This is a genomic window from Paenibacillus sinopodophylli, from assembly GCF_005930355.1.
Lineage (GTDB): Bacteria > Bacillota > Bacilli > Paenibacillales > Paenibacillaceae > Pristimantibacillus > Pristimantibacillus sinopodophylli.
In genome coordinates, this window is sequence record NZ_VDBO01000016.1 from 1 (window position 1) to 57,671 (window position 57,671).

General features: G+C 47.2%; 49 protein-coding genes, 1 pseudogene and 2 riboswitches (1 of these 52 running past the window's edge). Of the genes and pseudogenes, 8 read left to right on the top strand and 42 right to left on the bottom strand.

Annotated elements, in window-relative coordinates; translation table 11 throughout:
- Positions 1 to 208 precede the first annotated feature (208 nt).
- The 39 genes and pseudogenes from FGT79_RS27220 to larE form a co-directional block, all read right to left on the bottom strand.
- Positions 209 to 1,012, bottom strand: a complete 804-nt coding sequence (locus FGT79_RS27220) for a transglutaminase family protein (protein WP_138755996.1) — start codon at positions 1,010 to 1,012, stop codon at positions 209 to 211.
- Between the two features lie 13 nt (positions 1,013 to 1,025).
- A riboswitch (cyclic di-GMP riboswitch) is annotated at positions 1,026 to 1,103 on the bottom strand.
- A 45-nt stretch (positions 1,104 to 1,148) separates the two neighbouring features.
- A riboswitch (cyclic di-GMP riboswitch) is annotated at positions 1,149 to 1,227 on the bottom strand.
- A 166-nt stretch (positions 1,228 to 1,393) separates the two neighbouring features.
- Positions 1,394 to 2,902, bottom strand: a complete 1,509-nt coding sequence (gene lysS, locus FGT79_RS27225) for a lysine--tRNA ligase (protein WP_425465049.1) — start codon at positions 2,900 to 2,902, stop codon at positions 1,394 to 1,396.
- Positions 2,903 to 3,079: 177 nt separating this feature from the next.
- The gene (gene greA / locus FGT79_RS27230) at positions 3,080 to 3,556 is read right to left on the bottom strand and encodes a transcription elongation factor GreA (protein WP_138755998.1); all 477 of its coding nucleotides are present in this window, start codon (positions 3,554 to 3,556) and stop codon (positions 3,080 to 3,082) included.
- A gap of 274 nt (positions 3,557 to 3,830) precedes the next feature.
- Positions 3,831 to 3,950, bottom strand: a pseudogene (locus FGT79_RS27235) (tRNA-dihydrouridine synthase); the annotation flags it as partial.
- 42 nt (positions 3,951 to 3,992) lie between these two features.
- A complete protein-coding gene (locus tag FGT79_RS27240; RefSeq protein WP_138755999.1) occupies positions 3,993 to 4,205 on the bottom strand; it encodes a helix-turn-helix domain-containing protein in 213 nt (70 codons plus the stop codon).
- Positions 4,157 to 4,705, bottom strand: coding sequence for a 2-amino-4-hydroxy-6-hydroxymethyldihydropteridine diphosphokinase (folK, locus tag FGT79_RS27245; RefSeq protein WP_138756000.1), 549 nt, complete (start codon positions 4,703 to 4,705; stop codon positions 4,157 to 4,159). Before folK ends, FGT79_RS27240 begins: the two co-directional genes overlap by 49 nt.
- Complete coding sequence (folB, locus tag FGT79_RS27250) at positions 4,683 to 5,069, bottom strand: dihydroneopterin aldolase (protein WP_138756001.1); 387 nt, start codon at positions 5,067 to 5,069, stop codon at positions 4,683 to 4,685. The genes folK and folB overlap by 23 nt, the downstream gene beginning before the upstream one ends.
- Positions 5,070 to 5,125: 56 nt before the next feature.
- Positions 5,126 to 5,974: a dihydropteroate synthase gene (gene folP, locus FGT79_RS27255; RefSeq protein WP_138756002.1), complete on the bottom strand. Its 849-nt coding sequence runs from the start codon at positions 5,972 to 5,974 to the stop codon at positions 5,126 to 5,128.
- A gap of 29 nt (positions 5,975 to 6,003) precedes the next feature.
- Complete coding sequence (gene pabC / locus FGT79_RS27260; RefSeq protein ID WP_138756003.1) at positions 6,004 to 6,921, bottom strand: aminodeoxychorismate lyase; 918 nt, start codon at positions 6,919 to 6,921, stop codon at positions 6,004 to 6,006.
- The gene (gene pabA / locus FGT79_RS27265; RefSeq protein ID WP_138756004.1) at positions 6,918 to 7,499 is read right to left on the bottom strand and encodes an aminodeoxychorismate/anthranilate synthase component II; all 582 of its coding nucleotides are present in this window, start codon (positions 7,497 to 7,499) and stop codon (positions 6,918 to 6,920) included. The genes pabC and pabA overlap by 4 nt, the downstream gene beginning before the upstream one ends.
- On the bottom strand, positions 7,496 to 9,100 hold the full coding sequence (locus FGT79_RS27270; RefSeq protein WP_138756075.1) for an anthranilate synthase component I family protein: 1,605 nt from the start codon (positions 9,098 to 9,100) through the stop codon (positions 7,496 to 7,498). The genes pabA and FGT79_RS27270 overlap by 4 nt, the downstream gene beginning before the upstream one ends.
- 114 nt (positions 9,101 to 9,214) lie before the next feature.
- Positions 9,215 to 10,153, bottom strand: coding sequence for a cysteine synthase A (gene cysK / locus FGT79_RS27275; RefSeq protein WP_138756005.1), 939 nt, complete (start codon positions 10,151 to 10,153; stop codon positions 9,215 to 9,217).
- Between the two features lie 128 nt (positions 10,154 to 10,281).
- On the bottom strand, positions 10,282 to 11,268 hold the full coding sequence (locus FGT79_RS27280; protein ID WP_138756006.1) for a peptidylprolyl isomerase: 987 nt from the start codon (positions 11,266 to 11,268) through the stop codon (positions 10,282 to 10,284).
- An 18-nt stretch (positions 11,269 to 11,286) separates the two neighbouring features.
- Positions 11,287 to 12,195 (bottom strand): Hsp33 family molecular chaperone HslO, encoded by a 909-nt coding sequence (hslO, locus tag FGT79_RS27285; RefSeq protein ID WP_138756007.1) that lies wholly within the window; start codon positions 12,193 to 12,195, stop codon positions 11,287 to 11,289.
- A 2-nt stretch (positions 12,196 to 12,197) separates the two neighbouring features.
- Positions 12,198 to 12,968 (bottom strand): type III pantothenate kinase, encoded by a 771-nt coding sequence (locus tag FGT79_RS27290; protein ID WP_138756008.1) that lies wholly within the window; start codon positions 12,966 to 12,968, stop codon positions 12,198 to 12,200.
- Positions 12,965 to 13,849: a carboxylating nicotinate-nucleotide diphosphorylase gene (gene nadC, locus FGT79_RS27295; protein WP_138756009.1), complete on the bottom strand. Its 885-nt coding sequence runs from the start codon at positions 13,847 to 13,849 to the stop codon at positions 12,965 to 12,967. Before nadC ends, FGT79_RS27290 begins: the two co-directional genes overlap by 4 nt.
- Positions 13,842 to 15,455: an L-aspartate oxidase gene (gene nadB, locus FGT79_RS27300; RefSeq protein WP_138756076.1), complete on the bottom strand. Its 1,614-nt coding sequence runs from the start codon at positions 15,453 to 15,455 to the stop codon at positions 13,842 to 13,844. Before nadB ends, nadC begins: the two co-directional genes overlap by 8 nt.
- Before the next feature lie 130 nt (positions 15,456 to 15,585).
- A complete protein-coding gene (gene nadA, locus FGT79_RS27305; protein ID WP_138756010.1) occupies positions 15,586 to 16,524 on the bottom strand; it encodes a quinolinate synthase NadA in 939 nt (312 codons plus the stop codon).
- A 354-nt stretch (positions 16,525 to 16,878) separates the two neighbouring features.
- Positions 16,879 to 17,841 (bottom strand): ABC transporter permease, encoded by a 963-nt coding sequence (locus tag FGT79_RS27310; protein ID WP_138756011.1) that lies wholly within the window; start codon positions 17,839 to 17,841, stop codon positions 16,879 to 16,881.
- The gene (locus FGT79_RS27315) at positions 17,842 to 18,924 is read right to left on the bottom strand and encodes an ABC transporter permease (protein WP_138756012.1); all 1,083 of its coding nucleotides are present in this window, start codon (positions 18,922 to 18,924) and stop codon (positions 17,842 to 17,844) included. It abuts the gene before it with no gap.
- Positions 18,925 to 18,929: 5 nt separating this feature from the next.
- A complete protein-coding gene (locus FGT79_RS27320; protein WP_138756013.1) occupies positions 18,930 to 20,465 on the bottom strand; it encodes an ABC transporter ATP-binding protein in 1,536 nt (511 codons plus the stop codon).
- 263 nt (positions 20,466 to 20,728) lie between these two features.
- A complete protein-coding gene (locus FGT79_RS27325; protein WP_138756014.1) occupies positions 20,729 to 21,775 on the bottom strand; it encodes a BMP family lipoprotein in 1,047 nt (348 codons plus the stop codon).
- A gap of 351 nt (positions 21,776 to 22,126) precedes the next feature.
- Entirely contained in the window at positions 22,127 to 24,127 is a 2,001-nt protein-coding gene (gene ftsH / locus FGT79_RS27330; protein ID WP_138756015.1) for an ATP-dependent zinc metalloprotease FtsH, read from the bottom strand.
- A gap of 98 nt (positions 24,128 to 24,225) precedes the next feature.
- On the bottom strand, positions 24,226 to 24,765 hold the full coding sequence (gene hpt, locus FGT79_RS27335) for a hypoxanthine phosphoribosyltransferase (RefSeq protein ID WP_138756016.1): 540 nt from the start codon (positions 24,763 to 24,765) through the stop codon (positions 24,226 to 24,228).
- A 51-nt stretch (positions 24,766 to 24,816) separates the two neighbouring features.
- Complete coding sequence (gene tilS / locus FGT79_RS27340) at positions 24,817 to 26,229, bottom strand: tRNA lysidine(34) synthetase TilS (protein ID WP_138756017.1); 1,413 nt, start codon at positions 26,227 to 26,229, stop codon at positions 24,817 to 24,819.
- 33 nt (positions 26,230 to 26,262) lie between these two features.
- Positions 26,263 to 27,186 (bottom strand): protein kinase domain-containing protein, encoded by a 924-nt coding sequence (locus FGT79_RS27345; RefSeq protein WP_138756018.1) that lies wholly within the window; start codon positions 27,184 to 27,186, stop codon positions 26,263 to 26,265.
- Positions 27,170 to 27,895 carry a vWA domain-containing protein gene (locus tag FGT79_RS27350; protein WP_138756019.1) on the bottom strand — a complete coding sequence of 242 codons (726 nt, stop codon included), beginning with the start codon at positions 27,893 to 27,895 and terminating at the stop codon, positions 27,170 to 27,172. The genes FGT79_RS27345 and FGT79_RS27350 overlap by 17 nt, the downstream gene beginning before the upstream one ends.
- A 582-nt stretch (positions 27,896 to 28,477) precedes the next feature.
- Positions 28,478 to 30,970 (bottom strand): stage II sporulation protein E, encoded by a 2,493-nt coding sequence (gene spoIIE / locus FGT79_RS27355; protein WP_138756020.1) that lies wholly within the window; start codon positions 30,968 to 30,970, stop codon positions 28,478 to 28,480.
- A gap of 594 nt (positions 30,971 to 31,564) precedes the next feature.
- On the bottom strand, positions 31,565 to 32,089 hold the full coding sequence (locus tag FGT79_RS27360; protein ID WP_138756021.1) for a S1 domain-containing RNA-binding protein: 525 nt from the start codon (positions 32,087 to 32,089) through the stop codon (positions 31,565 to 31,567).
- A 148-nt stretch (positions 32,090 to 32,237) separates the two neighbouring features.
- Positions 32,238 to 32,543 carry an FtsB family cell division protein gene (locus tag FGT79_RS27365; protein ID WP_138756022.1) on the bottom strand — a complete coding sequence of 102 codons (306 nt, stop codon included), beginning with the start codon at positions 32,541 to 32,543 and terminating at the stop codon, positions 32,238 to 32,240.
- Positions 32,544 to 32,551: 8 nt separating this feature from the next.
- Positions 32,552 to 33,160 (bottom strand): spore cortex biosynthesis protein YabQ, encoded by a 609-nt coding sequence (yabQ, locus tag FGT79_RS27370; RefSeq protein ID WP_246096658.1) that lies wholly within the window; start codon positions 33,158 to 33,160, stop codon positions 32,552 to 32,554.
- The gene (gene yabP / locus FGT79_RS27375) at positions 33,157 to 33,447 is read right to left on the bottom strand and encodes a sporulation protein YabP (RefSeq protein WP_138756023.1); all 291 of its coding nucleotides are present in this window, start codon (positions 33,445 to 33,447) and stop codon (positions 33,157 to 33,159) included. Before yabP ends, yabQ begins: the two co-directional genes overlap by 4 nt.
- 166 nt (positions 33,448 to 33,613) lie before the next feature.
- The gene (locus FGT79_RS27380; RefSeq protein ID WP_138756024.1) at positions 33,614 to 34,357 is read right to left on the bottom strand and encodes a hypothetical protein; all 744 of its coding nucleotides are present in this window, start codon (positions 34,355 to 34,357) and stop codon (positions 33,614 to 33,616) included.
- Positions 34,358 to 34,483: 126 nt separating this feature from the next.
- Positions 34,484 to 34,774 (bottom strand): RNA-binding S4 domain-containing protein, encoded by a 291-nt coding sequence (locus FGT79_RS27385; protein WP_138756025.1) that lies wholly within the window; start codon positions 34,772 to 34,774, stop codon positions 34,484 to 34,486.
- 3 nt (positions 34,775 to 34,777) lie between these two features.
- Positions 34,778 to 35,050 carry an HU family DNA-binding protein gene (locus FGT79_RS27390; RefSeq protein ID WP_053373361.1) on the bottom strand — a complete coding sequence of 91 codons (273 nt, stop codon included), beginning with the start codon at positions 35,048 to 35,050 and terminating at the stop codon, positions 34,778 to 34,780.
- A gap of 173 nt (positions 35,051 to 35,223) precedes the next feature.
- Complete coding sequence (yabN, locus tag FGT79_RS27395; RefSeq protein ID WP_138756026.1) at positions 35,224 to 36,714, bottom strand: bifunctional methyltransferase/pyrophosphohydrolase YabN; 1,491 nt, start codon at positions 36,712 to 36,714, stop codon at positions 35,224 to 35,226.
- 580 nt (positions 36,715 to 37,294) lie between these two features.
- Entirely contained in the window at positions 37,295 to 38,200 is a 906-nt protein-coding gene (gene larC, locus FGT79_RS27400) for a nickel pincer cofactor biosynthesis protein LarC (protein WP_138756027.1), read from the bottom strand.
- 4 nt (positions 38,201 to 38,204) lie between these two features.
- The gene (gene larB / locus FGT79_RS27405) at positions 38,205 to 38,903 is read right to left on the bottom strand and encodes a nickel pincer cofactor biosynthesis protein LarB (RefSeq protein WP_138756028.1); all 699 of its coding nucleotides are present in this window, start codon (positions 38,901 to 38,903) and stop codon (positions 38,205 to 38,207) included.
- Positions 38,900 to 39,733 carry an ATP-dependent sacrificial sulfur transferase LarE gene (gene larE / locus FGT79_RS27410; protein ID WP_138756029.1) on the bottom strand — a complete coding sequence of 278 codons (834 nt, stop codon included), beginning with the start codon at positions 39,731 to 39,733 and terminating at the stop codon, positions 38,900 to 38,902. Before larE ends, larB begins: the two co-directional genes overlap by 4 nt.
- Positions 39,734 to 39,973: 240 nt before the next feature.
- Here larE and FGT79_RS27415 point away from each other — a divergent pair, with 240 nt between their 5' ends.
- Genes FGT79_RS27415 through larC2 form a run of 6 tightly spaced genes read left to right on the top strand, consistent with a single transcriptional unit; the run spans position 39,974 to position 46,025 of the window.
- The gene (locus tag FGT79_RS27415; RefSeq protein ID WP_138756030.1) at positions 39,974 to 40,756 is read left to right on the top strand and encodes an HAD family hydrolase; all 783 of its coding nucleotides are present in this window, start codon (positions 39,974 to 39,976) and stop codon (positions 40,754 to 40,756) included.
- Between the two features lie 47 nt (positions 40,757 to 40,803).
- Positions 40,804 to 41,733, top strand: coding sequence for a DUF4432 family protein (locus tag FGT79_RS27420; RefSeq protein ID WP_212758640.1), 930 nt, complete (start codon positions 40,804 to 40,806; stop codon positions 41,731 to 41,733).
- 17 nt (positions 41,734 to 41,750) lie between these two features.
- The gene (locus tag FGT79_RS31665; RefSeq protein ID WP_212758642.1) at positions 41,751 to 43,757 is read left to right on the top strand and encodes a GSU2086 family protein; all 2,007 of its coding nucleotides are present in this window, start codon (positions 41,751 to 41,753) and stop codon (positions 43,755 to 43,757) included.
- On the top strand, positions 43,741 to 44,850 hold the full coding sequence (locus FGT79_RS27430; RefSeq protein ID WP_171056477.1) for a bifunctional heptose 7-phosphate kinase/heptose 1-phosphate adenyltransferase: 1,110 nt from the start codon (positions 43,741 to 43,743) through the stop codon (positions 44,848 to 44,850). Before FGT79_RS31665 ends, FGT79_RS27430 begins: the two co-directional genes overlap by 17 nt.
- The gene (locus FGT79_RS27435; RefSeq protein WP_246096659.1) at positions 44,840 to 45,541 is read left to right on the top strand and encodes a D-sedoheptulose-7-phosphate isomerase; all 702 of its coding nucleotides are present in this window, start codon (positions 44,840 to 44,842) and stop codon (positions 45,539 to 45,541) included. Before FGT79_RS27430 ends, FGT79_RS27435 begins: the two co-directional genes overlap by 11 nt.
- Complete coding sequence (gene larC2, locus FGT79_RS27440; RefSeq protein WP_138756033.1) at positions 45,534 to 46,025, top strand: nickel pincer cofactor biosynthesis protein LarC2; 492 nt, start codon at positions 45,534 to 45,536, stop codon at positions 46,023 to 46,025. Before FGT79_RS27435 ends, larC2 begins: the two co-directional genes overlap by 8 nt.
- A gap of 99 nt (positions 46,026 to 46,124) precedes the next feature.
- Here the strand turns inward: larC2 and FGT79_RS27445 are convergent, their stop codons facing one another.
- A complete protein-coding gene (locus FGT79_RS27445) occupies positions 46,125 to 47,318 on the bottom strand; it encodes an ROK family transcriptional regulator (RefSeq protein ID WP_171056478.1) in 1,194 nt (397 codons plus the stop codon).
- A 295-nt stretch (positions 47,319 to 47,613) separates the two neighbouring features.
- Entirely contained in the window at positions 47,614 to 54,084 is a 6,471-nt protein-coding gene (locus FGT79_RS27450; RefSeq protein ID WP_138756035.1) for an S-layer homology domain-containing protein, read from the bottom strand.
- A 212-nt stretch (positions 54,085 to 54,296) separates the two neighbouring features.
- Here FGT79_RS27450 and FGT79_RS27455 point away from each other — a divergent pair, with 212 nt between their 5' ends.
- Both FGT79_RS27455 and FGT79_RS27460 read left to right on the top strand, forming a co-directional pair.
- Positions 54,297 to 56,087, top strand: a complete 1,791-nt coding sequence (locus FGT79_RS27455; RefSeq protein WP_138756036.1) for a sensor histidine kinase — start codon at positions 54,297 to 54,299, stop codon at positions 56,085 to 56,087.
- A gap of 24 nt (positions 56,088 to 56,111) precedes the next feature.
- Positions 56,112 to 57,662, top strand: coding sequence for a response regulator transcription factor (locus tag FGT79_RS27460; protein ID WP_138756037.1), 1,551 nt, complete (start codon positions 56,112 to 56,114; stop codon positions 57,660 to 57,662).
- On the opposite strand, the gene FGT79_RS27465 is transcribed toward FGT79_RS27460, so the two are convergent.
- On the bottom strand, positions 57,659 to 57,671 hold the 3' portion of the coding sequence (locus FGT79_RS27465) for a glycoside hydrolase family 38 N-terminal domain-containing protein (RefSeq protein ID WP_138756038.1). The gene runs 2,489 nt beyond the window's last position; the window shows 13 of its 2,502 coding nt (coding positions 2,490–2,502); its start codon lies off the right edge, out of view; the stop codon is at positions 57,659 to 57,661. The two genes, FGT79_RS27460 and FGT79_RS27465, sit on opposite strands and share 4 nt — an antisense overlap.

The following is a 57,671-nucleotide window of genomic DNA, read 5'->3' on the forward strand; positions in this document are numbered from 1 at the left end:
TTTCGTGTCGACCGTGTCTCTCGTTGGCGACCTAGATAATATATCATAGGCGCCTATCCCATTGCAAGTGTTTTTTTATTTAATTTACTATTTCTTTTTCTAGCCATTTCCTTCAACTACTCCAGCCCATTATACACGAAGGTACATTAATGAAAGAACATACAAAAAACGAGCTAAGCGTCTTCACGCCAAGCTCGTCCATTTATTCTTAATATTGTTTGGCAACCGTATATTTCGAAGCATCCTTAATCAGGTCATATTTCTTATTGCCCTTTTTGAGTCCTGCATCTACTGTTGTGTCAACAACTACCCATTTGCCATCCAGATATACTTCATTCCATGCGTGGTAAACATCTACATACGTCGATTCACCCATCATCAGCTTAGTCGGAATGTCCAAGCTGCGAAGCATTCCAGCAAACAATGCTGCATAACCGTAGCAAATGTCTTTTTTCGATTGGAAAGTGCGATCAATGCTCGGCAGGTAATCCACCGAAAGATTAGCAGCCAATTGATTATCGTAATTAATGTTTGTAATGATGTAGTCATAGACAGCTTTTACTTTCTCGCTATCCGTTTTTTTGTTTTTTGTTAGTTCTTTGGCTTTGAGAATCGCTTTGCTTGTATCTGTCCAGTTAATATTTTGAATGGAATTTAGATATAAGACTTTGTTATCTTTCAAGTTAAGTGTTACGGTGTCTTTCGCAACTAGCTTGTACTTGTTAGCCGACGCATTTTCGAGAACCGAAATTGTATATTGTCCGTTACCAAGTTGCAACGGAAATTGTTCCGCAGTTTTTCCACTGGTTAGGTTATACGTATAGTTCGTTTGACCTTTAGCAATCATAAGCTTTGTTTTCACCTTAGCATTGACTGGATAATTAATAGCAACGATTCCATTGTTAAGTTTAGTCGTATCCAACCATGTATCAGCTTCGCTTGCCTGAGCAACAGTCACATTAATAGAAGCAAATAGAACAAAAGCCGCGATTAGAAGAATGAATTTACGCATGAAAAAAACTCCTTTCGGTAGCTGGCTGCCATCTCTTGAAGGCCCTTTAGCTTTGCGTCCCTAGCTTTCGATAGGTTTGCCGTTATCGTGTGAAGCTTTTAAATGAATGTCTGTGAAAATAAAAAAAGCTTGTCCATTCGGTAGCTGGCTGCCATCTCTCGGAAGGCCCTTTAGCTTTGCGTCCCCACCTTTCGATAGGTTTGCCATTATCGTGCTCTGCTTTATAGTTCTAATATACCATATGAAACTAGCAAATCAATAGGTCATCTCTTATATATCTCATATTTCGATAGATTATAAGACTTTTTGACGCTCAAACTAGTTATCAGCCAAATAAAAGGAACCGCCTGCGCAAAAAGCCAGACGGTTCCTTCATTTTCTTTATTCAACAGAGCGTTGGTCTCTCATATGTGGGAACAGCAGTACATCGCGAATTGAAGGCGAGTCCGTCAATAGCATAATCAATCGATCAATTCCGATTCCTAGCCCGCCCGTAGGTGGCATGCCATATTCTAATGCACGGATAAAATCTTCATCCATCTCATGAGCCTCGTCATTGCCATGCTCACGCTCAACTAGCTGTGATTCAAACCGTTCACGTTGATCGATAGGGTCATTAAGCTCGGTGAAAGCATTAGCATGCTCGCGAGCCACAATAAACAACTCGAAACGATCTGTGAAACGCGGGTCAGCTTCGCTCTTCTTAGCAAGTGGCGAAATAGCCACGGGATGTCCAGTTACAAAGGTAGGCTGAATCAGAGTATGCTCACAGAACTGCTCGAAAAAGGCATTCAGGATATGACCAAAGGTCATATGCGCGTCAACCCCAACTTTATGTTCTTTAGCCAAGCGATGTGCTTCTTCGTCGCTCATTTCTACTCCGAAATCAACGCCCGTCGTTTCTTTTACCAGATCAACCATCGTTACACGGCGCCACTGCGGTGTTAAATCAATCGCTTGGCCTTGATACGTAATCTGTGTAGTACCAAGAACTTCTTGTGCGATATGTGCAATAACGTTCTCCGTCAATGCCATAATATCTTTGTAGTCGGCATAAGCCTCATACAGCTCGATCATCGTAAACTCCGGGTTATGCCGCGTCGACATGCCTTCATTACGATATACACGACCTATTTCGTACACCTTCTCTAAGCCGCCAACGATCAGACGCTTCAAATGAAGTTCAATCGCGATACGCATATAAAGCTGCATATCCAGCGCATTATGATGCGTTTCAAACGGACGTGCTGCCGCTCCGCCTGCAATGGAATGCAAAGTTGGCGTTTCAACCTCTAGATAGCCGCGGGAATCCAGGTAGCGACGCATCGATTGAATGATTTTGGAACGTGTAATAAAAGTCTGTTGAACGTCAGGATTCACGATCAGATCAACATATCGTTGGCGGTAACGAAGCTCTACATCTTTCAAGCCATGATATTTATCAGGCAGTGGCAGAAGCGATTTAGTCAGAACCTCGATGTCATGTGCCTTGACCGAAATCTCGCCTGTGTTTGTTTTGAACACAACACCCTGCACACCAATAATGTCACCAATATCGAGAAGATCGAATGCAGCAAACTTATGCTCTTCAACGGTATCTTTACGCACATAGATTTGGATCTTGCCGCTCAAATCCTGAATAGTAGCAAATCCAGCTTTGCCCATTCCACGTTTTTGCATGATCCGACCAGCAATACGAACCGAAACAGCCAGTCCTTCGAGCTCTTCCTTGCTGTGTTCTTCATGAGCTTGTACGATATCCTTAGCGTTATGTGTCCGTTCGAACTTCCGTCCGAAAGGATCAACACCTAATCCTCTAAGCTCATCCAATTTGTCTCTACGAATTTGCAAGAGTTCACTTAGCTCTTGCTCATTGTTTTCATGTTCCACTTCTTTCATCTCCTTGATCATTCGGCAAGCATAAGCGGCTGCGGCCAGATAATTGCGGTAAAATCCCACTTTCCGATAAAATATAAGCGCCGCATCGTCATGAAATATACGTTCTTATATTTTAAACGTTCAAAAAGCTTCCCACAAGGAAGCTTTCTAATCCGCACATAGCAAACCTTATTTTTTGATGTCGAGAATTTTGTATTGAATGATGCCGACAGGTACGCTGACTTCGACAACTGTTCCCTTTTTCTTGCCTAGAATCGCTTTCCCAACCGGGCTTTCATTGGAAATCTTATTCTGTAGCGGATCTGCCTCTGCTGTACCTACAATGGAATATTCCATGGTGTCGCCGTATTCCATATCTTCAACCGTCACAATCGAACCGATGCTCACGGTATCAATGTCGATATCATCATTATTTATTATACGCGCATTGCGCAGCATTTTCTCAAGGGTAAGTACGCGTCCTTCGATAAACGCCTGTTCATTCTTCGCATCCTCGTATTCGGAGTTCTCGCTTATATCACCGTAACCAATGGCTACTTTAATACGTTCGGCAACCTCGCGACGCTTGACCGATTTTAAATTCTCTAATTCATCTTCGAGCTTGCGCAGCCCTTCTTGAGTCAGAATGATTTGCTTATCGTTCATCTTTCCGATTCTCCTGTCATGTGACTAATTTTTCATACCTTGTATGAATTCACTGATACCTAATATATTACGCTTCCTGATCCTCATACCTACAGTTGTTTGAAGCGCTCTTGATGTATTCGTTAGATTATATTGCACGATTATATTGCAAGGCACTCTGAATGTCAATCAAAGCCAGCTGACCCATTAAAACCGTTACGATGGGATAAACTTCAGCAGAAGCCGCATGATAGCGGCTTTTGTCGAACAGTGTCGGTTGGCCTAATTAACGTCAATTGCCGATAACGGGAATAGATACCGCTTCTTTGACATCCTTTATAATGTCCCAATTCGCCTTGCCCGAATACAACTGCTCTCAAGTGCGTCCGTGAACGCTTACGGCCTTGCACCCAGCGCACTAATTGGTTAGCATTCTTATCCTATTCCTGCAGCAACGCTATTCACGATCAATAGACATAAGTTCCTCGTAGCTGATACCTAGCGTCTTGGCAATATGACTTAATAGCTTAGGGTCTGTCTTTCTTGTTCCGCGCTCTAACGATCCGAGAACGGCCACCGATACGCCAAGTTCCTTGGCCAGCTCCTGCTGTGTATATCCCTTCAGCTTTCGAAAGGCTCTGACGCGCTGCGCCAATTGATTGTTTTCCATAACGTGATGCCTTCCTTTCCATCCAAAAGCGCCACCCTGGACGCTGCGCTTACCTCCTGCTGCAGCTGATGCGAATAATCCAAAACATCATGCAGCGGCACCAGGACAAACGCCCGCTCCATCATGCGCGGATGCGGCAAGGTTAATTCCTCTTGATCCATTCTGACATTATCATATAGGAGCAGATCAAGGTCAATGGTTCTAGGTCCCCAACGTATTTGTCGAACTCTTCCTAATTGCTGTTCGAATTGAAGCAGCTGCCTTAGCAGCATTAGCGGAGAGAGTGTCGTTTGCACAGCCAAAACCATATTGAGAAAAGGAGGCTGCTCCGTGTAGCCAACCGGATCCGTCTCATACATGCCGGATACCGAGCTCACTCTGACATCTGGATGAGTGTCCAGCAGGCTAATTGCAGACAACAGCAATTGCTCACGATTGCCCATATTGGAGCCTAGGGCAATATAAGCTTCTGCTTCCTTATGCGGGAATTGTTCGTCCATCAGCGTCCCGCTTTCTGCGCAGCTCCACCGTTACTCCGTCAAAATGGATATCAAACGGCGGGTTTGGCTTGGTTACTCGAACCGTCACTTCATTTACCATAGTATAAGCTTCCAGTACCCGTGTTGCAATGTGACCTGTCAAAGCTTCTATTAGCTTGAAAGGAGGGCCTTCCACTATCTTTTTGGCCAGCGCGTGTATCTCAGCATAATTGACCGTATAGGCCAAGTCATCGGTTATAGCAGCCTGCTCTAAATCCATCGTAAGCTCAACATCCACTTCATACTTCTGTCCGAGCTTGTTCTCCTCAGGAAATACACCATGATAACCATAAAACTTCATTCCCTTGATACTCATGTTGTCCATTAAACTACTCTCCCAACATTTTAGCGTTTCTAATCGGCATAAGCGTTACCTTTTATTTAGCCGCGGTATACGATGGCGTCTGCCATGAGTGCAGCGCGTTTGATGGCGCCAACGTCATGAACACGCATCACTTGGCAGCCCTGTGCAATGCCAAGGACGACAGTCGCAGCAGTCCCTTCAACTAGCTCCAGAACGGGGCGATTCAATGTCTGTCTAATGAATCCCTTGCGAGAAGTACCAAGCAGCACCGGATAACCCAGTAAGGCAACCTCCGATAAATGACCAAGCATCTCCAAGTTATCTTCATAGGTTTTGGCAAAACCAATACCCGGATCAAGCCATATTTGATTCTCTTGAACGCCAGCAGACCGTGCCAAGCTGACACTTCCACGCAAATCAGCAAGCACATCCGGAACCAAAGCATTATAGTCCCTAGCATGGCGATTGTGGCTAATTATAACTGGACAGCCGTACTCTGCCGCGACTGATGCCATATTAGGATCACCCTTCAGGCCCCAAATGTCATTGATAATATGAGCGCCAGCCTCAAGCGCTTGGCGAGCGGTCTCTGCTTTATACGTATCAATAGACAGCGGCATATGAGGCAGCGCTTGGCGTACGGCGCGAATGACAGGAACAATGCGCCGCACTTCCTCTTCAAGACTGACCGGCTCAAATCCAGGACGGGTAGACTCTCCCCCAATATCCAGAATATCCGCACCGTCCTTCGCCATCTCTTCTGCGTGAGCAACTGCAGCATCAATATCCATATAGCGGCCGCCATCCGTAAAGGAATCGGGGGTAGCATTCAGAATGCCCATAATCAGCGTGCGCTTGCCCAGTTGAAGCGTCGCTCCCCCTCCGAAATCATAGGTTCTATGATGAAAAGCAGGGCGTTGATTCATTTTGGAATCCTCCAGTTTCATTGTATTCGCTAAGCATTATCCCTTATAGCCGTGCGAGTTGATACGTTCATCTCATTCGCAGTCGTAGACTGTCTGTACATCGATAAAAGCTGCCTCGTTATTGCTCCCGCTTCCCCGCTTCCGACAACATGAGTTTGACCCATCGTATCAGTCAACCTCGTGACAGGTACAAGCTCCTGAATCGAATTGGTCAGCCAAATCTCATCCGCCTGCTGCAGCTGTTCCCGGCTATATAAGCCTTCTTCTGCTGACAAGCCCGCACTACTGGCTAGTTCCAGCACTCGCCCCCGTGTAATGCCTGGCAATATGCCTGTAGAGATGGCTGGTGTGTATATGACATTGTTTTTGACAAAAAACAAATTGCTGACGATGCCTTCTGCCAACCAACCCTCATGGCTGAGCATTAATCCTTCTGCCCCCACGGAGGCCTTGCTCGATAGAAGCTCACGCTTAGCAATAATATTGTTCATATAATGGAGGGACTTGTAGCGAACATCGCCTTCCGGCGTGTTCCGCCGCGTATGCATAAGCCGCAGCTCCCTTCCGTGCATATGAACCGCATCATTCGCTGGAGGCAAAGCCTTTACTAGAATGAGCACGTTCGGCCGCTCGTAATCACCCGTCGGCAATCCAAGCTCTGACTCTCCTGCACTCACGGTCATACGTATATAGGCATCCTCTAACTCATTTGCCTTCAGCAATTCCTCCAACAAGGCGATAAGCTGCTCAGGGTCAGTCTGATAACGGATGCCAAGTTGTTCACAACCTGCATGCAGACGATCCAAATGCCGATCCAAGAGGTAAGGTACTCCACCATAGGTACGAAAGGTTTCAAATAGGCCCATGCCGTACAAAAAACCGTGATCATAAACAGAGATCACGGCTTCGCTTGCTTCCAGAACGGAGCCGTTCAGTCCGACTTTCATCGTACAGCGCCCGTCCGGTTTTGTAAGAAATTGCGAAGCATCGTAAGGCCATGCTCCGTGATAATCGATTCAGGGTGGAATTGTACACCTTCAATCGGATATTCCTTATGGCGAAGACCCATAATCTCACCTTCCTCTGTTTCCGCTGTAATCTCAAGACAATCTGGCAGCGTTTCACGGCGCACGATGAGAGAATGGTAGCGCGTAGCTGTAAATGGCGATGGTAATCCGGCAAAGGTAGCTTTCCCTTGGTGATGAATCGCCGAGGTTTTGCCATGCATAAGCTTCTCCGCGCGTACGACTTCCCCGCCAAAGGCTTGTCCAATGGATTGATGACCTAAGCAGACGCCAAATATAGGAATGACTCCTTTGAAATGCTCAATAAGCGCCAGACTAATCCCTGCTTCATTGGGCGAACAAGGTCCCGGCGAAATCAGGATGTGGTCAGGCGCCATAGCTTCGATTCCCGCCAGATCAATCTCGTCATTGCGTTTCACCGTTATTTCCTCGCCAAGCTCACCCAAATATTGAACGAGATTGTACGTAAAAGAGTCATAATTATCTATTACTAATATCATGTTAAGGCTCCCCCTCTATCCGGCTCTGCTGCTTGTCCATGGGCCGCAAAGCGTTCACTATATTGAATGGCTTTCCATAACGCCTTTGCTTTGCTCAAGGACTCCTTATACTCTCGCTCTGGATCAGAATCAATCACAATACCCGCGCCCGCTTGAATGTGAACAATTCCGTCCTGAAGCGCCATCGTTCTAATAATGATATTAAATTCCATATCGCCATTGTAGTCAATCCATCCAAGCGAACCCGTATAAGGACCTCTGCGCGCAGGCTCCAGCTCTTCAATGATCTCCATCGTACGAATCTTAGGAGCTCCCGTAATGGTCCCTCCCGGGAAAGTAGCGGAAATCACATCATAAGCGTCCTTACCTTCAGCTAGGCGCCCTTCCACCTGTGATACCAGATGCATCACATGCGAGTACTGCTCGATTACCATCAGCTCTTCTACCTTAACCGTACCATAAGCCGAAATTCGTCCCAGATCATTCCGCTCCAAGTCGACAAGCATAATATGCTCGGCTCGCTCCTTCTCATTCGACAGAAGCTCATTAGCCAGTCTTTGATCCTCAGCCTCGTCATTCCCGCGCCTGCGCGTACCAGCAATCGGTCTTGTCACAAGCTTGGTTTCCTTCAGCTCAACAAGCAGTTCCGGCGAGGCGGAGACCAGTTGAAAATCCGGACAACGCAGAAAGCCCATATACGGCGAGGGGTTAACTAATCTCAGCCATTCATAAAGCTCCTCGGGTGGAGCAGCAACTTCCTTGCTCTGCCTGACAGACAAATTCACTTGAAATACGTCACCCTGCTCAATGTAGCGCTGAATTTGAAGAACAGCCTCCATATAGGCTTCTTTGGGAAAAGGTGACGTAATATCTGCGAGTGTCGGCAGCTCCATCTGCAGTTGATCGTCCGCGAGCAGCAGCTGCCGCTTCTTACGCATCGATTCCGCTTTCACCTTAGCCTTTTCTTCGTCGAACCAGGTCAGCCAATAATCAGTCATGCCTTCCGCTCTCGACAACGCTCTTTCATAAGCTGCACTCAGCTCTTGCTCATCGGCATCAAGCTCAATCCCAGTATGAATCGAGCAATAAACCTTCTCCTTGGCGTGATCGATAATCCACAGCTCATTTATTTGCATGAACAAATAATCCGGTATGCTAAGGTCATCCAATGCCAGCACCGGCAAACGTTCTATCGTACGAATGATGTCATAGCCCCAGAATCCGACGCAGCCGCCAATCCATTTCGGCCCATCTACAACTCTTGGTCCCGTCTTGCCGCTCATCCACTCACGCACCACTTCAAGCGGGCTCCCGCTCCATTTGCGCTTGCTTTGCTCCTCCAGCGACTGAAAGGCTACTGATTCGGCAGATACGCCCTTTCCGCGAATAACAGCGTCTGGGTGCAATCCCAAATACGTATAACGACCGTCCTTGCCGCTCTCTAGTACGAATGCGTATGGCGAAGCATCTTGCCACACCTCTTCCCAAGATAAGACCCCTGCCCGAAGCTCCAGCTGAAAAGGCAGTTCCACAACCAGCGGCAACGTTGTATATTTCTGTTCGGCGTGCCACCGAGTCCACTGCTCCATAGCGGTGACCATCACCTTCTACCCCCGTAAACATCACTTATTTTGCTCAGTATACCGAATAGCCAAGTAAAAAGAAAGCCTTCCATTCCGAGGAATGAAAGGCTGCTTTGGTACACGTATATAAAATTAGTTTTCGAAGTTGAACAATGGAGTGGACAGGTAACGTTCGCCGTTGCTCGGAACAATCGCTACTACACGTTTGCCAGCACCAAGCTCCTTCGCTACTTGCAATGCTGCATAGATCGCTGCTCCAGAAGAAATACCGCAAAGAATACCTTCTTCTTTGGCTGCACGGCGAGCATAGTCAAATGCATCATCATTCTCAATCGTTATAACAGCATCATAAATTTCACGGTTCAAAATGTCAGGTACGAAGTTTGCACCGATACCTTGAATTTTGTGTGCGCCTGGCTTGCCGCCCGATAGGATTGGCGAAGCCGCAGGCTCAACTGCGTAAATTTTGATACCTTCAAAGTTTTTCTTCAGAACCTCGCCAGTACCGGAAATGGTACCGCCAGTACCGATACCTGCTACGAATGCATCCAATTTGCCATCAAGGGAATTGATTGCTTCAACGATTTCAGGTCCAGTCGTCTCACGGTGAACCTTCACGTTAGCTTGGTTTTTGAATTGTTGCGGCAAGAAGTAGTTAGGGTTCTCCGCTGCAAGTTCTTCAGCCTTGCGAACAGCCCCGTTCATTCCTTCTGAACCTGGCGTCAATACAAGCTCTGCACCATAAGCGCGAAGAAGGTTGCGACGCTCAATACTCATTGTTTCTGGCATAACAAGGATAGCCTTATAGCCTTTTGCTGCTGCTACAAGTGCTAGTCCGATTCCTGTGTTACCGCTAGTAGGCTCAATGATGGTATCGCCTGGCTTAATAATTCCTTCTTGCTCAGCTACCTCGATCATGCTGATTGCAATACGGTCTTTAACACTTGCGCCTGGATTCTGGTACTCAAGCTTCACATAAACCTCTGCGCTGCCCTCAGGTACAAGACGATTTAAACGAACTAACGGAGTATCACCAATAAGATCAAGAACACTGTTCACAATTTTGGCCATGGAAATAACTGCCTCCTTATTCCGACTAATTCAGTTGGTATTTTCACTAATTCCATCTTATCAATGTCTTGTAGACATTGTCAATAGTGACTTTCTCACTCTATTGAAAACGTTGCCTTTAAGACTGACTATTCCAATTTTGTCGCATCATATTTGCCGAGCAGCGCATCTTCCAATTCAGCAAGCGAATCGCCCTGCGCAAGTGCCAGTTGTTTGCGCACAGCGTCGTGCAGCTTTCGGCCCGACATGGCGGTAGTCGTTTGGCGTTCAATAAGTCGAATGACGGCATAGCCCCCATCCACCTTAATCGGACCTGCCATCTCGGCAATCTGAAGCCTGCTGGCTGTTTCTAGAATCTCTGCATTATAAAAGGGGTCATCCACATCAATTAAGCCGAGGTCGCCGCCGGCATCCGCCGTAAAAGCATCTACCGAATACGTGCGCGCGAGCAGAGCAAACTCCTCGCCGTCTGCAAGCAGTTCAAGCACAGAGTTCGCTTCCTTCAACGACTCTGTCATGATCCATTGTAGATGAAGCTGCGTTCTTGCTTCAAACTCTTCTGGATGATCAGCGATATAACGATCTACCTCTTCATCTGTTATATGGACACTGCGAATGATCATTTTCTCCATAAGCAGACGGTAGCGTAAATCCTCAAGCACCTGCTCCTTGCTCATCCCAAGCTGCTCCAGCATCACCTCATAATAGCGCGATTCACTCTCATAGCCCTCAACCATCCTGGCCAGCTCGCGGGTCTGCTCATCTGCAGTTATGCTCAGCTCAGATCCCTCTGCTTCCAAATCAATAACTCTGCGAACCATCAAAGACCGCAATGTCGCTTCGCCATATTGCTTATAGAGCTCGCCCTGCAGCTCAGCCGCTGTAATCGTATCCTTACCTACCCTAGCAACGATTCGACGCCCGTCATCCTGCTCCGAAGCGTCCACTCCAGCGGAATCAGCAGGATCTTCTTCACTTCCGACATTGGCAGGCGGTTGACTACCCAGCTGCCGCTCATTTCCCGGCCATACTTTAACGATAACAACTACCGTCAGCACGACCATACAAACGGCTTGAAGGATAACAACGGCTCTAAGCACCTCGTATTTCCTCATACCCCTAAGGCCTCCAATTTATTGGATCGGCTTCGGTTTCGCTTGAGCTAGCAGCAGCTCCAGCTGAGCCCGTTCAAAGACATACGCTTCGTTGCAAAATTGGCAAACGACTTCCGCTTTTCCGTCTTCATCAATAATTTGCTGCAGCTCATGCTCACCTAAGCTGAGAAGCGTCTGCTCCACACGTTCGGATGAGCAAAAACATTGAAACTTGAGATCCATCGTAGCATGAATCTGCAAGTCGTTGTCGCCGACAATCCGCCTAAGCAAGTCCTCAGGCGTCTCTCCTTCAAAGAGAAGAGTCGTTACAGGAGGCATGGATGCTAACGCTTGCTCCAGCTGCGTAATCTCCTCATCCGTTAGTCCTGGCATAAGCTGCACGATGAACCCGCCTGATTCTAGTACGGCGTTATTATCCGTGTCCACCAGCACGCCGAGCCCAACAGCAGAATTCGTCTGCTCCGATACAGCAAAATAATAAGTGAAATCCTCCCCAAGCTCTCCTGATACGATTGGTACACTGCCCCGGTAAGGCTCCTTCATCCCCAAATCCTTGGTGATATGCAGATATCCACTGGTCCCAACCGCACCTGCCACATCCAGTTTGCCATGCGCATTGCTTGGCAAGTGTACCTCAGGATGATCGACGTAGCCGCGAACCTCTCCGTCCGCATTCGCATCAACGACGATTTGGCCAATCGGCCCATCGCCCTTTACTTGAATGGTCAGCTTCTCTTGTCCCTTCAGCATAGCTCCCATAATGGCTCCCGCCGTTAATGTCCGGCCAAACGCAGCCGTAGCTGTAGGGAAGGTACCGTGCCTTCGGCGAAGCTCCTCAACAAGCTGAGTCGTGCGAGCCGCGAACACTCGAATTTTTCCGTTCCATGCCGTACCTCGTACCAGCACGTCCTTCAGCTGGTTTTCCATTATTATCCCTCCTGATTGCGTTCGTATATGATTCGAAGACCTTCAAGCGTCAGCAAAGGATCAACTTCTTCTATCGTTTCCGATTCAGAAGCGATTAACTCCGCCAGCCCCCCGGTCGCAATAACACGCGGCGTGACACCGAATTCGCTTCGGATACGTTTGACGATGCCATCGACTTGACCCGCATAGCCAAATATAATACCTGCCTGCATGGATGTTACAGGATTGCGTCCTATAACGCTCTTTGGCTTAACCAGCTCAATACGCGGCAGCTTAGCCGCGCGCTGGTAAAGCGCCTCAGTTGAGATGCCGATACCCGGTACAATTGCCCCACCTAGGTAGTTACCGCCTTCATCAATGTAATCGAAGGTCGTTGCAGTACCGAAATCAACAACAATAAGCGGCGAGCCATACTTGTCAATGCCCGCTACTGAATTGACAATCCGGTCGGCTCCCACTTCACGCGGATTCTCATAACGAATATTCAATCCGGTTTTCACACCCGGCCCAACAACTAACGGCGTTTTTCGCAAATATTTCAAACAAAGCTGCTCTAACGTTCGCATCAGAGGAGGTACGACAGAAGATATAATAACGCCCTCCATCTGCTCCAGCTTCACACCTGCATAATGAAACAGGTTATGAATATTTATCCCATATTCATCTACTGTCGCTGAACGATTCGTACTCAGCCGCCAATGATGAAGGAGCTCTTTTCCTTTGTAGATGCCGAGCACGATATTCGTATTTCCGACGTCAATGACGAGGATCAAAACGATTCCCCACCCTTCTTCGCATTCAGATCTAGGCTGATGTCTAGCGCATGGAAGGAATAAGTCAATCCTCCAACCGAAATGACATCGACGCCACAATCTGCAATACCCTTAATCGTCTCCAGCGAAACGCCGCCCGATGCTTCAATGATGACATGCGGCGAGACTGACTTAATTTGTACGATCGCTTCCTTCATCAAGGCCGGAGTCATATTGTCCAGCATAATAATGTCTGCCCCGCAAGCCAGCGCTTCAGCTACTTGCTCAAGTGATTCCGTTTCAACCTCGATCTTCATCGTATGCGGAATTTTGCTGCGCGCAGCCTCTACAGCCTCGCGAATGCCGCCAGAGCCCTTAATATGGTTATCCTTAATCATGACAGCATCATACAGACCGAAACGATGATTGGCTCCACCGCCTACCCGAACGGCATATTTCTCCAGCATGCGGTGACCAGGCGTTGTTTTGCGCGTATCTACCAATCTAACCGGCAATCCTTCAAGCGCATGAACAAACGTACGAGTCTTGGTCGCAATACCTGACAGCCTCTGCATCAGATTAAGCGCAAGGCGCTCTCCAATCAACAAGCTGTGCGTACTGCCCTCAACGGTCGCCAGAACTGTACCTTTGTCCACTTGATCGCCGTCCTGTACATGGGGATGGAATACAAGCGATGCATCCACAACCTCGAATACAAGCTTGGCAATGGGAAGTCCTGCAATAATACCGCTCTCTTTCACATGAATTACGGCCGTAGAGCGAGATTCTCTAGGAATCGTCGTCTCTGTTGTGATGTCACCGCTTCCTATATCTTCTGCAAGCCAGCCGCGGATCTGCTCGCGTACTGCTGTATCATAACCGCCTGCCGTCCATTCAAACATCCTCTATCCACTCCTCCGTCAGTCCATATAGACGGTGCAACACCGTATGCTTTCTCCACATCTCATCATCACGAGCCGGGAAATCCTCTCGATAGTGAGCACCGCGGCTTTCTTCCCGCGATAGGGCCGCTTCCGTAGTCAGCAAGGCACAAGTAAGCAGATTAGCAAATTCATACTCCTCACGCTCAGTCAGCACAGACTGATAGATCGGAAGCTGCCGCTTCAATTCCTCAAGTCCCTTCGTAAGCCCTTTGCCATCGCGGCGCAATCCTGCATAACGAACCATAATTTTTTGCAGCTTCAGCCGTCTCTCAACAACCGCTTGAATAGATGTACTGCTGCGTTCTGTTTCATGATCAATGACCGGTACAACCGAATGATTCGGAAGATCATTTATTCGCTTAACAATCCGTCTGCCGAACACGATCGCCTCAGACAGTGAATTACTTGCAAGCCGGTTAGCGCCGTGCACGCCGGTCGAAGAAACCTCACCACACGCGAACAAGCGTTTAATATTCGTTTCCCCATTCAAATCTGTTTTTACTCCGCCCATCATATAATGCATAGCCGGCGCAACCGGAATCCAGTCTGAAGTCAAATCAAGACCATATCGTAAGCAGTATTCATATATCGTTGGGAAACGATGCTTGACCATCTCCGCTGATTCATGCGTAATATCAATGTAAACAAAGGTTGATTTGGTCTCTTCCATTTCGCTTACGATCGCACGCGCGACAACATCCCTAGGAGCGAGCTCTAGCTGCTCATGATAGCGCTCCATGAATCGTTCTCCCTTTATATTGCGAAGATATGCGCCCTCACCGCGAACAGCCTCCGAGATTAAAAATCTCGGGGCACCTGGATAACAAAGCGAAGTAGGATGAAATTGTGTGAATTCTACGTCTTGTATGTACGCTCCCGCCCGGTATGCCATCGCAATACCGTCACCTGTAGCGACTTCTGGATTTGTTGTATAGCGATATAGTTGTCCAGCCCCGCCTGAGCTGAGTATGACCGCTTTGCCTTTCACGAATAAACGCTGCCCGCCCGGCTTCTGCACAATAGCTCCGCAGCATACGCCATCTTGCGTAACCAAATCAATGACGAAGTGATCGTCCCACACCTCAATTTGAGGATTTGCAATGGCCGTTTCGGAAAGCGCTCGTACAATCTCGAAGCCGGTAGCATCACCATTAGCATGAAGAATACGTCGCTGACTATGAGCGCCTTCTTTCGTTAAGGCGAACTCGCCATTCTCCAGATCGAACTGGGTTCCCATCTTAATTAAGCTGCGAACACCTTTGGCACCCTCATGCACCAATATATCAACGGCTTCATTCGAACATAGGCCAGCGCCCGCCACAAGAGTGTCATGGCTATGATAAGCCGGTGAATCCTCATCTGAGATTACAGCAGCGATGCCGCCCTGCGCATAACGTGTGTTGCTGTCGAGCAGTGATTTCTTGGTGATCATGAGGACGGAATTGTTTTCACTTGCCCGTATAGCGGTAAAAAGACCGGCAATGCCGGCCCCGATGACGATTACATCTTTTTCTACTATAGGCAGCTCACTTAGCTGCACATCGACTAAATATCTAGGAATCATCATGGCTCCTCCGAGCGTAAACGACGAATATCGCCTATGGCTGCCTGCTTACGTCTCTTCATGGGATAAATGCATATCATAAAGATCTCATGTCATGAGTCTAATCATTCAAGCATAATAACCGCGCTTCTTACTTCACTAACAGCATGCGCTCCAAGGATAAGCGGGCTTGATCCGCAACATGAGGCGGTACATAAATTTGAGGCTGCATCGTTTCCAACGCTTTAACAAGCTTCTTCAAATTATTGACCTTCATATTCGGACAAACCAAATATTTCGATGCAAAGAGAAACGTTTTGCCTGGGCTGTCCAAGCGAAGCTGGTAGCCTGTACCGTCTTCTGTGCCGACGATAAACTCTTGGCAGTCCGATTCTTTGCAATATTTGATAATAGCTGTTGTACTACCTACAAAGTCGCCTAGCTCTACGACCTCAGGACGGCACTCCGGGTGAACAACGAATTGCGCGTTCGGGTACTTCGCTTTCATTTCCTCGACATCCTTAACCGTAAGCATGTCATGTGTGTTGCAGTAGCCTTCCCAGATAATCATCTTCTTATCGGTATTCTGCTGCACATAGTGGCCGAGGTTTTTGTCTGGTACCCAGATAACCTCATCGCCCTCTACGGAGTTGACTATGTTAACCGCATTCGCTGACGTACAGCAAATGTCCGTCTCTGCTTTAATTTCCGCAGATGAGTTGATATAAGTAACTACCTTCGCATTCGGATGCTGCGCTTTCAGTTTGCGCAAGCCGTCTACATTGACCATATCTGCCATCGGACACCCTGCACGCTCATCGGGAATAATAACCGTCTTGTTCGGAGCAAGAATCTTCGCGCTCTCACCCATAAAATGCACGCCGCAAAATACGATAACATCCGCATCGGTCTGAGCTGCTTTCTGAGCAAGCAAGAAGGAATCACCGCGGAAATCGGCTACCTCTTGTATTTCATCACGCTGATAATAATGAGCTAAAATGATGGCATTCCGTTCTTTCTTCAACTGTAACAACCGTTCACGCAGTTCGCGGTTCTGCTCCGCTTTGCGTTCCAGTGCCAGTGCTTCCACAGTGGATCCTCTCCTCTTATGAGGGATGGGTATATGCCCATTCCGTTATACGGCAAGCACGACTTTGTGAATTGATGCACAAACTTAGAAAGTCGCTTACCTATAGTTTAAACCAAAAGGGAAAAATTCATTTGATTAAGTTTTAATTTACACGGGGTAGATGCTACTGTCAATGCGTTAAAGCCCTTTTTCCCCCGGCTGCTTCAAATTAATTTTTCTTATAGCCTCATCTAGGCAGCAATCGAGGCAAACAACCATTTTTTAAAAAAATTTTAGGAAAACTCGGCCGTCTGCCTATACAAATTAAAAAGCCTCTCTCCCAGCAGGAGCAGGGAAAGAGACTTCTCCGTTTGTTTAGCGTTTCGCAGGGTCGTAAGGCTGTCCAAGCGCCGATGGAGCGTTGGAGCGGCCGACAGCACCCGCAAGAACGATTAAGGTCAGCACATATGGCAGCATGTAGAAAAACTCAGCTGGAATTTGCTGTGCGAATTCAAAGCGCTGCATAAAGCTTCTGAGCGCTTGTGCGAGACCGAAGAACATAGCCGCTCCTACAAGGCCGAGCGGATTCCATTTGCCGAAGATAAGCGCCGCAAGCGCGATAAAGCCTTGTCCCGAGATCGTATTATGGGCAAAGCTGCTTGTTGTCGTCAATGTAATGGTTGCTCCGCCAAGACCAGCGAGCGCACCACTTAGCAATACCCCAATATAGCGATACTTCGTTACACTGATTCCGACCGTATCGGCTGAGCTCGGATGCTCGCCGACTGCACGAAGACGTAATCCGAAAGGCGTGCGGAACAAAATAAAATAGCTGATAACGGCAAGTGCCAGCGCGATATAAGTTGTAGGATAAGCTGTAAATATCCCTCTCCCCAGCAGCGGTATATCCGATAGAAATGGAATTTTCCATTTATGAAATACGTTTGCAAGCAGTGGAGTTTGTCCAGATCCTGCATACAAGCTCTTAGTTAGATATAGCGACAATCCCAGCGATAAAATATTGATGACCACGCCGACGACCGTTTGATCGGCCCGAAACGTAATCGTCGACACCGCATGAAGCAGTGAAAATAACACGCCGTAGATAGCAGCAGCGATAAAGCCAATCCAAGGCGATATGCTGCCAAGGCCCGCTTGTATGGCATACTCTGTCGCGACTGCTGCAGCAAACGCGCCCGAAACCATCAAGCCTTCGAGTCCAATATTAACGACACCCGAACGTTCTGAGTACATTCCACCCAAAGCGGTAAAGATAAGCGCGGTCGAAAATACGAGCGTGATATGCATAAGTTGTCCAATCGTATCGAGTACGTTCATCTACGCCGCCTCCTTTCGCTTGCTTGCACGTTTATTTAGAAAAGGCTTAAGGAACCACTTCACTAATCCATGCGAAGCAACGAAGAAGATAACGGCACCGATAACGATGCGAACAACCTCAGGTGGAACACCTGCACCAAAGCTCATACCCGCAGAGCCGTAGCTGAGGCCGCCGAACAAAGCTGCACCAAGCAATACACCAATCGGAGTGTTGCCGCCTAGCAGCGCTACTGCAATTCCATCAAAACCGTAGCCTGGTGAAGACGCCATAACCGTCTGATTGCCGAAGACGCCTAAAATTTCGAATACTCCGCCCAGACCGGCGAAAACACCGCTTATAAACATAGACTTGACCATCGTTACGTTGACATTCATTCCCGCATACAACGCAGCATCCGGGTTGTGACCAACGGCACGAAGCTCATAGCCCTGTTTCGTGCGCCAGAGCACGATATAAAATACGATAACGCATACGATAGCAATGAGCGTTCCCCAGTGCATACGGGCATTGTCCATCAGTTTAATCAACCAATCAATTTTCACCATAGCCGAATCATGAATCGGCATCGATTTCTGTTGCCCCTTCTCTACAAGGAACTTAGCAACGATAAAGTTGGATAAGAATAACGCAATCCAGTTCAGCATAATAGAGGAAATAACCTCGTTCACGCCGCGCTTCGCTTTCAGATAACCTGCAATGCTAGCCCACAAGCCGCCGAATACGGCTCCTGTTATGACAGCAAGCGGAGCATGGATATACCACGGCAAATCAAGCAGAACGCCGATAATCGTCGCACCTGTCATCCCCATGACAAACTGTCCTTCAACCCCGATATTAAACAAACCTGTACGGAATGCGAATGATACAGCAAGCCCGGTAAAGATAAGCGGTGTAATCGCACGAATCGCTTCGCCCACATTGTAAGGCGTGCTGAACAGCTTATCCAGCAGTGATGTATAGGCTAGAATCGGATTGTATCCGCCAGCAAGCATCGCAATCGCTCCTACGATAAGCCCAAGGACAATGGCAACCAGAGGCACGAGGATAGACGACTTATTAAATATTTTTTTCACCGTATCCATATATGCTATCCTCTCCCTTCTGCTGCTTGCTTGTTGCCCGCCATCATGAGGCCCAGCTGTTGATCATCTCGTTGTTCCGCGTCAACCTCGCCCATTAGCTTGCCTTCGTACATGACCCCTATGCGGTCAGACAACGCATACAGCTCATCAAGCTCAAATGAGACTAGTAGAATCGCTTTGCCCTCATTGCGGGCTTGTACTAACCGTTTATGTACGTATTCAATCGCACCGATGTCAAGGCCACGTGTTGGCTGCACGGCAATAAGAAGATCCGGATCCTTATTCAGCTCCCGCGCGATAATGGCTTTCTGTTGATTGCCCCCAGACAGCGCACGCGCATGCGTTTGAATGCCTGATGAGCGAACATCAAATTCTGTGACAAGCTTATCGGAGAGCATATCCATCGCTTTGTAATCGATAAACAAGCTTCTGCCGAATTCAGGCTCGAAGTAGGTGTTAAGTATCATGTTTTCACTTAAGCTGAAATCAAGAACAAGGCCGTGCTTATGCCTGTCCTCTGGAATATGGCCAACGCCTGCGATCGATACATCACGAGGGGAATGGTTAGTTAGGTCACGACCGTTCAGCTTAACGCTGCCGCTGTCTACCTTCTTCATGCCCGTAATCGCATAAATAAGCTCACTTTGACCATTGCCATCAACGCCAGCAATACCGAGAATCTCGCCGGAGCGAATGTTAAAGCTGACGCCATTCAGTGCATTTTTCCCTTGCTCGCCCTTCATCTGCAAGCTATCCACTGATAGAACGACCTCGCCAGGCTCACGCTTCGTTTTCTTCACTTCAAAGGAGACGTCTCGGCCAACCATAAGCTCAGCAAGCTGCTGCTCGTTCGTTTCATCAGTAGTAACGGTTTTGATAACCTTACCGCGTCTAATAACCGTAACCGAATCGGCGAGAGCCATAACCTCTTTCAGCTTATGCGTAATAATAATGATGGACTTGCCTTCTGCAGCCAGATTGCGAATGATTTCAATAAGCTCTTCAATTTCTTGTACAGTCAGTACAGCAGTCGGCTCATCAAAGATCACGATCTCTGCGCCGCGATACAATGTTTTCAATATTTCAACACGCTGCTGCATACCAACCGTAATATCTTTAATTCGCGCCTGAGGGTCTACCTTCAAACCGTAACGCTCGGATATAGACCGAACCTTCTCATTTGCAAGCTTATAGTCGATTTTCAACCCTTTAACAGGCTCATTGCCAAGCACAATATTTTCTGCAACTGTAAACGGCTGTACGAGCTTGAAATGCTGATGCACCATACCGATTCCGAGTTCAATTGCGCGTGAAGCACCGTCAATAACGGTCTGTTGCCCATTAATCCAAATCTCACCTTCATCCGGCTGATAGAGTCCGAACAAAATATTCATAAGCGTTGATTTCCCTGCGCCGTTCTCACCGAGCAATGCATGAATCTCGCCTTTTTTCAATTCAAAATTAATGGAATCATTGGCCACCAGCCCTGGAAACCGTTTTGTAATTCCTTTTAGTTGTACTGCCGTTAAGCTCCGGTCCATTCCTTATCATCTCCCCGGTTTCACCGCTATAGAAACATGAAGCGCAAGCACAATATACACATTTTTCTCAAAAAAAACAAGGTAAAACGGCTGTCGTCGTACTTTAACGGCGCGGCGCGTTTCATTCCGAGAAATATAGAAAAAGGATCGCGAAATCATATCCTTTCCTATATTAAAAAAAGAATAAAGACCGGCCGAAGCCGGTCTTGTCTGATTCATCTACATTCAAACCTCAGTCAAAGGATACCAATGAATCGTCAAATCTATTCAGTAGGTACTTTGATTTCTCCGCTAACAATTTTCGCTTTGTATTCTGCAACTTTTTCAAGTACATCAGCAGGAACGTTCTTTGAAGATGTTTCTGGCAAGCCTACAGCATCGTCTTTCAAGCCAAGCTCTTGAACCGTTCCGCCTGCGAAGTTGCCTGCGATCAAGTCCTTCGATACTTTATGAACAGCCGCTTCAACGCCCTTCATCATGGAAGTAAGCGTGATTTCGTCACCAAACTCAAGGGATTGGTCTTTATCTACGCCGATAACCCAAACGGCATCGCCATTGTCTTTACGAGCTTTCGCTTCGTTGAATACACCATTACCTGTGCCGCCAGCTGCGTGGAAAATAATATCTACGCCGCCATCGTACATCGTTGCTGCAGCCAATTTACCAAGGTCAGGCTTACCGAAGTCACCTGCATAGTCTACTTCAACTTTAGCATCCGCGTTAACCGCAGCTACGCCCGCTTTGAAGCCTGCTTCGAACTTTTTGATAACCGGAATTTCCATTCCGCCAACAAAGCCGATTTTGTTTGTTTTGGTCATAAGACCTGCAACAACGCCTACCAAGAATGAACCTTCGTTCTCAGCGAAAGTAATCGAAGCCACGTTAGGTGCTTCAATAACGCTGTCGATTACAGCAAGCTTAGCATCAGGGTTTTCTTTCGCCACTTTGCTTAGCGCATCGTTGAACAAGAATCCGATACCCCAAGTCAGGCTGTATCCTTCTTTAACGAAGCTGTTTAGGTTCGGCTCCATGTCTGCTTCGCCTTTGCTCTCTAGAAACTTCGTAGCTGCGCCAGTCTCAGCTGTTACCGTCTCTAGTGCTTCCCATGCGCTTTGGTTAAAGGACTTGTCATGTACGCCGCCCACATCGGTAACCATACCGATTTTGAAATCTTTACCTGTTCCATCGGACTCAACCTTTGTACCCTCGTTGGTTGCTCCGCCCTCATTGTTATTTTTCGATCCGCAAGCAGACAACACTAACGTCAACGCGATCATCATGACAAGCATAAAGCTAAATGTTTTTTTCATGCGTATTCTCTCCCTTATGTACATTTTTTTGTCGTGCTGTGCAACCCCTGTTTACTTTCTTAGTCTTGCTATTCCTGGCCGCTATTATTTCATTATAGTTACAAAAAAGTAAACGTCAATGATTTAATGTCAGCTTATGTGACATTAAATCATCATTTATACTTTGATGTGACGTTTATGTAGCATATGGCCAAAAAAATATAAACCTTCGCGTAAGCTTACTGCTGTTTCCGCTTTTAGTTTACATCCATATTATAGGCTAAATCCGAACATTAATAAAGTAAAAAATAGTCGTCCCGCTACTCTTTACAAGTAGCAGAACGACTATAGCTAGCCATTACCTTTAAAATTCTACTCGTTCTTGTCTGGTTCGTCTGTGTTCTGACGCTTCTCAAGGCTCACACCTTTTGCTTCATCTTGCTCACGAGTTTGAATCCGAACCTTCACATCACCAATCGTTTCTACAATCGGCTCCGTTGTCGACTCAACGTTTTCAGCTGTTACATCAGAAGACGGTCCGCCTTCCAAAGTACCTGTTTCAACCAAACGTTTGATTTGCTCAAGCTCCAATGTTTCCTCGCTAAGCAATGTCTGAGCAATCAAGTGCATTTCCTTGCTCTTCTCTGACAATAGCTTCTTCGCACGATCATAACAACCCGTAATAATGGACTGCATTTCTTGGTCAATCTCATATGCAATCGCATCCGAGTAATTCTGCTCATGTCCGATATCGCGGCCAAGGAAAACTTGACCTTGTGAGCTTCCGAACTGCATAGGTCCTAGCTTATCACTCATACCGTACTCCATAATCATAGCACGAACGATGCTCGTTGCTTGCTTGAAGTCGCTGTATGCACCCGTTCCAATCTCTCCAATAAAGAGCTCTTCTGCTACACGTCCTGCAAGCAAGCCGGTAATTTTATCAAGCAATTCTTGCTTGGTTACAAGCATGCGATCTTCCTTAGGCAGCATGATGACGTAACCGCCAGCGCGTCCCCGTGGGATAATCGTAACTTTATGAACCATGTCCGCATGCTCCAAGAAGAAGCCTGCAATGGTATGTCCCGCCTCATGGTAAGCAACAATTCGTTTCTCACGATCGCTGACAACACGGCTTTTCTTCTCCGTACCGACAATGATACGATCAATCGCATCGTCAACCTCAACCATAGCGATATCCTTTTTGTTGCGGCGAGCAGCAAGGAGCGCCGCTTCATTAAGTAAGTTCTCAAGGTCTGCACCACTGAAACCAGTAGTGCGCTTAGCGATGATCTCAAGCTTCACATCTTTGGCTAGCGGCTTATTGCGCGCATGTACTTTCAGTACCGCTTCACGGCCTTTCACGTCTGGACGATCTACCGTAATTTGACGGTCGAAACGGCCTGGACGAAGAAGGGCTGGATCTAGAATATCCGGACGGTTCGTTGCTGCAACGATAATGATACCTTCGTTAGCGCCGAAGCCATCCATCTCAACCAGCAATTGATTGAGTGTTTGTTCGCGCTCATCATGTCCGCCGCCAAGTCCAGCGCCACGTTGACGACCAACAGCATCAATCTCATCGATAAAGATAATACAAGGTGCGTTTTTCTTCGCATTCTCGAACAAGTCACGAACTCGAGATGCACCGACACCAACGAACATCTCAACGAAATCAGAACCTGAGATGCTGAAGAACGGTACGCCTGCTTCACCGGCTACTGCACGGGCAAGCAAGGTTTTACCTGTACCTGGAGGACCTACAAGCAATACACCCTTAGGAATGCGGGCACCTACCAGATTGAACTTACGCGGATCCTTCAAGAAATCAACCACTTCGACGAGCTCTTGCTTCTCCTCGTCTGCTCCGGCAACATCTTCGAATGTAATCCGTTTCTTCTCGTTATCATAAAGCCGCGCTTTGCTCTTGCCAAAGTTCATCACTTTGCCGCCGCCGCCCTGTGCTTGATTCATCAAGAAGAAGAACAGGACAAAAATAATGATAAACGGAATAATGGAAGTAAGGAATGTTAGCCAAATGCTCGGCTGATCCATTTCCTTCGTTTCGTAAGCGAAACCGTACTGCTTCGACCATTCTGCAATCTTAGACTCGGCGCTAACGCCCGTCCTTGATATAAATTGATCGTTTTCTGCGTCAGCAGGCTTCACTTTATATTTACCGGAAACAAAATAAGATTGGTTCTCGTACTTAAGACTTAACTCTTTAACATTTCCTGATTCAATTGCATTGACGAGTTCATCGTAACGCAATCCAACGGTCGTGTTATTTTGGCTGCTGATAAATTGAAAAATCCCAACGGTCACCAAAAATATAATTAAATAAAAACCAGTATTACGGATGATCCGATTCATCCCCAACCTCCTCTCAGACGCTTAAAATATTTTACCATATCATGACTTTCCATAACAATAGAGGTATACGGAGAAGGGCATGTACGGGTGAATCGCTATTATTTCTGGTAAACCTGCGGCTTCAAAATGCCGATATAAGGAAGATTGCGGTATTTCTCCGCGAAATCAAGGCCATAACCGACAACAAACTCGTCAGGCAACGTAAAGCCCGTGTAATCAGCCTCAAGCTCAACCGTACGGCGTGCCGGCTTATCGAACAGGGTTACAACCGTAACCGACTTCGCGTTGCGACGCTCCAGAACATCGATCAAGTAGCTGAGCGTTAGACCGCTATCGATAATATCCTCAACGATCAGAACATCACGGCCTTCAACTGAAACATCCAAATCCTTGATGATCTTCACGACTCCTGAAGACTTGGTCGATTGACCGTAGCTGGAGACAGCCATGAAATCAATTTCAAGCGGTACTGTTATTTCCTTAACCAGATCGGCCATGAAAATAAACGCACCTTTCAGAACACAAATAACGAGCGGGTTGCGCTCATGAAAGTCTTTGCTCAGCAATGCGCCAAGCTCTTTTACCTTATCACCGATTTGCTGTGCGTCGTACAATACTTCTTGAATATCGTTCTGCAAAGTAGAAATCCCCCTACGCCTTAACTATGTTTATGAGTGTACCAGTGCTTCTTATTCGCTCCGCGCCCTTATGAATAACACGTCTTCGGTATGTTCATTCGTAAGCGCATGGCTTGATCTGCGGATACCTGGAATCCAGAGTAATTTCCCCGCCGCATCGAACAGCAGAGGATACAGCTCCCGCTTCAAGGGTGCGATCTTCTCGTCAACGAACATATCTTGCACTTTTTTCGAGCCATTTAATCCTAAAACTTGAATTCTGTCGCCCGGCCTTCGGTTTCGAAAGACGAGCGGATACGATAACTCCGCAGCATCGAAGCAGGCCTCGCATCGCGATACGGGTTTGCTGCTGACCATCGCGGTCGAACGTACAAACTCAAATGTCCAACAGGGCGGCTCAACCGCAAGACTAACCGTAGCCAATCCCACCTCGTACAAATAATCACTTGCCTTATCTGTCGAGCGCTGGGATTCACCAATCCACCGCAGTCTATCATACTCACGAACACATCGAATACCGGCACCGGCATCGATTCGCCATGTTGCCGGCGCAAGTGCAGAAGCGGCATGCCGCATCGTCTCAATCTGCTCGAAGGATATCTTTTCCGTTTCCTTAGAAAGATAACTTAATATTAGTTTAATCAATCTCCTTTGTAAAGCGACGTGGAGACCGCGCAAATCGAGGCAGCTAATCGCGCATTCATCGGGGGATAACGTCACAAGCTGCGCAAATAATGCATCGGTTTGTTTGTCCATCCAATCATCCTCTGCCCCAGCAACTTCAGCGAGTCGTTGAAGTGATTGGGAAAGCTGTGGATTGTGGTTGGACAAATAAGGTAAAATATCTAGCCGAATGATATTTCGGAAATAATGGCGTTCCTTGTTGCTGCTATCCGTGCAGTAAGGAATATGATGCTCTTCGCAGTAACGCAGAAGTTCTGACTTGTTCATACGCAGCAGCGGACGAATAAGTTCCACGTTTTTTTCACTTCTTTTGGCGGCCATACCTGCAAGTCCCGTTAGGCCCGTTCCCCGAATCACACGCATCAGTACTGTCTCAGCTTGATCGTCTGCATGGTGGGCAAGCGCAATCCGCGAAGCGTCATAGCGGCTTGCTATATCATGTAAGAACGCATATCTACGCTCGCGTGAGGCTGCCTGTCCATTCATGCGCGTTTCTTCTATATAAGCTGGCATATCGAGCGTAATCGTCTCGCAGATCACGCCTAGCTGCTTAGCAAAGGCTTGGACGACTTCCCGCTCGTGCGCAGACTCCTGTGGGCGAAATCCATGGTTAACATGAGCCGCAACTATAGTAATCATACCACTCTGAGATAGAGAAGAGAGCATATGTAGAAGCGCCATAGAGTCTGGACCGCCAGATACCGCTACGATCACGCAATCTCCAGCAGACCATAGCCCTCGCTCCGCAGCTTCCCTCTCCAGTTCGCTCTGCAAATTCATTGAATATACCTCACCTTCATTTCCAGGCTGCTGCTACAACAAATTACGCAGCAGCCAATATACCGATATTCCTAGCAGCACCGCAGATGCGGCTGCAAGTCCCTTCAGCCAAAACGGCGTCGAAGACAATCTATGGGTATCGCGTCTATTCATGAATAAACGCCAAGCAGCAGAAGCCTCTCCCGCATCAGCGAATTGCCCGTCGAACGCCTTCCTAAGCCAGCCTGCAACCGGCTTCAATGCCGCACTGGTTTCAATAATCTGCATGAGCTCGCCTGTAGATCGATTCTGCGGAAGCAGCTCCTTCGTCAATTGCTGCAGACGTTTAGGCTCATGCAATTGTATACAGAATACTCCGAAGGAAAATAAATCGTACTGAGGATCTGCCGAACGCGATCCGCCATTCCAATAGCCGCGGTCGTATATTTCGGTAAACTGTCTTATGCTCTTGCCGACTGCGGTCACCCCGCCGTAGTCTACAAGCTCGACATGACCATAATCGGCAACAAGCACATTCTCGACTTTCAAATCACCAAACACCCAGCCTGCTTGATGCAGCTTCGCCAGCTTACCGAGCAAATTCAAGCCAACCAAAGGAAACCATTCCGTCCCTTGCTGCTTCAAGTAAGTATCTGCTTTGGCTCCGAGCACATAACGCATAATATAAAAGGGATATTCCCTTCCGTCCGGACCATACAAATCATCCACGTCAAATAGATAAGATTCTTGTCCCTGCTGCTTCTGCTTCGCAATGGATTGCAAAACGTTAACCTCTGACTGAAGATCAAGCGTATCAATGCCAAGCTTCATCGCATACCAGCTGCGGTCACGCTGTACGAGGTATACTTTACCGTTCGCGCCCTCCCCAAGCAACCTCTCCACCCGGTATTTCCCTTGCTTCCACTTGCCAGTCACTACCGTGCCGCGACGAAGGTCAACCTTAAACGACGTAGTCACTCATCATCCCATCCGTTTCATCTCTGCTCTGTCTACCATAATCGCCCTTGCGATAAAAATCAACAATATGCATAATCGCAGGCCCTGTAGGCGTCGTTCCACCCATCTGAAGCTTCGGAAATATGGCATGCACACCGTTCAGATGACTCGTCCAGTCTAAATCCAATACACAATCGTCACCATTCCTTGCGCCAGGGAAATGAAATACACTTATTTCACTTTTACCTTGCCTAGCTTGAAGACTGAGCATCAAATCATGAATGGCATCTTCAACCGCGGCAAGCTTTGGCTTCATGCTGGCACTGGCATCAATGAGAAGCGCTACTTGCAGCTTCGACGTTTCCCCGAGCTCATCAATAACACGGACAACCTCGCCCCGTTTCTCGGGGGGCAGCGCCTCGATAGACCCGTTGCCTAGCACCTGCTTCAATTCCTTCTGTACAGCGAATTGAATCGTCTGCACCACCGTCTTGCGCGTCATCATCTGCACCGTTTGAGAAAGCTGACGCATATTGACCATCCTGCTAAGGCCGCCGCCCGCCCGTGCAATCTCCTCAATCTCCGCAGCACCGAGCTCACCCACATCGCCGTGATCCAGCACGCCCACTACATTAACCGAGATTCCGTCCGACTGCGCGTGCGCAGCCGCCACAACTGGACTTAGGCCCACGTTGGAGCATCCATCCGTAATCAACAATATTTGTTTCATAATCGTTTACCCTCCTCAAGTGTTTGAGAATCAAACACAGCTTCGTAAGCATAGGCTTAGCCCAGCCTTTCTATTAGCTTTGCCTTTTTTGAGAGGGTTAAACAGCTAGACTAGCAAAAAAACACTATGCTTGCACAATCCTAAGCAGCAACGCCTGATGGCTTCCTTACTACAGATGCCATCGTTTCAGCGAAACGTATAGAAAAAGGATAGAAAATCATATGCTTTCCTCTATTTGAACAGATTTGGCATTTGTCTTTCATTATGTACAGCCTTACTCCTTCTACCTTTCATCGGTTTAATCTTTATAGATGTTGAATAGTTACATAGACCCTGTTTCATTCACGCAGCGCTCGGGTATAAAGGGATATACATCAAACTGTTGACGTCAAACCAATTGGACTGCCGACTATCAGGCTATTCCACACGCGATTCTTCCGCAAAGCAGATAAAAAGCCTTATAGCCGCCAGCCATGAGTCAGCTGACAAACAAAAGGCTTTAATACGATCAATTATCCACTCAGAGCGCACACCCGCTCACCGTACAAGTGCCGCCCGATTCATCACAGCCTCACTAAACCATCAGCTGACCGTTCTTGGACGCTCCATGCGCGTCACCCCTGGGAAGCGAAAAGAAGCCCATTCCGGCAAATGCTTATCAATTCGTGCTACAAGTACCGTCATGTCATCAATGATTTCACCATTATGGTGACGAACCACCTTCTCCAGCAGCGCGTCTGCCATCTCCTGAGGATCATCTGTTGCCAGCTCACCTATAATTCGTTTCATCCACAGCTCTTTGTTCACCGCAAGTCCCGGTGCATCATATATTCCATCGCTCATCATAACCAGTGTATCGCCTGACTGCATCTGCATGGATACAAAGTCAACATCAATATCCTGAAGAATACCGATTGGTAAATTGTTAGCTGAAATGGGAATGACCTCATTTCCTCGTTTGATAAAGCTTGGGGTGGAGCCTATCTTCATAAACGTCGTTTGCGCGGTATACAAGTCTACGATTGCCAAATCGACGGTAGCAAACACCTCATCGGATGAGCGCAGCAACAGTACCGAATTAACCGATTTCACCGCAAGCTTCTCATCCATGCCTGATTGCAACAGCTGCTGCAAAATCGATAATGCAGCGCTGCTTTCCTGACGCGCCCGCTCGCCATTACCCATGCCGTCGCTTATTGCGACAGCGAATTTACCATTGCCGAGCTCAACCATGCTGAAGCTGTCTCCTGACAGCAGGTCACCTCCTTTAGCTGCTCCGGCAATGCCGGTCTCAACCTCATATTGCTTGGCCGATCCGAAAGCGACAAGCGTCGGCTCTCCGCTTCTCATCGGCGGGATCTCGGATTTCACCTCGATGTGCTCGCCGAGTATATCGCTCAGCAGCGGTGCAATGATTTTGCGGCACTCGTCATAGCCTTGTCCAAATGAGTGATAAACCTCAATATCTACATTTCCCTCCTCTAAGCTTACGATATCGATGCCCTGAACCGATAAACCCAATCCTTCCACCGCCTCTCTAATTTGTTCCTCCTGCAAATGCAGTGTCTGCCCCTCTCGTTTAATTTCTTTGGCCAAATCCTCCATAACCTGCGACACACCTTGCAATTGATCAGCGACAAGTCCTCGTGATTCGTATATTTGCTTCTTCCAGTGCATATTATTTTGATAGAGCTCGTACTGCTGACTCATATCATTAAGCACCTGAGATGATTTGACACAATGTGTAGACCAGGCTCTCGGTATATCCTTGGGAGACGGAGTACGGTTTTCCTCTACAACCGTCATCATATCCGTCATCATTTTGTACGTATGGAAAAACTTGTCCTCCCAGCAAGCATTTTGCCTATGGCAACTAGCGCAGCTGCGCTCAGCAACCGCATTCATGAAATGACTGATTTCCTCCTCTTTATTTAGACTTGTAGCTCTGCTATTCAGCTGTCCGAAGCTGCGAGATAGCTGCTTGAATACCTCTGAATATTGCGATACTCGCTCTGCCGTCACCTCACGCACCCGCTTCGCGTAATCATGCTGCGACTTGGCATGTTCATTCGTACCCGGTACATACCGGGAAATGGTACGAATCATGCTGCGAGGCGTCAGCAAAAGCAGCGTAGCAGCTGCTACTGATTCCCAGGTTGAGCTCATCACATCAGCCTGGCTGCCTACATATATGGATAAAATCGATGTACCAAGCAACATTCCGAAAGCAGCTGCCATTTTGCCGCCGTCACGCAGCAAGCCAGCCAGCAATCCTGCAAACGCGAGTAAGCTCATTTGAACGACTGCACCGAAGTCAGCCAAGCTTAGAATGAGTCCTGCAACTACACCGACCGAAGCGCCAAGCGGTGCCCCTCCCGCCAAAGCAAACAGCAGCAGCATATAGCGGGACATCACATGCTCTGCCGACAATCCATACATGACCCAGCCGACTGCACCTGTCATGACCGACGCCAGCAAAATCATTAGACAGATGATCTCTTCGTTTTTGAGCGAGGCCGATTTCTTAGTCATGGTCAATACAGGAATCGCCTGTATAAATACTAATGTGAGTACAAAGCCAAGCGCAGCCTCTACGACAACGAGCATGAAATTGTACCAGCTTAGCTCGTCCCCTATAAAGACGCTGAACATCTGTACAAGCAGTGTTGAGGCGAATACGAGGATGGGTGCTGAAGACAGCTCCGCTCTCTCATACGTTTCAAGACCCTTCAAGAACAGAAACAACACCGCGATCTCCATTGCGATCCACATGGGCGCAGGATCAGCCGCCAGCCAGCTGCCTGCCACAAGCGAGATCGCCACCCACGGATAAATATCTCTTCTCATGAAATAAATGACCGCAAAATATGCAATGGCAAACGGCATAAGCGATTCGAGTATAACCGCCCTACCAAGTAAAAAAGCAATACCTACAAGCAAAAACGTCCACTTCTTTGCAAGCACGACCTGAATGAATCGGCGCCCTGCAGCCCATTCCCGACCTTTCTGCATCATCGCCTTAGCCAGTCCAGTCCGTTTCACACCGGGAAGCACAACCACGTTCTCCTTTTCCATAAGCAGACACCACCATTTCCGAATGTAATGTGTTTTTCATTATAGGAGGTTGTCCGCATGAAGTTTGTCAGTTAACGTAACACGCCCAAAACTTTTTTCCGACAAAAATAATCGGCTCTGCAGCACTTGCCAATAAGCGCTCAAACATACGCCCCATATACGTTTGCTATCGTATGCCGGGTCCGTTCATCAGCCAGCAAGTCAACAAAATTTGTGCCGCATGTTTTCCAGATGATGGCGAATGGACGTTGTATCGTGTCGGGAATGAAGGAGGATGAGAGAAAAGTATTTTTTCAAGCTGAATATAAATGGTTAAACGACATTCACAGTGTAAAACCGTCTTGAAATCAAGCTATAACGCGCATATGCAGGCGTTTTTCCCCGCTTCGACAGCATTCAGGAAGCGCTTCCATCATTAATTGCGGAAAGGGGCCAACACATAAGCAGATATGCCTGAAGGCGCCCTTACTATAGACGTCATCGTTTCAGCGAAATGTATAGAGAGAGGATGAGTAAAATCATATCCCTCCTATACATCAAAAAAAGCAGAACCGATTAGGTTCTGCTCCATGTATAGTGTTATGAGGATCCAGCTTATACTCGCTTGGCACCGCGTCCGCCGCGTTTGCCCTCCGTATTCTTCTTCAAAGAGGAGATGCGCTCTTCGCTGTCTTTCAGGAACCGTGACACTTTATCCTCGAATGACGGTTTACCGTATGCCGGTCTGCCAGCCGATTGCTTGTTGAAGGGACGTCCGCCACCACCGCCGCCGCCACCGCCGCGATTGAAACGTTCGCCACCACCACCACTACCGCCGCCAGTGCTTCCACCGCCGCCTCCGCTATGACGCTCACGTTGTTGTGGCGCTGGTTGGCCTTCCGGCCGGTCAATGGCTTGCTTAATGGAAAGTCCGATCTTTCCGTCTTTGTCCACGTTGATCACTTTAACTTTGACAACATCGTCGATTTTCAGGTGATCCTTCACGTCTTTGACGTAATTATCAGCAATTTCCGAAATGTGAACAAGACCCGTGACACCTCCCGACAAGTCGACAAATGCCCCAAAATGCGTAATGCCTGTCACTTTTCCTTCTAACTTAGCGCCCACTTCAATTGCCATAAAATAAAATGTTCCTCCCTAAAAGTTATGCGAAGCAAAACTGAATTCATAAGCATGTGCTAAAAGTTTTGCGAAAACGCTATTAACGTGATTATAACCGAACCGTTCAAGTAAGGTCAACAGACGTTCACCCGATTCAGAGCCCTATTTAGTCGCTAAAAATTTGCTGAACGCCCTTCTTGACCATACCCTGCTCTTTGGTTGCCAATTGTTCAATATATTCTGGGTCATTTAAACGTTCAACTTGGCGGTTTAGCGCCTCGGTTTCCTTGACTGATGCATTAATCTGCTCTTGAATAGCGTTTAGCTTAATGCCTGTAGCATCCTTCTGCTGCATCTGGCCAAAGATCGTATACGCCGCCCAGCCCATAAATAGCACGATGAACATCATCCAAAGCTTAAACCGGCGCTTCGTGCCAGCATTCCCTGACATCTTATTATCTGCTGTTGCCATGAGCGGTGTTACCTCCTAAACCATTTGCCCCACAATCGAGCGATTTGTTGTCCTATTCTGCCTGCTTTCTCGCTCCATTGCCATTTGGATGCATAATGAGATAGCCAGCGCCCCAGCGGGCGAGTGACTGGTCTTACCATCCAAACAAACAATTTCCAAAAAGGACGGACTAATTGTATCACAATTTTCAATATGAAAATAGTGAACGCAGACCCAAACGCGAAAATAACCAACAGTACTTTGTAGAACAGCTTCAAAGGCTTTACGACAAGAATATCCAAGCATTTGAGCACAAAGTTGATCAGCTTCCTCACAGCTCCGATCAGCCATTTGACGACCGCGATGACAACTCTGCTGAGCAGGAAATAATAGATGATGATGCCGATAGCCAGTCCGATAAAAACATACGCCCGCACCTCGCCGTTGTTGCTGGCGTACAACACCCGAAAAACGACTAGCGCTGCTGCCGTCCAATACATCACGTCAAGCACCGGAAGCCACCAGCGCGGGAATTTCAGTTCATTCGTCACGACCCGATAGCCGTCGAATACCGTTCCCATGCCAAGGCCCGACAGCAGCATGACTGCCATCGTCAACCACTGCATACTGAGCGTCACTTGAATAGCTTCCCGAACAGTCCTTTGGATTTGGATGCCGTATTGCTGCCGTCCATATAGGCGAGTGAATGGACAAGCCCCTCAATTGCCACCATTCCCTGTTCCAAGCTTAGATGCTTCATATGCAAATTTTGGCCCTTTACCGCCAGGAAGCCAAGCTCTGTCTCCAGTAAAAACTCTTCGCTGTCGAAGCTCTCTACTTTTACAACACCCGTAAGCTCGAGCAGCTTGCGATTCATCAATTTCACTTCCTGACGCTTCTGCACCACCTTGCCTTGGTCAACCATAGACTCGTCCTCCGCTCCATTAGCATGTCTAGGCGCAACGGCTATCGCCGGCCAATGGCGGCACAGTATCCGTTTCGCACAATCAACATAAGCCGGTACAAGCAGTACGCTTGCGCTCTCTTATTATGTTAAGACTAGCTTATGGGGCAAAGGCTGGATTTAGAACCTACAATGCTTGTTTGATAGCTTCCTGCTCCTGGCTTACTCTCTCGGTGTTCACTTGCAGGAATACGAGCAGCAGCACAACTGTTGCCAACTGAAAAAACCAATTGAAGAACATATCGAATATTGTAGCCGTAATCCATGATTGGCTCACTAAGAGAGTGAATATTATGCCTTGAATAATGACAAACACGATTGCCATCGCATAACCAGCAAGCCCATAGCCAATAAATTTGAAATAACGCTTGCGCGCGAATTCCCGGCTAATCGTCATAGGATTCACTCGACTAGTATCAAACAGAGCAACCACAATAGGCAGCAGAAGCAGCCATACCGCGAACAGGACACCTGGAACAACAAACACGAAAATGCCCGCCAATATGACTGCGCCCTGCAAGAAATTGTAGACGATCATGCGCGGCCATTTTTTCAGACCCCATAAGAGTGATTGCTTGAAGCTTGATTCCGCTCCTGCCACTCTGCCTAGTATGTAGTGAACAACCATTGGGGTAATCGAGCTTAAGAAAAGGAGGTCTACAATCGTATCCATTTTCCCATCAGGAAAAAAGATTCCGCTATGATCAGGCTCAAAAAAATAATAGTTTTTGATTGCCTCAATCGGTATAGACACTATGGCTACAATTAACAAAATCGGCCAACTGTTCTTGAAAAAGAGAGCAAAAGCATGTCCTAGCAAAGAAAAACCCTTCCGCCGATATTCGGGAACGGTTAGCTGCATATGATTCATCGAATAGTCCTCCGAATATGTAAACCCATTTCATCCTGTTGAAACAGATTATTTTATTTTGTTTGCATTTATGTGCCTACAAAAAAAGGCTGCATACAAGTTATATGCTTGTATGCAGCCTCGTTGTTATTTCGATTGTTCCCAGTCGAGCGTATTCTCGCGCTGGCGTTGTTCTTCTTTCAACAAGGTATAAAGCTCACCGGCTTCATCCTTACGGGTCGTCTCCGCAGTTCGCTCGATGCGTACAGTTACGATTTTCTGGCCGTATTGGATTTGGAGCTCGTCCCCGGCTTTGACGGCACTACTCGCTTTCGCTTCGCGGCCATTGATCCATACGCGACCTTGCTCGGATACATCCTTCGCAACGGTACGACGCTTGATCAACCGGGATACCTTAAGAAATTTATCTAATCGCATAAACTATTGGATAGCTTCTTTCAATTTGTTGCCTGCTTTGAATGCAGGAACTTTTGCTTCTGAGATTTCGATTGGAGCGCCTGTTTGCGGGTTGCGTCCAGTGCGTCCAGCACGTTTGCGAGTTTCGAAAGTACCGAAGCCGATCAATTGTACTTTGTCTCCGCCTGCAAGTGCATCCGTTACTTCGCCCAAGAAACCGTTAAGTACAGCTTCTACGTCACGTTTAGTCAAACCGCTTTTTTCTGCAATGTTGTTGATCAAGTCTGTTTTGTTCATTATAAAATCCTCCTAATTGATAACCATTATTTGTGGTCGACGCTTGATGCGCCGCCGTTGCTTCCCATTTTTGCTCTCTCGAAGAATACTTATTCTGCCTGCCTGTAAATAAATCCTGCCGCTGCTTGAAATTTTTTTGCGAATGGTGCCGAAAAAAGGCGATTCATGAGAAATCAAAGCGATGATTGACGCTTAGCCTCTTCCCATAAACGATCCATTTCTGTTAAATCAGTCTGGTCAAATTGCTTGCCGCTTATACGAAGCTGTTCCTCAATATATGCGAATCTACTGCGGAATTTCTTATTCGTACGGGCAAGCGCCTCTTCCGGATCAGCATGGATAAAGCGCGAGGCATTGACGACGGCAAACAGCAAATCGCCAAGCTCTGAGGCTTGCTCATCTTCTGATTGCGTTGCAATCGCTTCACGAAGCTCAGCAAGCTCCTCTTCAATCTTACCGAGGACAGGACCAAGCTCGTCCCAATCAAAGCCTACCTTGGCTGCCTTTTTTTGAAGCTTGTAAGCTTTCATCAAAGCGGGCAGGTCAGACGGGATACCATCTAGTATCGATACGCGGTTCGTATCGGTTCCTTTCAGGCGCTTCTCTTCGGCTTTCCGTTGCTCCCAATTGGCTAGCGCTTCCTGAGAATCGCTGGCGTCTTGCTCACCAAAAACATGCGGATGGCGGAAAATAAGTTTCTCGTTAAGTGATTGTATCACATCATAGACCGAAAATGCGCCCGTCTCTTCTTCCATTTGGCTGTGAAGCATCACTTGAAGGATGACGTCGCCGAATTCCTCCTGCATGCCATCTGGATCATCGTTGTCAATTGCTTCGAGCGCTTCATACAGCTCTTCAATGAAATTTTTGCGAATGGACTGATGCGTTTGCTCGATGTCCCAAGGGCAGCCATCCGGACTGCGTAAGATAGCTACAATCTCATGCAGTCGCTCGAAGGACCGATTGCGAAGCGATGGATCGTCTGAGCGCGGCACCCAGATGAGCGAAAGATTGCCGTAGCCTGGCGTGCGATCCAACTCGTACAGCGGCACGCGAAGGATTTGCTGCTCAGCGGGCACCCCCAGCGCATGACCGACAACCACTTCATAATCGTCTGGGTATCTTTCCATCAGCGCCAGCTTGACGTCCGATGCCGTGTACGTATCATACACTTGTCCGATCAGCGTGTGAAGCTGCGGCTGTAGCAGCGAAGGCTGCAGCTCAGCCGCATCCAGCAGGGCAAAGCCTTCGATAGGGTCTATGCCCAGACTGACGAATGCTTGGTCAAGGAAGCTCTCGCCTCCAATAATTTGCAGCTCAATGCCTTCTGCAAGACATTGCTCGCGGAGCAGCTGGACCGTACGCTCGGCAACCATAGGGTGACCTGGCACCGCATAAATAATAGGCGTTGCGCTGTTTTTCGCTTCAGCTGTAAGCGTTTCTGCGATTGCCTTATACACGTCTGGAAAGGAATCATGCTGCTCATAAAGCGCATCGAATGACGTATACGCAATGTCATTCTCTTGCAGCAATGACATCGCTGGGTGCTGCTCTGTGCGTACAAATACTCGCTCTGCAGCAAGCAGTCTGCGCCAGACACCGAGTGTCAATTGCTCCGGATCGCCTGAGCCGAGCCCGACGATCGTAAGTTGTGGTGTGGACATAATCACGAATCCTCCTTAGAGATCATTTGATATACTGCTTCCAGCTTTATGGGAAGGGTTCATCGCCAGGCGCAAGCCTCGAATGAATCAAATCTGTTGGCATAACAGACATTATTCAGCAAGCATTCAAATGAAGCCAAACATATGTCATTCGACTCACCGTAATCATAAAAACAATGGTCGATTTCAAGCTGTAAAAAGTAATCATGAACCAATTTAATCAAAATTTCAATAACGCAGATTAAATTTTTTTCATGAAGGATTGGTACTTGATGAGATGAACTGAAGGGCTATAAAAAGATAATTAGCAAATATAGAACGACATACGTAGATCAAATGGATTGAATAACAGAATGGGAAGAGATAGATTTGTTGTTTATTTTACCCTAAGTCTTCCCGAAAATGACACAGGGAACCTTGTGTTAAGTAAAGAATCATTGGACGACGTGAGCCTGGGTAAATGATCTCCTTTATAGTAGGTGATTAATTACGACAAATAGGGAGTCTTTAGACGAATTAATCCGTCTAAAGGCTCCCTATTGGTTTCATGAATGTTTTCTTTAGGATTAAAGTGCATGATTTATTGAGATTCAGTATCATGGTGATGATCTTGAGGGTGGGCATGAGAGTGAGACTCTGAATGAGAATGGCTGTGTTCATGATGATTATGGTTTTCATGAGCATGTTGATGCGAATGACTGTGTTCATGGTGCCCATGAGCCTGTTGATGTGAATGAGGAGTGACTCCAGAAAATGGTTCCCGGTTTCCAACAATGGCACGCAGCACATTAGGGCGCTCTGACAAGTCTCTAGTACCTGCGCCATAACCAATGGACGTAACCGTCATGCTAGGAAGCGACACATGGAATTCATCCACGAGTGCACTGACGATGCCAGCTCCCGTTGGTGTCGTCAGCTCTTTCTGAATGGGCAAGGATGCAAGGGGTATGCCCTTCAATATCTCTAGTGTAGCAGGGGCTGGAACGGGATAAATGCCATGTGCGCAGACAACAGTCCCATAGCCGAGCGGTACGGGGGAGCACCAAATAGAGTCTATCTGCAGCGACTCTAACGCCAATGCGACACCAACTGTATCTACAATTGAATCGACGGCGCCTACCTCGTGGAAATGGACCTTCTCTAAGGGAAGGCCATGAATTTTCCCTTCTGCAATAGCGATTCGTTCAAATATGGCCAGACTTCTGGCAGTGACACGTTCAGGAAGGTTGGCATCACGAATCATCTGTATGATGTCACTGTAATGCGAATGCTGAGCAGGTGAAGAATGGGGATCAACCTGGACATCGGCTTTAATGGCGGAGATACCCTTTTTGTTGACGCGATTCCATGATAGCGAGAAAGGTGAGACGGAAAGCTTCGCAAGTTCAGTTTCGATGTAATTGGAATCGGCGCCCGCGTCGACAAGAGCTCCTAGTGTCATATCGCCGCTAATGCCGGCTATGCAATCTAAGTAAATGATTTTCATGAGGTTAGTTCTCCCTTCGTATTTGCCTGTGAATGGATGCGGCTGCGTAAGCTGCGCCAAATCCATTATCGATATTGACGACAGTGACGCCAGGGGCGCAGCCATTCAACATGGCTCCCATCGCGATTAACCCGTTTAGACCGGTGCCATAGCCCACGCTTGTAGGGACAGCGATCAATGGCTTGGCCACCAATCCGCCGAGTACACTCGGCAGCGCACCTTCCATGCCAGCAATGGCGATAACGACATCGGCTTCCTGAATCACATGAAGTCGGGCGAAGAGGCGGTGTATGCCTGCGACCCCAACATCGGAAATTCGCTCCACGCGGCTTCCCATCATCTCGAGTGTAATGGCCGCTTCTTCGGCTACCCGCAGATCGGAGGTGCCTGCGCAGACGACTGCAATATAGCCATTGCGATCCGCAGGTGGTACATTTCCGAATCCAGTTAGCGCATGAGCGTCCACATGGTGAATAAGTCCTGGCACGCGGGAAGTCACAAGCTCTGCTTTCCCAGAGTCTACCCGCGTTATTAGCAGTCTTGAGGCATGTTCCCTCATCGTTTCGGCAATTCCAATCAGTTGCTCGGCAGACTTGTTCTCCCCGTAAATAACTTCAGGAAATCCGAGGCGCCGTTCTCTATCTATATCTAAGTTGGCATACTTCGCAACCTGAACATCTTCGTATCCTTTGTCAGCCATCATATTCTCCTCACAGGGAGGGTTTCATTCATGCTCCCAGTCCGATAGCCTTGCAGGTCTAAGGTTACATACTTGAATCCATAACTGCGCAAAGCGGCGGTGATTGAGTCATGATGGTCTATGGCTTTCATCATGTCCTGTGGCATCAATTCCAGGCGGGCAATCTCACCGTGATGCCTGACCCTTACCTGATAAAATCCGAGATCAAGCAAGTATTGCTCCGACTTGTCTAATTGATTAATCATCTCAAGTTCGATTGGAGTCCCGTATGGAATTCGTGAAGATAGACAGGCGAAGGAGGGCTTGTTCCATGTAGGTAAATTCAACTCCTTGGACAAGGTGCGAATGTCTTCTTTAGTCATGCCGGCTTCTACAAGCAGGCTGCGGACGCCTTCTTCTGATTTGGCCGCTAAGCCCGGTCGATAGTCACCGAGGTCGTCTATGTTGGTTCCATCCAGGATATAAGGTAGAGCATGCTCCGCAGCCAGTCGTCTCAGGTGTGCGTACAAGCCTTTTTTACAATGGTAGCAGCGGTCGGGTGCGTTGGCCACAAACTGTTCATTATCAAGCTCGGAGATTTCAGTCAACAAATGAGGAACGTTCATATCGGAAGCCAATTTCACAGCGGCGTCGAATTCACGGCTCGGGAAGGTTTCGGAAGCGGCTGTAACCGCGGTCGCGTGCAGGCCTAGCTCTTGCTGAGCCCGTCTTAATAAAAAAGTGCTATCAACACCTCCAGAGAAGGCAATTAAAGCACTGCCAAGAGAACGAAGTAATGAGCCGAGTGCGGCATCTTTCTCCTCCAACGTTAACGTTGTAATATGGTTAGTCATAACGATCCTCCCAGTCATAACACGAATGTACAAGTAAAATTTTAATGAATAAACTAATGCACGGATCGCTTAGGTAGTACATCATCCGGCTTACTCAGAGTATAAATTATACTTCGGTATATGTAAATAACTTATTAAATAAGAAAAGTCTTTTATTTTCCCCTCTATGCTGTTAGTATATGCGTATGAAAACATCATATTAATAATAAATCTTATTCATTAAGAAAAGGCGGGATTTACATGGCGGCAATTAAAGCAGTGGTATTCGATTTCGATGGAACCGTGTCCACTCTTCGTGCGGGTTGGGAAGAGATCATGCGACCATTCATGTATGAGTCAATTGTTGGTAACAGCAAGCTGAGTGAAGAACAAGTGGAGGCGTTGGTTCGGGAGATCGATGAGTATATTGATCAGTCGACAGGTATTCAAACGGTTTATCAGATGCGCTGGCTTACAGCTACGGTTAAGGAAAAGGCGTGGAATAACCTTGTATTGGACGAATGGGAATATAAAGCGATCTATAACGAACGGTTGCTGGAGCGAGTTGAACAACGAATTAAGCTGCTAAGCGAAGGGAAATTGAAGGCGGAAGACTATCTAATCAAAGGGGCTGTCGCTTTTATTCAGGAGCTGCATAGTCGTGGTATTGAAATGTATGTGGCGAGCGGAACGGATCATCCCGATGTCGTTCGTGAGGCCGAGGTACTTGGTATTGCTCCTTATATAACGGAAATAGCCGGCGCCCCAGTAGGAAAGGCAGAGTGCTCTAAGGAGAAGGTATTACAGGATCTTATTCGGGACAAAGGGCTCTCGGGACAGGAATTGGCAGTAATTGGTGACGGCAAGGTAGAGATCGCTCTTGGAAAAGAAGCCGGAGGCATCTCACTCGGACTGGCGAGTGACGAGGAAAAAAGAGAGGGACTGAACACGGTCAAACAGAAGCGTTTAGAGGCAGCTGGCGCCGATTGGATCTCGGGGGACTTCGGCAACCGGGGCGAGTGGCTCGCGCAATTGGGTCTGTAACCATGTCTTCCTATTACAAACGTTATCGCAATCACGGCTGTCGCGTGATGGATGATCTGCAATACAAGGGGTATCGCAGCATTCTATTGGAGAATGACCTGATACAAATTATTTTGTTGTTGGATAGAGGCGGAGAACCCGTCCGTTGGCTTCACAAGCCAAGCGATACTGATTTTATCTGGCATACACGAATGGGTCTGCTACCGCAGCACGCCTTATATCCTGACTATCAAATGACTTATATGGGTGGTTGGCAGGAGATGCTCCCGGAAGTGAGCCAGACACATGTCTACCGAGGTACAACGGTACATAGGGGCGAATCGGCTATTACACCTTGGGATTACGAGTTAATTCGGGAGGATGAGGAGGAGCTTCGAGTACGTCTGAGCAATCGTCTCCGTTCTTTACCCCTTAAGGTAGAAAAAACATTCATTCTAAGGCGTGGTGAAACAATCGTACGTTTGGAAGAAACGGTCATCAACGAGTCGCCGAAACCATTGGAATTCAATTGGGGCCATCATCTGGCCTTCGGAGCACCGTTCCTCAATGAGTATTCGACGATCGAGTTCGCACACGGTTCAGCGGTAGTCAATATGGAGACGGATGAGCGAAGCGAATGGCCATGGATGCCCGGGTCAGATGACCAGGTTAACCTCTCTTTCTTGGCAGCACCTGGAACCTCGAGACCACTGCTTGCAGTTGAATGTACAACAGGAAACTATCGCCTGAACGGCAGCTCTAAAGGGTTAGCGCTATCCGTTAGCTGGAATGCGGCGATATGGCCATACACATGGTATTGGCAGAACTTTGCGGCCGACTCAGACGCTCCATTCTTCGGATGCGAGTACAATATTGGGCTGGAGCCGTTCAATGTACCGCCGAAGTGGACCTTGGCTGAAGCCGCTGCCCGAGGAGCGGCCTTGAAGCTTGACTCCTACGGGAGCTTGTCTGCTTGGCTAACGATTGAAGTCATTTGAAGCGGAGGTGTAAGACAATGAAACGTCATGGACAGCTGTCTTTCGATGGGATAAAAACGAGTTCTGTGTTTGGGAGACGCAATTTGGTTACGATCCGCAATATGGCGCAGCCTCATGCGGACACTCCAGAGGCATGGCCACAAATGCCAACAGAACAAGAGGCATTTGGTCAACTAATAGATCACATTATCGAGGCGAGATTGGCTGGCAAACCTGTCATATGGTCCATGGGCGCACATGTGATTAAAAATGGCATGTCTCGCTATGTAATTGAAATGGTGCGACACGGCATTATCACTCATGTTTCGGGTAACGGAGCAACGAGTATTCACGACTTTGAATTGGCTTTTTTGGGCGAGACGTCTGAAGACGTAGCTACTGCCATTGAAGACGGTTCTTTCGGGATGTGGGAAGAGACAGGGCGTTATATGAATGAAGCGATTCAACAAGGGGTCATTGAAAACTTGGGGTATGGGGAGAGTTTGTACCATTACTTGAATCGCTATCCAGAGCGATTTCCTCACTATGAGGATTGTGTATTTGCGCAATGCCAGCGTTTTGGTGTTCCGTACACCTGCCATATTTCCATCGGCACAGATATTATTCACCAGCATCCAATCGTCGATTTCCAAGCGCTGGGTCAGACCAGCGGCAAGGACTTTGACACGATGTGCCAATCGGTAGCGGAGATGGAAAGTGGCGGTGTCTTTCTGAACTTTGGTTCAGCCATATCAGGTCCGGAGATTTTCCTTAAGGCAGCCAGTATCTGCCGCAATGAAGGGCTGCCTATGTCATCGATCGTAGCAGCGAACTTCGATATCGTCCCGGTATACGCAGATCATGTACCAGAGACAACTGTCTCCGAATATTACTACCGTCCGCGGCGTAATTTCATCGATCGACTCGGTCAAATTGGCGGCAAGGGTTATCTGTTCCACGGCTTGCATCAAGTAACGATTCCTCAATTATTCCATCGTATTCTGGAGCGCAAGCGGGAGCTGGGAGCCGTATTTCCTCCCTACAAGCGTATGGAACGATTGTCACACGACAACCGGATACTGTATCCAATTGCAGAGCGGCGTGGTGCCCTAACGGTTGAGATGTTGAAGAAACAATTGCCATACAGGGAGTTCAACTGGCTCGGCAGCCGTGAGGATAAATTCGATAGGCTCATCACTCGTATCCAGGAGGCCCGCACTAACAGAAGCCATGTCATCCTATCGCTTGGCGGCAATGTGATTGGAAGCGGCGTGTCACCTGATCTAATTGCTTTGATCGAGCAAGGGTTCGTTACTCATTTGGCACTTAATGGAGCTGGAGCTTTTCAAGATTTGGAATTGGCCGCTTTCGGTCAGACAGAAGAGCTTGATTCTGGTGCTCTGGCAAACGGCAGGCTCGGCATGTGGAAAGAGCCAGGAGAGCTTCTTCACCTCGCGTTGGAGGAAGGATATCACAAAGGGCTGGGCTATGGAGAAAGCTTGATCGATCATATGAATCAACATCCGGAGCTGTATCCATTCTCATCATTTAGCTTGCTGAATGCCTGTGGTCGGAAAGGGATTCCTTGTACCGTACACATTACACTCGGTACGGATAACATTCATCAGCATCCGGATGTCAATTTTGCCATACAAGGCGGCACAAGCGGCCGAGACTTTCAAATATACGCGAGCACGGTAACTCATCTAGAAGGGGGCGTATACGCAAACTTCGGTTCAACAGTCACAGGGCCCGAGGTGTTTCTGAAGGCTTTGTCTATTGCCCGCAACTTAGGACATACGGTAAGCAAAATTACAACGGCTAACTTCGATATTGTTAAACTGGGCGACTATCACCGAAAGGTGGGTTATGAGGACTGGGATTATTACTATCGCCCCCGCAAAAATATTATTCATCGTCCAACAAGTCTTGGCGGAGAGGGATTTCATTTCGAAGGTTTGCATGACCAGACGATTCCGGCTATTCGGTATGCTTTGGAAAATGGCGAGGACAGAGGGAGATCAGAACATGGAATTAGTGAATAAGCCAGATAAACTATCAGAGCAATTCATTATGCATCGTGCGGAGGAAATGACCAAGTCGCGACTTGAGCAATTATTAAGTGGATTTGGTTCGCTGCGCGCTGGCGTAATCGGTGATGTCGGTCTTGACGCTTATTGGGTGGCGGACCTCACTCACAGCACGTTGTCGCGTGAAACACCTCATTATACGTTGCCCATTGTTGAAGAACGGTACTCGCCTGGCGCAGCTGGCAACGTAGCGGCGAATCTGGTAGCTTTGGGCTGCGGGAAGGTGATGATCTGCTCGGTTGTTGGAAATGACTGGCGAGGTGAATTGTTGGAGGAGCTGTTGCAAACTCGAGGCATCGATACGTCTTATTTACTGTCAGATCTGAAATGGAATACACCAGCTTACTGTAAAACAATCCGAACAGGCTTGCAGGGTGTGCAGCAAGAGGACGCCAGGCTAGATTTTCAAAATTTCATACCACTGCCTGAAGTGCTTGCGGAGAAGCTTGGCGAAAAACTGGACCAAATGGCCGCACAGTGCGATATTATAGCCGTCACCGACCAATTGCCGTTTGGTGTTATTGGGGATGGAATTCGCAGCAAGCTGACATACTGGGCTTCGAAAGGCAAAATCATAATAGTGGATAGCCGCGAAAGAATAGGAAAGTATCGCGGAGTTATCGTGAAGCCGAATGAGGTCGAAGCAAGCTATTGGTTTAACGAAGACCCGATGTCCAAGACTCTTGGAGAATGGGCGGCTACGGCTCAGCGCTTGGCTGGAGAAGTACAAGGTGTATGCTGCATGACGCTTGGCTCGGAAGGGGCGATCTGGGTAGAGGGGGAAAAGTGCGTATACGTACCTACACGTAAGGTTGAACCTCCACTTGATATTGTTGGAGCTGGAGATGCGTTCGCTGCGGCGACACTATGTACACTTGGTGCCGGTGGGTCAGGGAGTGAGGCGGCTACTCTGGCAAATTATGCATCCTCCGTCGTTATTCGTAAGATCGGAACGACGGGTACGGCCTCCCCAGAAGAAATCAGGGCGGCAATGTCTGGAAGTATAACCCAAATTGCTAAAGAGAGGGGAGATCGAAATGCTCTCTAATCCGTTGATTGATCGTTGGATGCTGGAGTTAATAACCAAGTACCCCGATTTGTCGAGTTGCAAGGAGGATATCGTAGCAGCTTATCATTGTCTTTCGAAGGCCTTTCGCTCCGAGGGTAAGCTGCTGGTTTGCGGGAATGGCGGGAGCGCGGCTGACAGCGATCATATTGTAGGGGAGTTAATGAAGGGATTTATGTCAAAAAGACCGTTATCTGCGGATCGGCGAGGCTTGCTTGAATCTGTATTTAAGGAAGACGGTACCTATCTCGCTGAGCATCTGCAGGGAGGGCTGCCAGCAATCTCGCTCGTCAGCCATTCCGCTCTCATGACGGCTTATTCTAATGATGTCGCGGCAGATATGGTGTTTGCCCAACAGGTCTATGGACTTGCGAAGCCGGAGGACGTGTTAATGGCTATCAGTACGTCAGGGAATTCCGACAATGTCGTTCGCGCCGTTCAGGTTGCCCATGCGCTTGGGGTTCCGACTATTGGACTGACTGGAAACGTAGGAGGTCGCTTAGCTGATCTGTGCACAGTTACCATTCGGGTTCCTTGGGATAGGACTCCCGACATTCAAGAGCGTCATCTTCCCATCTATCACATCTTGTGTATGATGGTTGAACAGGAATTTTTCGACGATCAAAAGGAATTAGTGGAAGTAGAACTAACCGAGGGGGAAGGTTATGTTTGAAGAGCATAAGCTTGAGCATAAACAATCCGGAATGGTTATGCTCCAGACGAATATTGACGACATGAACCCTGAGTTCTGTCCCTATGTGAGCGAACGGCTGCTCTCGGCAGGCGCTCATGACGTATTCTGGATTCCTATTCTAATGAAGAAAGGACGTCCGGGGTTCTTGTTGAATGTACTAACGCATACCAAATATCTGGATGCAATGGAGACGATTATCTTTGAAGAAACAACTACACTGGGCATGCGGTACGTTTGGACAGAATGCAAACGCCTCGAACGTCATTCGGTTGAGGTAGCGACGGCCTGGGGTATAATCCGAGTCAAGGTTGGCGTCATGGGCGGGAAAACCGTACAATTTGCTCCCGAATATGCAGATTGCGAAGCAGCGGCGAAATCGTATACTGTCCCCTTAAAAATGGTATATGAAGCAGCCAAAAGAGGTTATCACGATTTGCATCCATTGCCGCCGCGTTCTCCATAACTGTCGAATGAATAGAGACTCCCTCCGCTCGGCTGACCGGCTAGGTGGCAACAGAAGAACCCAACAACGGATCGGGAGCTTTCGAGAAGAGGAGTAAGCTTACTCCTCCTTAACGCTTTCAAGAGACAACATCTGTAAGGGCGAAGTTAGCAGTTGTTCGAATACGAGTGCAACTGCCCCTTTGGCATTCTGGGAAGAACCAAATGTGGCGTGTTCAATTCTGAGCTTACTCCTAACAAAAGGATAAATACGCTCCTTGACGCGAGCTCCTATCTCATCCATATACATGGCGAGATAGGGGTATAGCCTTCCGCCCAGAACAATAATCTCCGGGTCATATACATTAAACAGAGTCGTTAATGCGGATTCGAGATCACTGATTGTATCCTTAAGACATTGGACTGCATGCGGGTCTTCTTGGTGAACGGCATGGAAGAAATCATCGATCGAATCACCGGCCGACCAGCGTCGCAAAATGCCGGGAATGGACCCGACCGTCTCCCAACAGCCTCTATTGCCGCAATCGCACAATAGACCATTGGGGATGAGCGTAATATGGCCAACCTGACCATATAGTCCGTTTGCCCCTTCGACCAGCTCGCCTTTCGTGATGACGCCGCCTCCGATGCCCATGCCCATTGTAATAAACAGCGAATTCTGCACATTTCGTCCAAGACCGTACCATCGTTCGGCCAAAGCAGATGCTCGGGCATCGTCCTCAACAAAAACGCGCAGGCCGAATTTTTCCTCTAATACGGAAATAATCGGGAAGTTCTCCCAACCCGGGAAATTAGGCGCGATGCGCAGCTTTCCTGCTTTACGATCTATCGGGCCAGGAATGCTGACGCCTAATCCGATGACCGACATTCCCTTTGCGGAGGCGTGAGCAACCATATTTTGAACAATCGGAGCAATTAAGTCTAAAATTTTCACAGGTTGATGGATGCCTACGGTATTCCCTTCTACGGATTTAATCACTTGTCCAGCCAAGTCTGTAAGGATAATCTCGTATGAGGTTCTACTGATATCGATGCCGATGATCATGAAGTTTTCGGTATTATACTTCAGCATCATACGTTTGCGTCCAATTGCACTAGAAGAAGTGGCGTACTCCCGTATTAATCCCAATTGGATAAGCACCTGCGTAAGATTGGTAACGGTACCAGAGGTTAACTTGGTCAAGGTGACCAGCTCCACTCTAGATATACTTTCATGCTCCCATATTTGCTGCAAAAGCACAGACATATTATCTTGTTTAATTTTTTGGAGATAAATTGGTTGCTCGATTGTCATGGTCATGTTCCTTTTACTTTATTATTAAGTTTATTATAAATGAATACTGCTTACTGTGCAAAGAACCTGCCACACCGTATAACAAAGGGACGGAATGTCATAAAAAGTCTTTACGTTCTTTCAGTGCTTCGCGGATTATCTTTGTACTCGGTACCCTGAAAGAAACATCTGCATTGTGAATAAAGTGATCAGGGACGAGACAAGTGAAGGCGAAGCAGCAATCCTATTCCTATTCAAAGAGCCCGTTACAGCATTTTCTTTGCTGTAACGGGCTCTTTATTTTGGAATACTTGACCTAATTCACTGCCGTTAGAATGCCGTATACAGACTTCCCTTTATTCGCAGCGTATGGAGGGTGCATATCAAGCCTGCCGCCATTTAGCGACATAGCTGCATCGTCAAAAGCTCCCGCTACCGAATCATAACTACCATCATTATTATAGAAACCTTTCTCGGACAACAAACCAGCAAGAAGGTTTTGCACTGGCAAATCATTTTTTGTAATGATCGCAAGCGCTGTGAGATACGTCCCATCATATGGTGTATCTCCATTCATGAAAACCTTGACCCGAATGTCTTGCGGTACAGTTGAGCCCAGTGGCAGCGCCCACGTATTGCCGTCATCAAGAGGCTTGCCATTGAAGTCAATCTCTCCGAGTGTGGTCCACGGCGAATCCCCATCTTTGCGACCCTCGAATGTTACCGTCGTTCCGTCTGTTTGCGTCAAATACGCAGGATCCATACCGCCTTCGAATGTCAAAAAGTACTCACTCGCGGCATATTCGGATTTTGCATCTGCAATCAATTGGGCTCCGGGTGGGGGAGCTAGCATTCCGTAAACCAATTTATCCGTATCCGATACATAAGGAGGATGAATGTACAATGAACCGTTCCCTGCCTTTTGAATAACGGCTCCGGAATTCGCAATGACGACAGGTGTAGCATCTCCGACCTGCAATGTCAATCCGCTCTCGATGATATCGAACGAAAGATAATCCAGTTGTTCATTCTTGTTCTTATCCACCGCGGCTAGAACAGTAATGTGCGTACCATCGCCCGAAGTACTACCATTCTTAGAAACGGTCACACGCACTTGTTGCGGAATGGCGGAACCTAAAGGCAACGCCCATAATTCCTCGCTCTCCCAAGTTTTCCCCTCAAAGTTGATTTTGCCTAACAATGTCCACGGGGAAGAAGGATTTGCTCGTCCTTCCATGCTCATCGTTGTCCCGTCTGAGATTGCCAACTGCGAAGCATCAATCCCTCCGCTGAACATAAGGAAATAACTGCTTTCCGAGTAGTCGATAATGGCATCCTCAAAAGGCAATGGTTGCGCCATCGTCTCCCTGACTCCGGCTATCGAGGCATATATGGATTTCCCGATATTAGGACCGTATGCAGGGTGCAAGCCCAATCGTCCTTCGGTGAATCCCAGGAACGCATCGTCGTAATCGCCTTGCACCGACGTATACACGCCACCTTCCAATAGCCCTTTTTCGAGTACGGTGCCGGCAAGGAAGTCAACCACTTTTTTGTCGTTGCCTGTAACGACAGCAAACTTGGTAAGGTACGACATATCATGGCTAGGATGGCCGTTCATGGAAGCCGTAACACGGACCTCCTCTGGCGCAATCGAGCCCAGGGCAAGTGCCCATTGAGTCGTATCTGCCGTAATACCCTCGTATGAATTGAAATAGAGATCTGCAAAATTTTTCTTGCCCAGGACCGTCCAATCCGAAGCTCCTTCATGCTGCACCTCGAACGTCAATGTTACTCCGTCGGTATTAGGAACAGAAGAAGCATCCATGCCGCCCTTGAACGCGAGGAAATACTGGCTTCCTGGATTTTGATCTACGATCTCATTAAAAGATTTTGCCTCTTGAACATTTTTTATGATGCCATAAACGGATTGACCTTCCGCTTTCCCATAAGGAGGATGGAAGTCCAAGCGATTGCTTAATTTCATTACGGCTCCCGAATCGCTGAAAACTTCTGCATTATTTGTAAATTCCCCGAATTTATATACGCCTACCTCGGTTAAAATCCCTGTCAAATAATCGTTGACGGTTTCATTGTTGTTCTGCGTATCTATAATCTTCAATGTAGTAAGAATTGTGGAATCAAAGGACGTATTTGAATTTTTGGATACAGTTACTCTGATTTCCTCCGGTAATTGTTGATCTAGAGGCAATCCCCAGTTTTCATTGCTATTGAAAGCAATTTGCTTGAAGTTTTTTCTTCCAATGGTATACCACTCGTCGCTCGAAGCGTCACGTCCCTCGAATATGACGCTCGTGCCGTCCGTTGCCATTAAATTGTCGTAAGTCATTCCGCCATCGATCTCCAGGAAATATCGGCTATCAGGCGAAGCGTCAATGGCAGTATTTAGCGTATCCGCTTCCGGAATATTAACTGTAAACTTTTCCAGTTTGGCCCGCGTAGCTTTAGCATCAGCAAGTGTTTGAGCAAACGTGGCATCGTCAGATCTGCCCAGGTAGAACAACTCCGTGGAAGTCATGGCCTCGTAGGTGACCACACCTTCTGCTCCCGAGTTTACCTGCGTTTCAACATCGGCAAAAAGATCATACAGCGTATATAATGTGTTCTTGCTCTCTACCGGCACTTTAACCTCGCCATGCGATATTTCATCCCGATAGAAATAATGGAATTTCCGACCGTCATCGATCGTTTCATAAGAATTAATACCTTGGTCAACAAACGTTTCTTTATCCCAGATCACTACGGAGTTACCACCAGGCACATCATAGAGATGCACAGCAAGACCTGCATCGGCAACAACTTCCGGCTTCACATCTGCAATTTCCATCGCTTTAGCGGCTATCGCTCTATACATAGCTTCTTTCGCTGGCGTTAATTGCTTACGATTGGATATATCAGCGTTAATATACACGATTGCATTGCTGCCACGGACAACTCTGGAGATTAACGGCGTTATACCGTCATCAGCCTTAACTAGCACTTCGCTGCCCACAAGCTCATAAATATCTAGATCGGCTGTAAGAACAGAACCATTGACCGTGTAGCTAATCGTTTTTTGCGTCGGGGTTGGAGACTCCAGCGTTAGACCGATGATCCCACTCGAATCAATTCGGTGACTATTCAACGATGTACCCCAGTTTCCGAATCCATCCCATGTCAAATCTTTATCCATCGGAGTCAAATCAATAATACCCGTAGCCTTGGAGAATGGCACGAACGAATGGGTAACAAGCGCTTTATTGACTCCCACGCTTAACCAATCCTCAAGTGCTTGTTCGTGCTTAGGGCTTGATTCCGCCGGGGAGTATACAATGACCTTCGCATCTTTGGCGTAATCGTCAAATCCTTCCTTCCCTGCCGAATCGAACGGGATGTGCAATTGATCCAGCACATTCGCGATATTGCCTGCCTGGTCATAGGAATTGATCGATCCAGCTTGATATTCAAGCACCGAGCGACTGGACACGAGTACGGTCGACTTTACAGGCTGCAGCTCAGAGCTTTCCCTGTGCGACTGCAAGAACCCTTCTGCTCCCGAATACCAATTGGCATACCTGTCCCATGTATACTTCGGATCATAGACAGAAACCTTGTGCCAGCTGCCTTCCATATATTGATTGTTGTAATCAATCGGTTTGGATACAGTTGTGCTGTCATAATAATAAGCATAAGCAACTTCCCATGAATGCTTGGTAGGACCATGACCTGTTTCATTAATTTCAGCAATAAGCGACATGTCGTGGCCATACTTATTCATATTGTCGGTATAATATCTCATCGTGTGATAGAACGTTGTATTTTGCCCAGGGTTTCCAAAGTATTCGTAACCGACTTTTTCAATATTTCGCAGCATCCCCATCATATAGGTATCCGTACCGTTCATCGTATCCTCTGTATTGAAGGATGCAAACAGGTTCATACCGATGGAGTCTGCATAGTCTCCTAGCTTCTGATAAAACTTTAGATGCTCATAGTGCCATAGTGCATTAAACAGATACAAGTTTCGCTTAATTTTGTCGTGACCAATACTCGCTTGTGGTTCGCTTACAGGTACATACTCATCCCATGATGTCAGAGAAGCAGGATTCGTATAGCTTAACGCATTAAAATTGGCTACATCGCTTGGCGTAATAGGGTAATCAGAGTATATATTCAAATAATCCCAGAAGCCCACATGCTTAAATCCACCTTCGCCATCGCCAATCCACATGCCTTCGTCCGTACGATTCAGATCTTCTCTGAAGGATTGGACCGTAGCATCGCCATAACCCCATCTTCCATCCCAGGGCCAGACGTAATCGACAAGCAGGAATTCCTTGAAGCCTTGTCGCTTGGCCTCGTCGACAATACTCGTCAAAGCCTTATATACAGCCGGCTGTGTCGTGTCTTCTCCATGAGCGGGGAAGAAGTACGGGCTGTTTCGATCGCCGCCGACTCTTACCAATGCATCATCTGTTGACTCCACATAGTGCGTGTAGTAAGGGAATGATTTATTGATTTCAAACATGGATTTGATGCCGGCAGCATTTAATTTATCTACCGATTCCCGGTTCGCTCCAAACATGGCAACGCTGAAATCAACGCCGAATTGACCGGGCCACTCCTTGCCCATCTCGATGTATTCGTCAATTCGATTCCATGCGTCATGCGAATGATCCGCAATGAAAATTCTAGGTACACGGGTTTGTCCGTCATACTCGTTCTGAACCGAAAAAATTTCGGAAGTTTCTGGGAAAACCTCATTGAACTTCGATACGTCAAAAATTTGTGGTTGATACGATGTATTTGTGTGTACTTTGAAATTCGTGATTTGAGTGTCCAACTCCGCGTTGCTGCCGGATAGTGCCACTTCAAATCGAGTAATTTCGTACGCACGTTGACGTGCGCCGGTGTAATCCGGGTTGGAGCCGTTATATTTTCCGTCGTACGTTCCCTGGAATTGACCTAAATCAATGGTGACCTGATGAGATCCCGTCAATACATTCGCAGGCAATTCATAATCGAAAATATTGACCCCTGATCCAGGTTTATAGAAGCGATTAATGTATCTTATTTTTACCGTTGTATTTATGTTTTTCGTTGTCGAAATATCGAAAGTCACCTTCGTCATACCGTCTACATACTGAGGTTGAGAAAATACGAGCTCTTTTGCATCGGCGCTATGATTGCTCCAGATGGCTTGCACGCCTTCCTTCACCTGATACAGTTCAACGTCCCCCGTTTGATAAAAATACACTTTAACCGGACCGACATTAACGGTACAGCTTTTCGTTATGCCATTGACCGTTGCGGTTATCGTCGTTGTTCTTTGACTCTTGGTCAATGATTTCAAAGCTTCAGTGCTTCCAGCCTTAACTTTACCAGAAGCATCAACCGTTGCAATTGCCGGATTGCTCGATGTCCACACAATACCGCTGGCCAAACTTGTAGGATTCGTGGTTGCCACTAACTGATGCTCTTCACCTGCTAGCAATTGCAAGGAGGATTGATCAAGCGTTAGTGTTGAAGGTTCTGCCGGAACATTGGGGACGGTTGTCACTGTTGTACTTGAAGAACCTACAGCGAGCTCCGTTCCACTAGGAATGTTTTTTCCGTCCTTGCCTTCCATAAGAAGCACGGTGTTCTTGGCAAGCTCCGAGCTGCGGAGTTGACCAATTTTCGTTGCCGCATTGGCTTTAATCATAACGTTCGAGCCCTTGACAACCAGCTTGTCGACTTTCGCATTATGCACAACAACTGTCAGATTTGAAGTATTCACTTCAACATAATCAATGTCACCCTGTAAAATAATATTTTCCTGTCCATCGTCCACATAAACGGATGATACGGAAGCATGATCGGTAACCTGAACTCTAATATTGCCGCCAACCTTGGCAATAATGACTTTACCCACTTTGCTGTTGCCTGTAATAATGATCGAATTGACTCCGCCGCCGCGTACAATGACATCGCCGTCTACAGTAACGTCATTTAGCGTAACATGGCCTTCTCCCACTCCATCGCCGAGCACCAGATTACCGCTAATAGTCATTCCCTTCAATGTCACGTTACTGGTTCTAACGAGAAGATTACCACTAATATCATCACTGTATGTCCCCTCACTGCTGATCAATTCGCCCGTCAATTGATAGAGCACATGGGCAAATTCAGCACGGCTAATCGGCTCCTTAGGACGTAATTCTTTGTCCTCGGTAATAGGCAAGTCCGCCAGATAACCGTTCCCGGCAAGCGCCTTAACATACTCGACAGCCCAAGGCGATACCTTTGCATGGTCTTTGTACTCAGCGATCTGAGCATCTGACGCTACAGATAACTTGAATGCCCTAGCTAATACGGCATATGCCTCTTCGTGTGTAATTGGACGTTCAGGAGACATTTGACTGCCTGTCGCATTTACGCCAACTAACGTTTTCATATACTTGGCTTTGGCAATTTCCTCAGCGTACCAAGCCGTCTTGGAAACGTCTGTGACCCCAGCAAGGTCAGCCTTATGAATCGTGCCGAAAGCACGGTTCATAATAGCGGCTAATTGCGCCCTGGTCATTATGCCTTCTGGAGAAATTTTGAGTTCCTTGGTGCTTGTGCCATTCATTAAACCTTGGTCAATAGCAAACTGCAATGCCTCTGTCGACCAGTCATTCGGCATATCAACAAACTTCACTGTAGCTTCATCTGTCAGTTGACGCGCCGATACCGAAGCTGGCAATATGCTGGCGACAATTAACACATGCACAAGCATCCAACACATCATTCTTCTTAACTTCATTAAATATACCCCCAGTTCATTAAATACTTTCAAGTGCCAACCAAATAGCTGTTAGCGCTTTCAAATTTATTCTACGAACATAAGGGGTTTAGTTAAATAGATTATTGTACAACAACCATGTGGATTATCCTCCATCTATCCAAAATGAATGTGGATCTATGTTACAATCACTTTAATTACATGCCGAAAGAGCAGAGGAGTGACCTGGCCTGATGCTTAAGAGCCTGCAAGCCAAGCTTTTTATAACCTATATGCTCATTCTTATTCTGCTCGGCGTTGGAGTAGCAATTCCAATTTACACCTATCTAGAAAACAATATCGAAGATAATATTACGAGCAACTTAAATGAAATTATAAAAAACATTACTGGGAACCTCGAGGATTATTCAACCGAGTTTAATATGATCAGCACCCAATTTTATATGAGCTACGATAATACCGGTCACAATATGATTGATTATCTTAAAAACCTTACCTCCTCCAACAATGAATTGGAAGAGTTCTACTCCCGTCAATCCATTGATAGATTCCTCTTGCTGATGAACTCGATTTATCAGAATTATTATCGCATCTCTGTGTTTAATGAATCAGGCGAACAGTTCTCCACTAAGCCCGTTCAACTAACTCTCGCTCAATCCATTCAGAACAATAACTGGCTATCACCAGCAAGAAATGCCGGAGGAGCCGCTGTCATTCGTTTTGATTCTAACGATCACTGGATGCCGAGCAACGATGTCTCTAACGTCTCGCTTACTCGCGCACTGGACAGTATTAACCAATCCAGCTATCTCGAAGTCCAGATCGAAATCGCGAATATTGTCGGTCTTTACAAGATCTCGCAATTAACCGATTATAACTTCCTCATTGTAGCCAACAACGAAGTGGTTTGGACAAGCTCTAGTGCACCTGACCAGCTCTTAGCAAATGATATTGGCCGCTATCAGGATTTCATTCAACAGTCCTCCAAGCAGTCATTTGTTCATCAAACTACCGATAGAAATGAACACTTGTTTATTCAATCCTCGGATATAATGGATCTTTCTGTTGTACTTGCCATTCCCGAGAACAAGCTGCTTGGTCCTATTAAATTGTTTCGCAATGTCGCTCTACTCACGATATTCGTTGTTCTGTTCTTTTCCGTAATCTTGTTTCTGATCCTTTCCAAAGCATTAACCTCACCTTTAACTAAGCTGAAAAAAGTAATTGATTCCATAGATCTTGAAGACAACAAGCTTGAAATTGAAAACAAATACAAAATGAACGAAATTGAAAAAATTAACCGCTCGTTTCGTCGAATGAATGAACGATTGCACCATTCCCTTGAAGAAACGATTCATTTCCGAACCATGCAATTGCAGTCCCATTTCAATTCACTGCAGTCCCAGATTAATCCGCATTTTCTATTCAACATGCTCGGGGTCATTCAGGCTCTGAGCAGGAACAAGCAAACCGAACAGCTAACTTACATTTGCAGCAACCTGGCTGACTTTCTTAGGTATTCCATTGAAACGAGATCCGCTATCGTCATGCTCGATAAAGAGGCTGCTTATACGACTAAATATCTTGAATTAATGAAATCGCGGTATTTGCACCGCTTGCATTATGACATACAAATTGACGACGCAATAGCCAACCTATTATTGCCCAAACTCACCCTGCAGCCCTTGGTGGAAAATTGCATTCAGCACGGCTTTCCCGATGATGATCGTCCATTAATCATTAAGCTGCATGCTACCGTTGACTCGCATGAGTGGAGAATAACCATATGCGACAATGGGGTGGGATGGACACTCGATAACCTGAACCGTTGTAAAACGGAAATTGAAAATTATATTGCAGGACTGGAACAGGAGCCCAATACGCCATTAACATTCGGCGGGATGGGACTTATCAGCACAATGGCTAGAATGAAGCTGTTTGCGAAAGAGTCATTTACGTATGAATTAAAGAACAACCCGGACCACGGCTCATCCGTCATTCTGATTGGAAAAATCATAAACTAACGCATAATAGAGGGAGACAGTCCTATGAGAATAATCCTAGTAGATGATGAGCCGATCTTTATCGAGGAACTGAAGCACTTGATTAGGCAGTTTAATAACGACCATCCAGAGATCCCCTTGCAGGTCATTCATGAATTTTATAACGCTCAGAAAGCAATTGAGCAAATTCCAGCCTTGCTGCCGGACATTGTATTCACCGACATACAGATGCTGGGAGTAGACGGCCTGCAGCTTGCCCGGACCATTCAACAAAGATGGCCTGCCATTAAGGTTGTATTGGTGAGTGGACATTCTACTTTCGACTACGCACGCGAGGCGATGCGCTCCAACGTAACCGATTATTTGCTCAAACCTTTGTCTAACGAAATCTTCAATCAAACGATTCTGAATCTGTACAAGCAACAAAAGCAAAAAGCGACTTTGCGCAGCCAGGAAATTATGAAGAGGATGCTCCTCTCGGAGCATCCTCTAGAAATTCCTACTGAAATCAAAAAAATGATATTTCCTTACGAGCAATACGTTCTAATCCTCATTTCACAGAACCAATCGTCTATAGATATAGACTTTATGTTTCCACAAACGCAGGATCCCACTGAGCTCTATCTTGATTCCATCCGTCCGTTTGTAAGCGCTCCTGATGAGCTCTGGGCATTTGCTACAAAGTCTGGAAAAGAAATCGCCGTACTCATCGCTGGATATGAGTTGCCTAGAAAACTATTGGATAAAATCATGGCACATACACAGACGTATTTCTACAATGCTGATGAGCCAGTGACCATTGTGTACAGCGAGCGATTCCAAATGATTGAAAAACTCAAAGCGTTTTATGTGCTATTAAATGAGCGTCTGTACGGAAGTATTGTAATCGGCAAGCATCAGCTCATCCGGGCTGCCGAGACATCAAACACGGTCCGTCCTTTCGCTGTCCTTCTGACCGTGTCCGATGAATACAAGCTTGTTTCCTATTTGTCAAACAAGGACTGGTCTTCGATTAAACGGTATATCCTTCAAATCTTTCAGATTGCAGAAAAGGAACAAACCCCTTCCATATACATTGAGAAATATTTGAAAAGAATACTGCATTTGATCGAGAACCAATCCCCAGTACCTGACATTAATGTGTTAAAGAAGCTTGAATTACGGGTAGAAGAGCTTGTCTATACAACGCCTACTTTCCAAGAGGCTGCCGAAGCTTACTGGAATTTTATTGTACACACGTGGAATCCTGAAACGAAAAACAATCGCAGAGAAGATCTTTATCAACAAATCGAGACCTATATGAAAACAAACATGAGAGAACCGCTGTCGATTCAAGATCTCACAACCATATTCCAAATTTCTAATACGAATTTGTGGAATTTATTCCGAGACTACAGCGGCAAATCTTTTGTCGAATTGCTCACAACCTTGCGCATGAATAAAGCCAAAGAGCTTATAGACACTTACCCTTCGATGCTGCTGAAGGATATCGCCGAATTCGTCGGATATCGGGATCAGCATTACTTTAGCCGCGTCTTCAAAACAGTCGTTGGCTTGACTCCATCTGAATATCGAAACCCCGAGGATCGGGCTTAATCTTCCATT

Excerpts from the sequence above, each read along its gene's own strand:
- FGT79_RS27455 (WP_138756036.1), top strand. The coding sequence starts at position 54,297 with ATGCTTAAGAGCCTGCAAGCCAAGCTTTTTATAACCTATATGCTCATT.
- FGT79_RS27280 (WP_138756006.1), bottom strand. The coding sequence starts at position 11,268 with ATGAGGAAATACGAGGTGCTTAGAGCCGTTGTTATCCTTCAAGCCGTT.
- FGT79_RS27350 (WP_138756019.1), bottom strand. The coding sequence starts at position 27,895 with ATGAAACAAATATTGTTGATTACGGATGGATGCTCCAACGTGGGCCTA.
- FGT79_RS31665 (WP_212758642.1), top strand. The coding sequence starts at position 41,751 with ATGAAACGTCATGGACAGCTGTCTTTCGATGGGATAAAAACGAGTTCT.
- FGT79_RS27415 (WP_138756030.1), top strand. The coding sequence starts at position 39,974 with ATGGCGGCAATTAAAGCAGTGGTATTCGATTTCGATGGAACCGTGTCC.
- folP (WP_138756002.1), bottom strand. The coding sequence starts at position 5,974 with ATGAATCAACGCCCTGCTTTTCATCATAGAACCTATGATTTCGGAGGG.
- folK (WP_138756000.1), bottom strand. The coding sequence starts at position 4,705 with ATGGACGAACAATTCCCGCATAAGGAAGCAGAAGCTTATATTGCCCTA.
- larE (WP_138756029.1), bottom strand. The coding sequence starts at position 39,733 with ATGACTAACCATATTACAACGTTAACGTTGGAGGAGAAAGATGCCGCA.
- hslO (WP_138756007.1), bottom strand. The coding sequence starts at position 12,195 with ATGGAAAACCAGCTGAAGGACGTGCTGGTACGAGGTACGGCATGGAAC.
- nadC (WP_138756009.1), bottom strand. The coding sequence starts at position 13,849 with ATGTTTGAATGGACGGCAGGCGGTTATGATACAGCAGTACGCGAGCAG.
- FGT79_RS27325 (WP_138756014.1), bottom strand. The coding sequence starts at position 21,775 with ATGAAAAAAACATTTAGCTTTATGCTTGTCATGATGATCGCGTTGACG.
- FGT79_RS27220 (WP_138755996.1), bottom strand. The coding sequence starts at position 1,012 with ATGCGTAAATTCATTCTTCTAATCGCGGCTTTTGTTCTATTTGCTTCT.
- FGT79_RS27450 (WP_138756035.1), bottom strand. The coding sequence starts at position 54,084 with ATGAAGTTAAGAAGAATGATGTGTTGGATGCTTGTGCATGTGTTAATT.
- pabC (WP_138756003.1), bottom strand. The coding sequence starts at position 6,921 with ATGAAAGTCGGACTGAACGGCTCCGTTCTGGAAGCAAGCGAAGCCGTG.
- ftsH (WP_138756015.1), bottom strand. The coding sequence starts at position 24,127 with ATGAATCGGATCATCCGTAATACTGGTTTTTATTTAATTATATTTTTG.
- FGT79_RS27385 (WP_138756025.1), bottom strand. The coding sequence starts at position 34,774 with ATGCGATTAGATAAATTTCTTAAGGTATCCCGGTTGATCAAGCGTCGT.
- FGT79_RS27320 (WP_138756013.1), bottom strand. The coding sequence starts at position 20,465 with ATGGACCGGAGCTTAACGGCAGTACAACTAAAAGGAATTACAAAACGG.
- tilS (WP_138756017.1), bottom strand. The coding sequence starts at position 26,229 with ATGAATTTGCAGAGCGAACTGGAGAGGGAAGCTGCGGAGCGAGGGCTA.
- FGT79_RS27380 (WP_138756024.1), bottom strand. The coding sequence starts at position 34,357 with ATGAATCATATGCAGCTAACCGTTCCCGAATATCGGCGGAAGGGTTTT.
- FGT79_RS27240 (WP_138755999.1), bottom strand. The coding sequence starts at position 4,205 with ATGGAAAACAATCAATTGGCGCAGCGCGTCAGAGCCTTTCGAAAGCTG.
- cysK (WP_138756005.1), bottom strand. The coding sequence starts at position 10,153 with ATGGCCAAAATTGTGAACAGTGTTCTTGATCTTATTGGTGATACTCCG.
- FGT79_RS27365 (WP_138756022.1), bottom strand. The coding sequence starts at position 32,543 with ATGGCAACAGCAGATAATAAGATGTCAGGGAATGCTGGCACGAAGCGC.
- larB (WP_138756028.1), bottom strand. The coding sequence starts at position 38,903 with ATGATGGCTGACAAAGGATACGAAGATGTTCAGGTTGCGAAGTATGCC.
- yabP (WP_138756023.1), bottom strand. The coding sequence starts at position 33,447 with ATGGTTGACCAAGGCAAGGTGGTGCAGAAGCGTCAGGAAGTGAAATTG.
- nadB (WP_138756076.1), bottom strand. The coding sequence starts at position 15,455 with ATGATTCCTAGATATTTAGTCGATGTGCAGCTAAGTGAGCTGCCTATA.
- FGT79_RS27445 (WP_171056478.1), bottom strand. The coding sequence starts at position 47,318 with ATGACAATCGAGCAACCAATTTATCTCCAAAAAATTAAACAAGATAAT.
- yabN (WP_138756026.1), bottom strand. The coding sequence starts at position 36,714 with ATGTCCACACCACAACTTACGATCGTCGGGCTCGGCTCAGGCGATCCG.
- larC2 (WP_138756033.1), top strand. The coding sequence starts at position 45,534 with ATGTTTGAAGAGCATAAGCTTGAGCATAAACAATCCGGAATGGTTATG.
- FGT79_RS27360 (WP_138756021.1), bottom strand. The coding sequence starts at position 32,089 with ATGGCAATTGAAGTGGGCGCTAAGTTAGAAGGAAAAGTGACAGGCATT.
- FGT79_RS27420 (WP_212758640.1), top strand. The coding sequence starts at position 40,804 with ATGGATGATCTGCAATACAAGGGGTATCGCAGCATTCTATTGGAGAAT.
- FGT79_RS27460 (WP_138756037.1), top strand. The coding sequence starts at position 56,112 with ATGAGAATAATCCTAGTAGATGATGAGCCGATCTTTATCGAGGAACTG.
- FGT79_RS27310 (WP_138756011.1), bottom strand. The coding sequence starts at position 17,841 with ATGAACGTACTCGATACGATTGGACAACTTATGCATATCACGCTCGTA.
- FGT79_RS27270 (WP_138756075.1), bottom strand. The coding sequence starts at position 9,100 with ATGGTCACCGCTATGGAGCAGTGGACTCGGTGGCACGCCGAACAGAAA.
- pabA (WP_138756004.1), bottom strand. The coding sequence starts at position 7,499 with ATGATATTAGTAATAGATAATTATGACTCTTTTACGTACAATCTCGTT.
- folB (WP_138756001.1), bottom strand. The coding sequence starts at position 5,069 with ATGGACAACATGAGTATCAAGGGAATGAAGTTTTATGGTTATCATGGT.
- spoIIE (WP_138756020.1), bottom strand. The coding sequence starts at position 30,970 with ATGGAAAAGGAGAACGTGGTTGTGCTTCCCGGTGTGAAACGGACTGGA.
- larC (WP_138756027.1), bottom strand. The coding sequence starts at position 38,200 with ATGAAAATCATTTACTTAGATTGCATAGCCGGCATTAGCGGCGATATG.
- FGT79_RS27430 (WP_171056477.1), top strand. The coding sequence starts at position 43,741 with ATGGAATTAGTGAATAAGCCAGATAAACTATCAGAGCAATTCATTATG.
- greA (WP_138755998.1), bottom strand. The coding sequence starts at position 3,556 with ATGAACGATAAGCAAATCATTCTGACTCAAGAAGGGCTGCGCAAGCTC.
- FGT79_RS27390 (WP_053373361.1), bottom strand. The coding sequence starts at position 35,050 with ATGAACAAAACAGACTTGATCAACAACATTGCAGAAAAAAGCGGTTTG.
- FGT79_RS27315 (WP_138756012.1), bottom strand. The coding sequence starts at position 18,924 with ATGGATACGGTGAAAAAAATATTTAATAAGTCGTCTATCCTCGTGCCT.
- FGT79_RS27435 (WP_246096659.1), top strand. The coding sequence starts at position 44,840 with ATGCTCTCTAATCCGTTGATTGATCGTTGGATGCTGGAGTTAATAACC.